Source organism: Cupriavidus lacunae (genome assembly GCF_003353055.1).
Classification (GTDB): Bacteria; Pseudomonadota; Gammaproteobacteria; order Burkholderiales; family Burkholderiaceae; genus Cupriavidus; species Cupriavidus lacunae.
The window spans coordinates 1-41,102 of sequence record NZ_QKWJ01000065.1 but is presented as its reverse complement, the minus strand read 5'-3'; the positions used below and the strand labels follow the sequence as shown (position 1 = coordinate 41,102).

The following is a 41,102-nucleotide window of genomic DNA, read 5'->3' as shown; positions in this document are numbered from 1 at the left end:
TATTCTGCCCATGAAGGGCTGTGTCAGGCGCGTCCATTTGCGTGCTCCTTTGGAAAAACGAGAGTGTGCGAATCTTCGTTTTACTCCAGGAGTTGCCTCCGCGGCCCTTCATAGTATCTAAATCCCCAAGCTAACGAGCAAGAAGCCCCACCGGCCACGCCGGCGAAACAGCCACCCTAGCCAAGAGCCACAAACCGACCGCACAGCGACACCCCAGTCCCCTCAATCCGCCAACTCCGGCCACCCCTGCTCCCCATCTCCCCCCTGCAACCGCCCCACCATATATTCATGCAGCCGCGACAGTTCCAGCGCAATGCCATCCGGAAACCCCTGCCGCCCACCGCGCCTGTCGATCAGCAACTCGACCAGGAAAGCATGCAGCGCCGCGGGGTGGACCGAGAGCGCGGCCAGCTGGTTGCCGATGCGGGCATAGCGGCGGCACAGTTCCACGGGCCGCGCCTCGGCCGGCAGCGACGCCAGCCAGCGCATGGCGACGTCTGAAAGCATCGTATCTTCCTGCGCCGGCGGTCGCCGCACGCCGCTCCAGTCAGGCTCGGCTTGCACCGGCGGTCCGCCGTCCAGTACCTTTTTTGCTTCCTCGACGGTGACAAATTCAAAAGAGAGGGGTTCCATGCCGGCTCCGGGATCAGACCAAGGCGCACCGCTGCGCACTAACGCGCATTCTAGCGATTACGGCGCTGTGCAGGTTATCTTGATAGCCACCCCTTCATCGAGCCGGAAGCCTTAGCCTCCGGAACGTTTCATGACAGGTCGAATCCCCGCGAATCGGGGAAGGCGGGGGCAGCTTGCAGCACCGCGCGCCGATCGCTTACAGTCGTTGTTCCAACACTGCTCGCGCAACGGGAACTGCCATGGAACTGCAAGCCAGGGGATCGTTCGAGGTCAATCTGCAAGCACTGCCGCTGCATGACGACGTGACTGGTGCCGCACTCGGGCGCCGCTCTATCGACAAGGTATTCTCCGGCGACCTGCAAGGCAACAGCCATGGCGAGATGCTGGCGGCCGGCACGGCTGTGGCGGGGTCGGCTGGCTATGTGGCGATGGAACTGGTCAGCGGCGTGCTGAACGGGCGCAGCGGCACCTTTGTGCTGCAGCACAGCGGTACCATGACGCGCGGCGCGCCATCGCTGCGGGTATCGGTGGTGCCGGATTCCGGCACGGGCGAGCTGCTTGGCCTGTCCGGCGAACTGAGCATCGATATCGTCGAAGGCAAGCACCTGTACGCCATGCGCTACAGCCTGCCGGATCCGGCCTGACAGGCACGCCGGCGCTTAAGCAACCGGTCCACCCGGCCCACCCGTTTCGCTGCCGGTGGCGCCATACCCCAGCAGGCTCGCCAGCAGCGGCCAGCGCCGCGCCGCCGCGCGGGCCGCCTGCAGTTCCTGCTGGTCGAAATAGTGCTGCGGTTCGAAGCCATCGACCTCGTTGCCGAGGACGTCGATGTCGCTGCGCGCCAGCGGCAGCCCGCGTGCATTGGCCGGCCTGCGGCCAGTCCAGCCCCAGCGCGGCGTAGACGGTGGGCTGCAGCACGCGCAGCGGCTCGTTGTAGGTGGGGATGAAGACATTGCTGAAACGTCGCCTCCTTGCCAGAGGGCGGCCAACTGCGCGCCGGCGTCAGCATCTCAGCCGCCCGGATTCCTTGCAATCTGCAACCCGGTGATGGCGGCAGCGCAATCTATTCTGGATTGCCGAAAATCCGCAGGCTCGGTGCTTCCCCGGGCAACCCTTGCAGCACATTAACTTTAACTCCACCCACTACTCATGCCGTTATGTGCCAACCGACACATACCCCTATCGGGTTCTGCTTGTAATTGTTTGTAATATTTTGAGATCATTATGGTAAAAAGTGCACGTCGTTTATCCCAGTGCTAGCCGGCGCATCAGGTACGCCCCGCGTTCGCGCCGCAAGATTCAGGAAAAGTGTGGAAAAAGTTTCGGGCCTTACCGCAGTTCGCCAGTCAGCCTGGCAGAAGTCAGCCATCCTATGGACGCAATCAACCTCTTCTCAGGCACTTTCTCCCGGCCGGGTCTTCGCCCTGGCCGTGCTTTGTCATGTGCTTCTTTGGACGATCCTGCCAAGCCTGCTCCTGAAAAACGCGTCACTCGACATTGTTGAGGCGCTGGCGTGGGGCCATGAGTGGCAGCTCGGGTACGAGAAGGATCCCCCGCTATGGCCCTGGATCACGGAGGCCGTCACGGCATGGTCCGGCAAAAGCCTGTGGACTTGCTATCTGGCCTCCCAGCTTTGCATCGGGATCGTATTCCTGGCGGTATGGCGGCTTGGGTGTCGCATTGCAGGCAGGCGCGAGGCACTGATCGGTGTCCTCCTGCTGGAGGGCATCTACTACTTCAACTATCCCACCCCGGAGTTCAACGATATCGTCCTGCAGATGCCGTTTGCCGCCGCCTTTGGCTGGCTGCTGCATCGCGCGCTCACTGGGAACCGGCTTGTCGACTGGGGGTTGAGCGGGTTGATTGCCGGACTGGGGCTATGGGCGCGTTACTCGATGGGCGCGTATATCGCTTCCATGGCCATCTTTGTGCTGTTGCACCCGCAGGCACGCCGGCGCCTTTCCGGGCCGGGCCCCTGGCTGCTGGTACTTACCGCATTGTTCGTCTTTTTGCCGCACCTGCACTGGATTGTCGAGAGCGGCTTTATTTCCATCGACTATGTGGGCAGGCGTGCGCCCGCGGCAGCAGAGAGTGCGAGCTACTTTGCCAGGCTGCTTTCGTTCATCGGCGCGCAGATTGCAGCCTTGATTCCAATGCTGGCCCTGGCTGCCATGCTCTGGCGCTGGCGCAGCGCCGAAGCCCCGGCGCCGTCGGATGCAGGCAGATTCGATCAGGCCTACGTGGCTGCCCTGGCGCTCGGGCCCATTGCCTTTTCCGTGGCTTTGTCGGTCATCACGCACCGGCCGCCGCGGGTCATGTGGGCGGCCCCGCTGATGTGTTTCGCAGGCCTTTTCATCGCCACCAGGATCCGGCCCGTCTGGACCGCCGCAAGATTGCGCGCGTTCGGCCGCGCCTGGTTGGTGGTCCTGCTGCTACCCGCCTTGATTTTCGTGCTGGAACAAGTAGGTAAGCCGATGATTACCGGTAACGAAAGCCGGGCACATTTCCCGGGGGAGCAGCTTGCCGCCGAAGTGACCAGCAGATGGCAGGCTGAGACCGGGCAGCCCCTGAAATATGTGATCGGCGATACCTGGCATGCCGGCAATGCTGCGTTCTACTCCGACGACCGCCCCTCAGCCCTTTTCTCGCACGGCGGCTATCGCTTCAGCCCCTGGATCACTCACGAAAAGCTGAGCGCGTCGGGCGCCGTGCTGATCTGGGATGCCCGGCAAGAGGGAGCCGGCATTCCGCAGAGCCTTGCCGCGCAATATCCGGATGCGGTGCTGCAGCCTGTGTTTGCACTAAAGCGGAACGCCTCGGTGTACCAGATCGGCGTAGCGTTCCTGTTCCCGGTCAGCGCGGCCAGGGCAGACATTGGGGCGCCTGGCCAGGAAGATTCCTCTGGCCAGGCGCCCCAGCCGCTGTAACCCTAGTTGCAGCTTGCGTCCGCCACCACGCAAACGCCGCGCACTACCATCTCTCCCATGAAGTCCATCGCGGCCTGGTCCGCGATCGCTTCGCGCAGCGCTTCCAGTGCGGCGTCGTGGGGGTCGTTGGCATTGCCGGCCTCCAGCGGTGTGTCATGCCAGCGCCGCGGTACGGCAGCGGGGTCGATATCGACCCCGGCACCGGTTGCCAGCGCGTCCAGCACGGCGGACTCCGCCGCGGCCATGGCGTCGGCGGTCAGGTCACTGGCGCGCGCCTGTCCGAAACTGTCGAACGCCTGACTCGGCGGCCCGCCCAGGACCTTCCACAACGCCAGTTCGGTCAGCGGCGAGCAGTTCACGATGCGCCCGCCCAGTACCAGTCCGTGCAGCCGCTGGCGGTTCGGCTCGCCCTGCGCGAGCCCGCCCTCGCAGCGCACCATCAGCGCCCCGCCGGGCACGTCGGCCAGGCGGAATGCGCCTTTTGCATCGGTAGTTGCGTTGCGCACTTGTCCTTGCGCATCGCGTAACTGCACGGTGGCGCCTGCCAGCGCGGCGCCAACGGCGGCCGTGCCGGTCACTTCCTGCGCATGGTCATCCCCGCATGCTGCAACCGCTGCGACCCCGCATGCGAGCACGAGGTGGCGCCAGGTTTGAAGGTGCTTGCCCATGGTGTCGGCGCTCAAGGGGCCAGCGTGGCCAGCTCGCGGTGCGAGCGGTTGAACAGGCCGCGCGCCAGCGGCGTCGGGCGGAAATCGACATCAAGCGGCGAGATCGTGATGAACTTGGCCAGGAAGGCAGGTGTCTCGGCAATCCGCGCCAGCGCTGCCAGCTCGGTCTCTGGCGCCCCCACGTCGATCGATACCGTGTTGTCGGCATTGCGCTTGTAGGCCGTCGTAAAGGAATCCACGGTGCCGGGCGTGGTCAGTCGCACGCCGGCAGGCGCTCCTCCTGCAACGATGGGGTAGTTGATGCTCAGCGGATGGGCCACCGGCAGCAATGGCTGGCCGGCGGGGCGTGTGGCCTCCAGGCTGGCGATCACGCGGGCCAGGAAGGCCCCGGCCCTGGGGAACGCCGCCAGGGTGCTGGCAAAGCCCGTGCGTGCTTCGGCAAAATCCACGCCCACGCTCAGCGCAATGCCCGGTACACCGCGGCGCGCGGCGAACAGCACGTTCATCACCGTGCCCGAGTGCGGGATCGAATCCGACAGGTTCTCGCCGAAATTGGCGCCGGAGACGACCAGGTCCGGCGTGAAGCTGCTTTCCGGCCCGACGATCTTCAGGCCCATTGCGGTGGCGTCCACCGGCGAGCCGCTGCCCAGGTAGTCCGCGTTGGTGGCGTTGAGCGCGCTGCCCGCGACAAACGTGGTCTTGATCCGGTGCACGCAGTAGGTGTCGTTGCTGCCGGCTAGCGGCTCCACGAACAGGCGGGTGCGGCCGTCGGGCACGGCATAGGCAGCGCCCGAGCCGCTCTGGTTGCTGGCCGGGCCGACCGTGATCACGCGGTGCCCGGCGTCCTGCAGGGCCTTGCGGACCGCGGAGATGCCTGGCGCGGCGCAGCCGTCGTCATTGGTCAGCAGGATATTGAGTGCCTGGGCGGGGCTGGCCGCCGCGGCCAGTGCCGTGGCGGCGATACCAAAGGCGGCGAGCCGCAGGTGGGCGCGAAGTCGATGCATGGGACCTGTCTCCTTTTTCTTATGCGTGATGAAAGCGGTGCCCGGCTGCACAGATGCCACCGGGCCTGATCGAATCCGGGGTGAGCGCCTACGACGCCAGCAGTCCCCGCTCACGCGCCAGCGTGATCGCCGTATCCTCGATCATGTCCTCCTGCCCGCCCACCAGCCGCTGCCGGCCGAGCTCCACCAGGATTTCGCGCGCGGGGATGCGGTACTTGGCCTCCGCGCGCTTGGCGAACAGCAGGAAGGACGAATACACGCCGGCATAGCCCAGCGTGAGCGCGTCGCGGTCGAGGCGGATGGGGTGGTCCATGATCGGCACCACCAGGTCCTCGGCGACGTCGGCAATGCGGAACACGTCGACACCGGTCTCGATGCCCATGCGCTCGCACACGGCCACCAGCACTTCCATCGGCGTGTTGCCGGCACCGGCGCCCAGTCCCGCGGCGGCAGCGTCGATGCGGCTGGCGCCGCAGGCAATCGCGGCGAGCGAATTGGCCACGCCCATGGCAAGGTTGTGGTGGCCGTGGAAGCCCAGCTCGGTCTCCGGGCGCAGCGCCTGCCGCACGGCGCCCAGCTTCTCGGTGACATGGTGCGGCAGCATGTGCCCCGCCGAGTCGGTGATGTACAGGCAGTTGGCACCGTAGCTTTCCATCAGCAGCGCCTGCTGCACCAGCGTCTGCACCGGTGCCATGTGCGCCATCATCAGAAAGCCCACAGTATCCATGCCGAGCTTGCGTGCCATGCCGATATGCTGTTCCGAGACATCGGCCTCGGTGCAGTGCGTGGCAACGCGGATGGTATGCACGCCGATCTCATGCGCCATGCGCAGGTGATCGACGGTGCCGATGCCGGGCAGCAGCAGGGCGGAGACGCGCGCCTGCTTCAGTTCGCCCAGCACCGCGCGCAGGTATTCCTCGTCACTGTGCGCGGGAAACCCGTAGTTGACTGAGGCGCCGCCCAGGCCATCGCCGTGGGTGACTTCGATCAGCGGCACGCCGGCGGCGTCAAGCCCGCGGGCGATGCCCTTCATCTGTTCCAGCGAGATCTGGTGGCGCTTCGGGTGCATGCCGTCGCGCAGGGTCATGTCGTGCAGGGTGATGCGTTGGACCATGGCTGGCTCCTCAGGCGGTGGCGTTGGCGGTAGCCTGCGCGCTGTCGGCGCGCATGGCGGCGGCGATGCACTCGGCGGTGCGGGCGGCGGAGGCGGTCATGATGTCCAGGTTGCCAGCGTACTTAGGCAGGTAGTCGCCCAGGCCTTCCACCTCCAGGAAGATCGAGACGCGCTTGCCGTCGAACACCGGGCCGTTCTTCAGCGTGTAGCCCGGCACGTACTTGCGCACCTCGGCAATCATGTCGTGCACCGACGCGGTAATCGCGGCAACGTCGGGCGCATCCTCGGTCAGGCAGTGGATGGTGTCGCGCATGATCAGCGGCGGCTCGGCCGGGTTGATCACGATGATGGCCTTGCCCTGGCGCGCGCCGCCCACGGCCTCGATCGCACCCGCCGTGGTGCGCGTGAACTCGTCGATATTGCGGCGCGTGCCGGGCCCGACCGAGCGCGACGACACCGTCGCCACGATCTCGCCATAGGCCACCGGCTGCACGCGCGACACGGCATAGACCATGGGGATGGTGGCCTGCCCGCCGCAAGTCACCATGTTGACGTTCATCTCGTTGCTGCCGATATGGGCTTCCAGGTTGACCGGCGGCACGCAGAACGGCCCGATTGCCGCCGGCGTGAGGTCGATCACGCGCACGCCGCGCGCGGTCAGCTTGGCCGAATGTTCAGCGTGGACGTAGGCGGAGGTGGCATCGAAGGCGATGCGGATATCGTCGGCCTCCAGGTGCGGCAGCAGGCCGTCGATGCCGTCGCTGGTGGTTTTCAGCCCCAGCTCGCGCGCACGGGCCAGGCCTTCGGAGGACGGCTCCACGCCGACCATCCAGACCGGTTCCAGGATGTCGCTGCGGCGCAGCTTGTAGAGCAGGTCGGTGCCGATATTGCCGGGCCCGATCAGGGCACATCGGATCTTGTTCATGGTGTCTCGCGTCGCAAGGTCAGAAAGTCGGGAAAGTCGTGAAGTCAGCAGAACACGGCGGTGCAGCCGCCGATGCCGGTGATGCGCATGGACAGCCGGTCGCCGGCCTGCACGGGAATCAGCGCCGCCAGCGAGCCCGACAGGATGGTCTCGCCGGCCAACAGGGGAATGCCGAAGCTGCCGAGCGTGTTGGCCAGCCATGCCACCGCATCGGCGGGATGCCCCAGCGCGGCGCTGCCCAGGCCCGTGGCCACGCATTCACCGTTCTTTTCAAGCGTCATCGCGCACGTGCCCAGGTCCAGTGCGTGCGGGCTGACGCGTTCGCCGAGCACATAGACGCCGCAGGAGGCGTTGTCGGCTATGGTGTCCTCGATGCGAATGCGCCAGTCCCGGATGCGCGAATCCACGATCTCGAAGCAGGCCGCCACTGCCTCGGTGGCGTCGAGCACATCGTCGCGCGTGACACCCGGTCCGCGCAGGTCGCGCCGCAGGAAGAAAGCAATCTCGCCCTCGGCGCGCGGCTGGATCAGCGACGCCGCGGGAATGGGCTGGCCGGCGGCGTAGTGCATGCTCTGCAGCAGGATGCCGAAGTCCGGCTGGTGCACGTCCAGCATCTGCTGCACGGCTTCGCTGGTCACGCCGATCTTCTTGCCGGTGACGCGGTCGCCGGCGGCAAGCCGGTGGGCTATGAAGCCCTGCTGGATGCGGTAGGCATCGCGCACATCCAGCCCCAGTCCGCGGCCGCTGAGCGGCGGCACCGGCGAGCGCGCGACGAGCGCGTGGTGGAGTTCGTTGCTGAGCGTGGTGATCAGGTCGGCATTCATGGCAGGGGGGCTTGGGCGGCACTGCCGCGGCGGCATCGCGCCGCGGCAGTCCGGGTCGGAACGAAGGTCAGAACGAGTACTTGGCGTTAAAGGCCACGTAGTCGCGGTCAGCCAGCGGACGGTTGGCGATGCTCGCCCCGCCGATAAACGCGGCGTAGGTCAGGTTGAGTTCCAGGTTGTTCAGGTACTTGAAGGTCAGCCCCACGCTGGCGCGCTTGTCGCCATAGCCCATCAGCGTGCCGAAGGCGCCGGCCACCGCCGACTGGCCGCTGAACTGCTGCGCATAGGTGAGCGGCACCGTCATGTCCCAGCCATCGAATACATTGTTGTAGGTCAGCGACCAGCCCACCTGGAATGCCGCCGAGTTGCGGGTGTTCGACAAGTTGCTGAAGCCCATCACCGGATCCACGCTCAGCACGTGCAGGTAGGCGACTTCGCCCAGCAGCGTCTGCGAGTTGGCCAGGAAGGTCGGGCCCACCGAGTAGATCGCGGAGAGCTGGCCCTGCAGCGCCTTGCCGCGCGTCGCGGTGGGCGAGCCGGCCACGTCCACCAGCATCGGCACGCCGTCCTTGTAGCTGACTTCACCGGCGACGTTGGCACCCAGCACCTGTGTCGAGAAGCTGGCGCCGGTCAGGTTGATGCCGCCGAAGTACTTCTGCTGATATTGCAGCGTGGGGAAGAGCGAGGTGACCACGCTCGGGTTCTTGTCGTGGTAGCGCAGCTGGTAGAGCCCGACCTCGGTGCCTTCGAACACGCGGAAGCGGGTGCCGATGCCCCATTGCCCCCAGTCGGACGGGCGGATATCCGGGCCGCGCGGGATGTTGAAGCCGGGTCCGATGATGAACTCCGCGCCCGGACCGACCACGTCGGTGGTGCTGAAATAGCTGCCCGGCGCGAAAATCTGGTTCGGCTTGTAGGTGAACTGGTAATAGCCCATCACACTGAATGCCGGCGTGACCTGCAGCTGCAGTGACGCCTGCGGCACCGGCAGCAGGATGTCCTTGACCTCGGCGCCCGGCACGAAGGCCTTGGTCGCATCGGCGGGCCCTTGCGCGCCGGCGATGTTGGCGAAGAACAGGCTCTCGCCCCAGGCGACCACCTGGTTGCCCAGCTTGAAGCTCAGTTGCGAGTCGCCGATCGGCGTTGCGCCATAGACATAGGCATCGAGCAGCTGCGCGCGGTGCTCGTGATAGTCCCGCGCGGAACCGGTGAACTCGTTGAACTGGCCGCTGTGGTTGACCGTGAACGGCGCATTGTTCGCGTTACTGCCGCTGTAGGCCCAGTCCTGGAACACGCTGCCGCGCACCAGTGCGCCAAATACATCGTGCTTGACATGGGCTTCGCCCAGCAGCGAGACGCGGTTGGCGATCATGTCGCCGCGCTTGAAGTTGCGGTTGCCGTCATCGCCGTTGATGTTCACCGGGCTCAGCAGCGTGTTGCTCTGTTGGCCAGTGCGCACCGCCGCGCCGTAGCTGGCGGTAACGCTGTAGTCGAGCGTGGTGTCGTGGCCGAGATCGATGGTGTCGCCGGCCCGGGCGGGCGGCGCGAGCAGCGCGGCCAGCGCTGCCGCGGCAGCAATTGGCCGCAGCCGGTTGCGGCGTTTCAGTGAGCCTGGTGTTGGTTTTTGCATGGTGGTCTCCCCGTGGTGTCGGTCTTGGTTCATTGCCTGGCACTTCGATTGGCGCTCGCCTGGCCGCAAGCGTAGAGAGGGGAGGCCATGCACAAATCGGCAGAACGGACTAGGCTGTTTCCCTACTGCGGTCGTTCACCCGGCGGCCGCTCAGCCGCGATTGACCGAGGCCGCGTCGAGGAAGGCCGGGCGCTCGCCGCCACCATCGATCACGAGATTGGCGCCCGACACGTAAGACGCCTGCGGCGACGCCAGGAACAGGCATGCGCCGGCGATGTCGTCCGGGTGTGCGAGCCGGCCCAGCGGCACCGTAGCGGCCATGCTGCGCAACGCCTCCGGGTCGCCGTAGTGCTGCTGCTGCGAGGTATCGGTCTGCACTATGCCCGGGCTGACCGCGGCAACGCGCACCTTGGGTGCCCATTCCACCGCGAGCGTGCGCACCGCATTGAGGATGCCGGCCTTCGCGGCGCCGTAGGCCGCCGTGCCGGGCGAAGGACGCAGCGCGCTGACGCTGCCCACGAACAGCTGCGTGCCGCCGCCGGCCTGCTGCTGCATGCGTGCATTGGCGCGCTGCGCGAGCTGCAGCGGCGCGACCAGGTTGAGCCGGATCACCGATTCCAGCAGCCGCGGCGAGGCCTCCGCGACCAGCGCGAACGGCGAGCCGCCGGCGTTGTGGATGACCACGTCAAGCGTGGGGCTGGCCTGCGCAATCTGGGCAAGCATGGCATCGACCTGCTCGATGTCGCGGATGTCCGCCGGGATGAAGCGGGCGCTGCGGCCTGCCGCGGCAGGCAGTTCGCTGTCGTCGGCGGGCGCGGTGCGTCCGCACACGAAGACCTGTGCGCCCGCGCGCAGGAAGGCCTCGCTGATGGCGCGGCCGATGCCGCGCATGCCGCCGGTCACCAGCACGGTCTGGCCGGTGTAGTCAAATCCTGTCATGGGCTCCCCCTGGATGCATGGAGCGCCCATCGTAGGAGAAGTGGCCGTCCGGCTCGTAGTCCGAATGAACGATGCCCGGGGTGCCGGCGCTGCGCAATATGCTGGGCAAACCACGGGAGACGCCCTCATGTCCGCTACCTCGCAGCTCACGCCCTCCACGCCTGCATCCCCACACCCGAACCTGCCGGTCGGGCGCTTCACCACCACTTCCACGGGCCTGCGCCTGCACTGCCTGGACTCCGGCAGCGGCGAGCCGGTGGTCTTCATCCACGGCAGCGGTCCGGGCGCGAGCGGGCACAGCAACTTCCGCCATAACGTGCCGGCCTTCGCCGTGGCGGGTTTCCGCACCGTGGTGGTGGACCTGCCCGGGTATGGCCTGTCGTCCAAGCCGGACGATGTCGAGTACACCCTGGACTTCTTCGTCGCCGCGCTGCGCGAGCAGTTGTTGGCACTGGAGCTGCCGCGCTGCGTGCTGGTGGGCAACTCGCTTGGCGGCGCCATCGCTCTGCAGTACGCGCTGGATTTCCCGAAGCATGTCAGCCGCCTGGTGATGATGGCGCCCGGCGGCGTGGAAGAGCGCGAAACCTACTTCCAGATGGCGGGCATCCAGCACATGGTGTCGCTGTTTACCGGCGGGCACATGAACCCGGACACCATGCGGCAGCTGCTGCAGCTGCTGGTGCACGACGCCAGCCTGGTCACCGACGCGCTGGTCGACGAGCGCATGGCGGTGTGCCGCGAGCAGCCGCGCGAGGTGCTGGCCACCATGAAGGTGCCGAACCTGACCGCGCGGCTGGGCGAGATCCGGTGCCCGGTGCTGGGCTTCTGGGGCACCGAGGACCAGTTCAATCCCGCGTCCGGCGCCGCGAAGTTCCTGAGCGGCTGCGCCGACGCGCGCTTTGTCATGATCAACCGCTGCGGCCACTGGGTGATGGTTGAGCACGCAGCCTATTTCAATCGCGAATGTCTCGGCTTCCTGGCGGATACTGCCCAGAACGGCGCGGCATAATTGGCGCCCACGCCCACACAACAAGACCCAGGAGACATCATGGAATACCCGTATAACCTGTTCGATCTGCGCGGCAAGGTGGCCGCCATCACCGGCGCCGCGCGCGGCATCGGTGCGGAAACCGCGCGCATGCTGGCAGCGGCCGGCGCGAAGGTCGCCGTGCTCGACGTGCTGGAAGCCGACGGCAAGGCCACCGCCGAAGCCATCTGCGCCGAAGGCGGCGAGGCCGCGTTCTGGAAGCTCGACGTCACCAGCGAAGGCGAGGTGACGCGCGTGTTCGCGGAGATCGCGGCGCGCTTCGGCGGCCTTGGCATCCTGGTGAACAACGCCGGCATCGAGGGGCCCAATGCGCCGACCCATGAGCTGGCGCTGGAGCAATGGCAGCAGGTGATGGCGGTCAACGTGACCGGCACCTTCCTGTGCACCAAGCATGCCATTGCGCACATGGAACGCGCCGGCGGCGGCGCCATTGTCAATGTGTCGTCGATGTACGGCATCGCGGGCGGGCCGGACGTGCCGCCTTATCACGCGTCCAAGGCCGCGGTGCGGATGATGGCCAAGACCGATGCCATGCTCTACGCCGGCAAGGGCATTCGCGCCAACTCGATCCATCCCGGCTATATCCGCACGCCAATGCTCGAACACGTGGCCCAGGCTTCGGGCCAGGGCGAGGCGCTGTTCGACTACCTGGGCGGACAGACGCCCGCGGGCAAGGTGGGCCAGCCGCGCGACATCGCGGCGGGCATCCTGTACCTCGTGTCCGACGCGGGGCGTTACGTCACCGGTGCCGAGCTGGTGATCGACGGCGGCTACACCGCGCGCTGAATCACAGGACAAGGAGAACCCGATGACCCATGGCACTGATAGCACCGCGATGAAAGCCACGCTGCTCGCCTATGTCGAGCGCTTCAACGCCGGTGACGCGCAGGGCGTTGCCGCGCTTTACGCTGACGATGCCACCGTGGAAGACCCGGTCGGCGCGCAGCCGATCGCCGGCAAGCCCGCCATCCTGGCCTTCTACCAGCACACCACGGCGCTGGGCGCGCGCCTGGAGGTGGTGGCGCCGCCGCGCGGCTCGCACGGCGACGCCGCCGCGCTGACCTTCGCGGTGCATGTCAGCCTGGAAGGGCGGCCGGCCCGCATCGACGTGACCGACATCATGACGTTCGGCGCAGACGGCCGCATCCGCAGCATGCGCGCTCACTGGGCACCGGACGACGTGCATTTCCTCTGAGCCCGCTGCGCCGATGGCCCGCCACACCCGCGAGGATGCCGCCGTCACGCGCGCGCGCATCCTGGCCAGCGCGCAGCAGCTGATCCGGCACCGCGGCCTGCATTGCGTCACGGTGGACGACGTGGCCCGTGCCATCGGCATGACGCGCGGGGCCGTCTACGGGCATTTCCGTTCCCGAACCGAGCTGCTGGGCGCGCTGCTGTCATGCGCCGAGAACGACTTCGCCACGCGGCTGGCGCCGCTGGCGCAGGGCCGCGCCGGCACTGGCCCCGGAGCGCTGGAGCAGGCGCTTGCGACCTTGCTCCACGGCGATGACCTCGCGCGCCATGTGAGCCTGCTGGCGGCGCTGCTGCAGCACAAGTGTGGCGATGCCTGCGAGCTTTGCCCGCTGCGCGCGCGCGTGCTGGCGGGCGTCGAGGCGCTGCGCGGAACCCTGGCGGCGCTGCTGCCGGCGCCCGGCCTGTCCAACGTGCTGATGGCGCACCTGTGGGGCTTGCTGAGTGCGCATGCCATGCACCTGGCGCCGTCTGGTCTGTCCGGCTGCGCCGCATCGCTGGCCCGGCTATATCAAGGGCATGATGTGCGGTCGCATCCGGCGCTGCCCGCCTCCCTTTCCTGTCGACCTAACGCCACTTTCGACCCGACGCTGGTGCGGGATACCCCTTAGTCTGCTCGGACGAAGAGTTTCGGACCGGCGCTGACTACGATGCTTTCAGAAGCATCAACACCCAGCACAGGGTGCGGAGGAGACAGCGATGAAGCAACTCGGATTTCGTTGGGCAGCGGGCCTGGCCGGGGCTGGCGCCGCAATGGGCGTGGCCTGGGCGTTGGCCGTGGACGACGGCCCCGCCACGACGTATGTCAGCCAGGACGACAGGTCCGTTGTCAGCATGCTCTCTGCCGATTCGGCGCAGCAGCGCTGCGACGACGCCTGCGTGCGCAGCCGCGGCGTCGCCGCGCTGGTGGTGCTGAGCCAGCGTCCCCCGCAATGACGGGCCGATTGGCCTGCATGTCCAGGCCAATCGACGAACTACGACTTACCGTCAGACCCGGCCAGGCTGCCGTTGCGCATTCAGCGCTTCCGCGCGCGCCTTGATGTCGCGTGCCACCTGGTCGAATCCCTGCTTCACCCAGGCACCGTGCTCGCGCATGATGGTCTCCGCATTCAGCCCCAGGAACAGGTCAGTGGTGAAGTAGCGGGTGCGCCCGGCGCCGATGGCTTCCAGGTACTGGTCGCGCCGGGCGGCGTCCTTGTTCTCGTCAGTCGGGCGCTGCTCCCATGAAAGCAGGCGCTCCGGCTCCCACGCCACCAGGTACTCGTTGACCGGGATGACCTGGTCGGTGCCCGGGATGCGCACCTGCATGTACACCATGTCGCCGAGGCGACCGGTGGTCTCCAGACCCGGGCAGAACGTATTCCATTCCGCGTAGCGAGCAAAGTCGGTCAGCACTTCCCACACCAGCGATACCGGCGCGTCGATTTCCACCTGGATCGACGTCACGAGATTCTCGGCTTTGGCCATTGGCCCCTCCTTTATGAAAGTCATTGGGAAGGGACACACTAAAGCCATGTGCCTGGGGTTCGCATACCCTGAATGGACGAGTCCGGGTGGATGAAGGTGGGGTTGGGGTTGGCGCGGTGAGGTTGGTTATCGTGCTTCGCCGGCGTAGCCGGCGGGGCTCCTGGTCGTTGGCTTGCTTGGGTATGTAGGTCGGGTTCGATGTTGTCGTAGGATTAAGCGCCTGGTTCCGCCCTGCTGGGCGGGTCACTTTTTGTCCGGAGCGACAAAAAGTAACCAAAAAGCGCGTCGCCTCAGGCGGCTGGCCATCCATTCCACGGTGTTGGTGATTCGGGCGGTGGTGATTTCCGTTCGATGTGGTGGGTGGTTCGAGCCTGCTACGCACCCTGTCCGGTGCCTACGTCGACGGACTATTGGACGAACCCGACTTTAGGCTATTGGCAGCCTGCTAAACACGTTATCGGTGGGACGCCTACGGCTGCGCTGCGCGCACTCAGTATCGTAGGTCGAAGGCACTGGCACGGAGTGCGTCGCTGCGCTCGCATGGCGCGGTCGTCATGCAGGGCCCAAAAAAAAGAGCGCAAATTAGGACGTGGCCGTCCGCCTGCCACGTTAGGGCCGGCGCGAAGCGCAGCCGAAGGCGTCCCACCGACGCGGTACTTAGCAGGCTGCCAACAGCCTAAAGTCGGGTTCGTCCAATAGTCCGTTGATGTGGGCACAGACAGGGTGCGTAGCAGGCTCGAACGGCCAATCACGCCAAACGGCAAGCACCGCCGCCCGAACCACCCCCACCACCAAATTGGTGGCCAGCCGCCTGAGGCGACGCGTTTTTTGGTTACTTTTTGTCGCTCGGACAAAAAGTGACCCGCCCAGCAGGGCGGAACCAGGCCGTCAAACCTACGACAACATCGAACCCGACCTACATAACCAACCCACCGAGCAGGAAGCCCCGCCGGCTACGCCGGCGAAACAGCCCGCGCCCCCCCAAGCACAACAACCAACCGCAGGCGGCCCTGGCGGTCAACCGCCAAGGCCCGTCCTTCGTCGTACTTCAGTTCCCCGCGCCGCGCAGCGCGTCAGGCGCGAAGTACGCTTCCACGAACTTGGGATCGCTGTTCAGCCGTGGCGGCTGGCCTTCGTTGGTCAGCCGGTCGGCCAGGTAGGCGCCGGAGTTCAGGTCGTGGAAGAACACCGCCGTCGGGTAGAAGCGGCGCGCATCGTAGGCATAGACATTGGCCTGGATGTTGGTGCGCCACAGCTGGCCGCGGCTGTCGTAGTTGTCGGCCAGCACGCCGTACCAGGAATCCTCGTCGATAAAGATCACGCGCTTGGCGTACTGGTGGCGGAACCCTTGCTTGAGCGTGGCTTCCAGCACCCAGACGCGATGCAGTTCGTAGCGCATCTGGGCCGGATCGGCATGGCCCTTGGTCAGCAGGTCCTTGTACTTGATCGACGGCGAACTCGCGTGATAGTTGTTGTAGGGCACATAGAGTTCGCGCTTGCCGACGATTTTCCAGTCGTAGCGCTCGGGCGAGCCGTTGAAGAAGTGATCATCGTCCACGGTGCGGAAGCCGCCCGGGCCGAACGGCTGGTCGTAGCCGAACTCCGGCGCCTGGCGCACGCGGCGCGTGCCGGGATTGTAGGACCAGGTCCGGTTGGTATCGGGCTCAGCGCTGTCGTACAGCGAGAACCCGGTGAAGATCGAGCCGCGGTCGCGCAGCGGCAGTTCCGTGTACATCCGGTAGAAGGTGCGGGAATTGAGCGCCGCCTTGGCATCGAAATTCTGGCTGTCCTTGGGCGACCAGATCTCGTACTTGACCTTGCCCCATGCGATCTTGCCATCGGCATAGACCACGGCCTGGTCATAGACCGCTCGCTCGCTCTCGATCGCCGACGCGAAGCGCAGGTTCCACAGCAGCTCCAGGCCGGTCTTGGGGATGGGGTAAGGCAGCGTGGGCGGGCTGTTCCTGACACCGTTGCCTTCGCCAAGCATCTCGATCTGCGGGGCGTAAGTGCGGATGGCCTTGTAGGTGCCGTCGTCGTAGCGGAAGTCGCGATGGGTCGGGTAGACCGGCAGCTTGAAGGTGTCCGGGTACTTGCGGAACAGCGCCTTCAGGCCTTCGGTCAGGTGCTTGTCATACTGCGCCATGTTCTGCGCGGTGATGACAAAGAGCGGCTTCTCGTCGGCGTACGGGTCGGGGTAGCGTTCGCCCGCCTTGTAGGAGACGCCCGCCGGCGCGCCGAGCCACTTGCCGCTCCATGCCGGGATGGTGCCGTCCTTGTTTGCGGCGCGTTCGGCGCCCAGCGGCGTGAGATTGCTGTCCAGTTGCTTGATGTCTTCGGGGCTGATCTTGGCCGTGGCGATGGTCACGGCCAGCATGCCGGCTGCCAGCACGCCGGCATGCTGCAGGATTTTAAGTGGTCGGGCTTGCACGTCTGTCTCCTGGATAGTTGTGATGCACGCTGCCGTCGTTCACCACGCCCGCAGCGTGGCCTCAATTTGCACTAACCCGGCAGCGGGGGCCTCGTCTGGCCGGACTCGTCCGTTTGGAGTAGGTGGCGGGCCGGGGCTCAGCCCATCCCAACCACACTGGACAGCAGCATCTTCACCAGCACCGCCTGCCGTGTCGCGCCGGTCTTGGCAAAGATCCCGCGCAGGTGGGCGCGTGCCGTGTTCTTCTTGACGCCAAGGCGCGCCGCCGCTTCATCCAGCGTCAGCCCGTCGACCATCAGCAGGGCCAGTTCGATCTCAGTCGGCGTCAGCTGGAACAGCTTGCGCAAGTTGGCGTGCGTGTTGCGCGGCGAGCCCGCCGGATCGCGGATGAAAACCGCCACGGCGGGCCGGCGGGCCTTGTCCTCGGTGCGGTAGCTGAGCGGGATCGGCCGCACCAGCACGCTCAGCGGCGTGGGCGCGGCGGGCCGGTTCAGCGTGGTGACTTCGCTGTGCGGCGCGGCCAGCGCGTGGGCCTGAGCGGCGCTTTCCAGGATCTTGCGGAACCTGCGGTTCTCCACCGGACAGTGCGCGTGCAGCGCGCCGTCTGCCAGGTAGAGGCCGTCGCGTGCCTGTAGCAGGCGGGCGGCCACGTCGTTGGTCCTGATGGTCTTGCCGTGCTCGTCCAGGATGACGGTGCCGACTTGCAGCCGGTCCACGGCATCCGCGTAAAGGGACCGTTCAGAGGCCAGTACGTCGAGCGCGGCATGCAGGTCGATCGCGCGCTTCAGGTGTGGCAGCAGGCCATGCAGCAGAGACTTGTCGGCGTCGCCGAAGTCCTCTCCCGCGTGGGTGCGGCTGATGAACAGTGCGCATTCCACGCCGTCGGGCGTGACCAGGTTGGCCGCCAGGATATAGCGCAGGCCCAGCGGCGCCAGGTATTGCGTGTAGAAGGGATGTGCCAGCCAGCCGGCTTCGCCGAACAGTTCGTCGGCGCTGAAGAGCCGGTCCGGATGCAGGTCCAGGAAGGGACACAGCGCGTAGTACTGCTCGCTGTACGACGGCTCGCCGGGCAGGTGCGGGCCATAGTCGGAGGCATTGACGATCAGGCCTGGCCGGTCGGTGGCCGGGTGGCGCAGCACCAGGGTGGCGAAGGCGGCGCGCAGGCGCTGGCGCATGCTTTCGAGGAAGCCGGCCCAGGGCACGGGTTCGGTCGGGCCCTGGTAAAGCTGGGCGAGCAGGGCGCTCAGCTCGGCGGCCGGCAGGGGGTCTGGCAGCATGATGGCGGTCCGTCGATGCAGGGCAACAGGAAAGGCGGGTATCCCGCCTTTCCCATCGTACCGACCGGCGCTACCGCCTCATCGTCCGTTTGGCCTAGGGTCTGTCCCGTAGCCAGGCCACGATCCGCTCTGCCGCCTGCTCCGCTGCGTCGGCGGTGGTGTCGATGCGGATCTCAGGCCGCTCGGGCGGCTCGTACGGCGAATCGATGCCGGTGAAGTTCTTCAGTTCGCCGCGGCGCGCCTTGCGGTACAAGCCCTTGGGGTCGCGTTGCTCGGCCACGGCCAGCGGCGTGTCGATGAAGACTTCTACAAAATCCCCGTCGCCGGCCAGCGCGCGGGCCATCTCGCGTTCCGAGCGGAAGGGCGAGATAAACGACACCAGCACGATCAGCCCTGCATCGAGCATCAGCCTTGCCACTTCGGCCACGCGCCGGATGTTCTCGACGCGGTCGGCCTCGGCGAAGCCCAGGTCCTTGTTCAGGCCGTGGCGCACGTTGTCGCCGTCGAGCAGGTAGGTGTGGTGGCCCAGCGCATGCAGGCGCTTTTCCACCAGGTTGGCGATGGTGGACTTGCCCGCGCCTGAGAGCCCGGTAAACCAGACGATGCGCGGCGATTGGTGCTTGAGTGCGGCATGGGCGCGGCGGTCCACGTCGATGGCCTGCCAGTGCACGTTCTGCGCGCGGCGCAGCGCAAAGTGCAGCATGCCGGCGCCGACCGTGTTGTTGCTGAGGCGGTCGATGATGATGAAGCCACCCAGTTCGCGATTGCGCGCGTAGGGATCGAAGGCCACCGGCTGGTCCAGGTGCAGGTTGCACACGCCGATCTCGTTCAGCTCCAGCGTGCGCGCCGCCAGGTGTTCCAGGGTGTTGACGTTGACCTTGTACTTGGGCTGCGCCACGGTCACGCCCACGGTGCGCGTGCCGAGCTTGAGCAGGTAGGGGCGCCCGGGCAGCATGGCGTCCTCGCTCATCCACACCAGCGTGGCCTCGAACTGGTCGGCCACCGCCGGCGGGTCTTCCGGGCACGCCAGCACGTCGCCGCGGCTGATGTCGATCTCGTCCTCCAACGTCAGCGTCACGGCCTGGCCGCGGATGGCGTGCGCGCATTCGCCGTTGGCGCCGACGATGCCGGCGACGCGGCTCTCGCGGCCCGAAGGCAGCGCGCGCACGCGGTCGCCGCAGCGGATTTCGCCGGCGCTGACGGTGCCGGCAAAGCCGCGGAAGTCCAGGTTGGGCCGGTTGACCCACTGCACCGGCAGCCGGAACGGTTCGCCTTGCACGGGCGCGTTCTCGATTGGCACATTCTCCAGGTGGGCCATCAGCGTCGGGCCGTGGTACCACGGTGTTCTTGGGCTGGGCTCGGTGATGTTGTCGCCGCGCAGCGCCGACATCGGGATGCAGGTGATATCGGTCAGGCCGATCTGTCGGGCAAACTCGCGGTACTCGTTCTCGATGCGCGTATGGACCTCGCGTGAGTAGTCCACCATGTCCAGCTTGTTGACGGCCAGCACCACGCGGCGGATGCCAAGCGTCGCCACCAGGTAGCTGTGGCGGCGCGTCTGGGTCTGCACGCCGCGGCGCGCATCCACCAGCAGGATGGCCAGGTCGGCGGTGGAGGCGCCGGTGACCATGTTGCGCGTGTACTGTTCGTGTCCCGGCGTGTCGGCCACGATGAACTTGCGCTTGTCGGTGGCGAAGAAGCGATAAGCCACGTCGATCGTGATGCCCTGTTCGCGCTCGGCGGCCAGGCCGTCCACCAGCAGCGCAAAGTCCAGGTTATCGCCCTGCGTGCCCATCTTCTTCGAGTCGACCTCGAGCTGGGCGAGCTGGTCTTCGAACAGCATCTTGGATTCATACAGCAGCCGGCCGATCAGCGTGCTCTTGCCGTCGTCGACGCTGCCGCAGGTGATAAAGCGCAGCAGGCTCTTGCTTTGCTGGGCGCGCAGATAGTGGGCGATCTCGCCTGGCGCGCCAGCGGATTGCGCCATGGCAGGCGCGTTTTCGATCAGGGTTTCCATCAGAAGTATCCCTCCTGCTTTTTCTTTTCCATCGAACCGGCCGAGTCGCTGTCGATCAGCCGTCCCTGGCGCTCCGACGTGGTGGCCAGCAGCATTTCCTGGATGATGTCGCCGAGGGTGTCGGCCTCGCTCTCGATCGCGCCGGTGAGCGGATAGCAGCCCAGCGTGCGGAAGCGCACCTTGCGCAGTTGCGGCGTTTCTCCGGGGCGCAGCGGCAGGCGCTCGTCGTCGACCATGATCAGCGTGCCGTCGCGCTCGACCACCGGGCGTTCCCTGGCGTAGTAGAGCGGCACGATGGGGATGTCGTTGAGATAGATGTATTGCCAGATGTCCAGCTCGGTCCAGTTGGACAGCGGGAACACGCGCAGGCTTTCGCCTTTGCGCTTGCGGGTGTTGTACTGGCGCCAGAGTTCCGGGCGCTGCATTTTCGGGTCCCAGCGGTGCTGCGCGGTGCGCACCGAGAACACGCGCTCCTTGGCGCGCGACTTTTCCTCGTCGCGGCGCGCGCCGCCGAAGGCGGCGTCAAAGCCATAGTGGTCCAGCGCCTGCTTCAGGCCCTGGGTCTTCCACACGTCGGTATGGACGGCGGATCCGTGCTCGTGCGGGCTGATGTCGCGCGCCAGCCCCTCGGGGTTGATGTGCACGCGCAGGTCCAGCCCAAGCCGCGCGACGGTCTGGTCGCGGAACGCGATCATCTCGCGGAACTTCCAGGTGGTATCGACGTGCAGCAGCGGAAACGGCGGCCGCGCGGGATGGAAGGCCTTCATCGCAAGGTGCAGCATCACGGCGCTGTCCTTGCCGATGGAATAGAGCATGACGGGGTTTTCGCATTCCGCCACCACCTCCCGCATGATGTGGATGCTCTCCGCCTCCAGTTGCTCCAGGTGGGTCAACATCGGGATCTCCTCTCTTGGTTTGCCGGCGCCGTGCAGGGATGTCGCGGCGGTCTGGCATGGGCACAAGGTAACGAGCCGGGGCCCTGCGCCACTTCGTCCGGGCGGACTAAGAAATCGCGGACCGCGGCGCGCGTTTCCTAGTCCACCCGGACGAGGAGGCGGTTGCCCTGCACTGGGTATCGTTGCTTTGCCGACGAACCACGGGAGCAGGCAGATGGCGAACTCCGCCGAAGAACAATTGCTGGACGGCCAGACCTGGGCCGAGTTTTGCGAGGTGCTCAAGCGCAGCGGGCAGCAGATCCTGCGCCCGGAAGCCCCGTCGGACGCGCTGACGCGCGCCGAGGGCTTCCGCTACCTGAGCCGTTTGCTGCGCATTGCGCTGGAGATGCATGTGGAATTCGCCGATCCGGCGTTTCCCGGCTTCTTCTCGCCGTCGCATGAAACCGCCAAGATCGGCGCGGACAATCCGGACAACCTGTATCGCTATGCACGCCTCGACGGCAGTGCCGAGTACCGCATCCGCGGGCGGCGCGGCACCGTGGCCTACCTGAGCTTCGGCACGCAGAAGGGCGGCTATGAAACCGACGGGCGCATGGTCCAGACTGGCTTTCTCGACAGCAACGGGCTGGCAGTGGAAGCGGATGGCAGTTTCGAAATCATCCTCAGCGGGCGCCAGCACCCAGGCAACTGGGTGCGCATGGAGCCGGGCACCAATGCGTTGGTGGTGCGGCAGACCTTTATGGACCGCAAGGCGGAGACTCCGGCCGAACTGCACATCGAGCGTCTCAATGGCAGCGACAAGCCGCCCGTGCTCGACGTCGAGCGCCTGCATGGCGGCCTGCTGCGCGCCGCAGGCTTTGTCGAGAGCACCGCGCGCATCTTTGCCGACTGGGCCCAGGGCTATGGCGGCCATGTCAATGCACTGCCGCCCGCCGACCAGGCCGTCTGCCAGGCGACCGGCGGCGATCCCAATATCTTCTATTACCACTCATGCTGGGCGCTGGCGGACGACGAAGCACTGATAGTTGAGGTGGATCAGGTGCCGCAGTGCGAATTCTGGAACTTCCAGATCAACAACTACTGGATGGAGTCGCTCGATTACCGCTACCACGATATCTGTCTGAACAAGCACGGCGCCTGGCTGGATGCCGAAGGCGGCGTCACCGTCATCCTCAGCGCGCGCGATCCGGGCCTGCCCAACTGGCTGGAGACCGCCGGCCACCGCAACGGCACCATGTGCTGGCGCTGGGTAGGGGCGGCGCAACCTGTGCATCCGCGCACGCGCGTGGTCAAGCTTGAATCGCTCAAGAAAGACATCAGGGAGAACAACGCATGAACACCGTCGCATCCGACAACGCCGCAGTGCTTGACGTGGAACGACTGCTGGCCCAGGCCAGCGAACAGGCCGGCGGACTGACCGACTTCGGCCCGGGCGACTACCGCGAGGCACTGGAGGTGCTGTCCGACTCGCTCGCACGCGAAGCCGGGCTGTCGCCGCAGGGCGCACAGATGCTGCAAGGCAAGCTGCAGGCTCAGCTGGTGAACCGGCTGGTGATCCAGGACTACTGCCGGCGCCATCCCGAGATCCTGGAAGAGCGCGTCGACGACCCGCTGGTGATCGTCGGCCTGCCGCGCACCGGCACCACGCTGCTGCAGCGCATGCTGGCCACGGACGCGAGGTTTCACTCGGCGGCGTGGTGGGAAACGCGCTACCCGGCGCCGCTGCCCGGCGAGGACGTGCGCGACCCCGGCCGCCGCATCGCGCTGGCGCGCGAAGAGGTCGCGCAGATGATCCGTTTTATCCCGGACATCCTCGCCATCCATCCGCTCGACGCCATGGCGGCGGACGAGGAGTTCATGCTGATGGAGCACTCCTTCCTGTGTGCGATGGATTCCTATGCCAACGTGCCGTCCTATACCGACTGGCTGGCGCGTCAGGACCGCACGCAGGTCTATGCCTACCTGAAGGTCATGCTGCAGTTCCTGCAGTGGCAGAAGCGGCAGCGCGGCGAGGCGCCGGCGCAGCGCTGGGTGCTGAAGACGCCGCAGCACCTGCATACACTGGAAATCCTGTTCCGGGTCTTCCCCGGCGCGCAGGTCGTGCTGACCCACCGCGACCCGGCCCAGACCATTCCGTCCATGGCCAGCATGGCGCATACGCTGTGGAAGCTGTACGCCGACGCGCCCGATGCCGCCACGGTGGGGCGGCAGTGGAGCGGGCAGATGCAGCGCGCCACCGCGCATGCCATGACGGTGCGCGACGGCCTGCCTGCCGATCGCTTCCTCGACGTACGCTTCGAGGATACGGTGCGCGATCCCTTCGGCGTGGCGCAGGCGGTCTACCGCTTTGCCGGCATGCCGCTGACCGAGTCCGCCCGCGCCGGCATGTGGGCCTGGATGGAGGGCAACCCGCGCAACCAGCGCGCGGCGCACGCCTATACCCTGGAGCAGTTCGGCCTGAGCCAGGCACAGCTGGAACGCGATTTCGCCGGCTATCGCGCGCGGCACATCCTGCATCACAACTAAGACAGCGCACCGCGCAACGAGGAGACCACACCATGCTGTTGAAGGACAAGATCGTTATCGTATCCGGCATCGGCCCCGGGCTGGGCGTCAAGCTTGCCGTGGAGGCCGCGCGCGAAGGCGCCCGTGCCGTTGCCATCGCCGCGCGCACCGCGGCGAAGCTGGACGACGCCCAGTCCCGCATCGACGCACTGGGCGCCGATTGCGAGGTGCTGAAAGTCGTGACCGACATCACCGACCGGGCCCAGTCCCGGCACCTGGCCAGCGAGACCATGCGCCGCTTCGGCCGCATCGACGCGCTGGTCAACAGCGCCTTCCAGCACGGCAATTTCCCTGAGCCGGTGGAAGCGGCCGACCTGGATGTCTGGCGCCAGGTGTTCGACACCAATGTCTTCGGCACCATGACGCTGACGCAGGAAGTGGTGGCGCTGATGAAGCCGCAGGGCGGCGGCGCCATCGTCATGATCAACACCCAGGCCACGCGCAAGCCGATGCCCGGCGAATCGGGCTACGCGGCGTCCAAGGGCGCGCTGGCGGTGGCGGTCAAGTACCTGGCGCGCGAACTGGGCCCGCATGGCATCCGCGCCAACAGCATCTTCATGGGCTGGATGTGGGGCGAGCCGGTGCAGGGCTATGTGCGCCACGCCGCGGCCGAACATGGCGTGAGCGAGGAAGCGGTGATCGCGCCGGTGGCCGCGCAGATTGCGCTGGGCCGCATGCCGACCGACGACGATTGCGCGCGCGCGGCGCTGTTTCTCGTGTCAGACTATGCCAGGGCGATCAGCGGTGCATCGCTGGACGCCAACGGCGGCGATTTCATGCCCTGAGTCCTGACCACCGCAAGCCTGCCATGACACGTTACTTTGCCTTCAACGGCGACGCCGACGGCCTGTGCGCCCTGCAGCAACTGCGCCTGGCGCATCCCGGCGACGCCACGCTGGTCACCGGCGTCAAGCGCGATATCCGGCTGCTCGAGCGCATCGACGCCGGGCCCGGCGACACCGTGACCGCGCTGGACATCTCGCTAGAGCAGAACCGCGACGGCCTGTTGCGGCTGCTCGGCGCCGGTGCGCGGGTGGACTACTTCGACCACCACCATGCCGGCGAACTGCCCGGGCATGCCGGTTTGCGTGCGCATATCGACGAAGGGCCTGAGGTCTGCACCAGCATCCTGGTCGACCGTCACCTGGATGGCTGCCACCGGCGCTGGGCAATCACCGCCGCGTTCGGCGACAACCTGGGCGGCGTGGCGCGTGCGCTTTCCGTGCAGGCGGGGCTGGGCGAGCGCGATACCGCGGTGCTGGAACGGTTGGGCACGTGCCTGAACTACAACGCCTATGGCGAGTGCGTGGCGGACCTGCATTTCGATCCCGCCGAGCTGGCGCGGCACATATTGCCGTTTGCCGACCCGCTGGACTTCGCGGCGCAATGCGGGGCCTATGCGGTGCTGTGCGACGGCTATGAGGACGACATGGCCCGCGCCCGCTGCCTGGCGCCCGCGCATGAAGTGCCCGGCGCCGCGCTGCTGGTGCTGCCTGACGCGCCGTGGGCGCGGCGGGCAATCGGCGTGCTGGCCAATGAACTGGTGCGCGGCCGGCCCGGCGACGCCATCGGCCTGCTGTCGCCGAAGTCCGGCGGCGGCTTTGCCGTCAGCGTGCGGGTGCCTGCCCACAGCGCCACCGGGGCGGCTGATTTCTGCCGCGGCTTCGAGACCGGCGGCGGCCGGCGCCTGGCAGGCGGCATCAACCACCTGTCAGACGCCGACGCGGAGCGCTTCACGCGCAGCTTTGCCGATTGCTTCGGCTGTCACTCCTGACAGTTCAGCACGGCGGCACGAACTCGGTGACCTCCAGGTCGAAACCGGTGACGGCGCGATACGGCACCGGATGGCTGAGCAGGCGCAGCTTGTGCGCCCCCACATCGCGCAGGATCTGAGCCCCCACCCCCAGCGCGCGTTGCGCGAAGGCCGGCGCCGGCGTCGCGGCAGCCGGCGCTGCCAGCCGGTCCAGCCGCTGTTGCGGCGACTCGCGTTCATCCAGCAGCACCAGCACCCCGCAACCTTCGGCGCCGATACGGGCGAGCGAGCGCTCCAGGTTCCAGGCGGGCAGGGCCGGCGTGCCGAAGCCCAGCACGTCGCGCTGCATTTCCACCGCCTGGACACGCGTCAGCACCGGCAGTTGCGGGTCGGGCTGGCCCAGCACCAGCGCGAGATGGAGTGCATCGACTGGCGCGTCATGGTAGGCGTGCACGGTGAAGCGTCCGAAGGGCGTGGCCAGTTCGGTCGAGTGCGTGCGGCGCAGCGTGCCTTCGGTCAGCAGGCGGTGATGGATCAGCCCGCTGATTGAAACCGCCGGCAGGCCGTGGTGCTGTGCGAACGCCAGCAGCGCGGGGCCGCGCAACAGGTCGCCGTCGTCATCGAGCAGCATCGCATAGGCGCCTGCGGCGACGCGCCCGGCCAGCGCCGGCAGGTCGGCGCAGGCTTCGGCAAAGCCCGCGCGGCGCAGCACGCCGTCGGGCTGCGCCACTACCGGGAAGATGTGGCCGGGCTGGACCAGGTCATGCGGCTGCGCGCGCGGGGCCGCCGCCACGCGCAGCGTGAGCGCGCGGTCGGCGGCGGAGATGCCGGTGCTGACGCCGGTAGCCGCCTCGATCGACACCGTGTAGCGCTCGCGCTGGCGGTGGTTCGCGGCCATCGGCGGCAGCTGCAGCAGCTCGCGGCGCGCCTCGGTGATCGCCATGCAGACCAGGCCGCGCGCCTCGGCGGCCATGAAATTGACATCGGCCTCGCCGGCACGCTCGGCGGCAACCAGCACGCAGCCGGTGGCCTCGTCGGTCTCGTCCTCGATCACCACTACGCGCTGGCCCGCGGCCAGCGCGGCCAGCACGTCGGCCATCGGCGGCAGGATGGTGGCCGGGCTCATGCTGCCTCCTGCCGGCCATTGCCACCAAAGGCCTGCCGCAGCGACGCCGCGGCCGCATCCAGCGCCTGGCTGGCGGCATCGATCATCCCTTGCATGCTGATGAAGCCATGGAACTGGCCGGGCCAGCGGCGCACGGTGGCGCTGCCGCCCGCGCGCTGCAGGGCCTCGCCATAGGCCTCGCCCTGGTCGCGCAACGGGTCGAATTCGGCGGTGATGATGGTGGCGGGCGGCAGGCCATGCAGGTTTCGCTGGCGCAGCGGGCTGGCGCGCACATCGGTAGCGTCGGCGGCGTTGGGCAGGTATTGAGCGCGATACCAGTCGAGCTCCGCGGCGCTGAGGAAGTAGCCCTGCGCGCATTCGCGGTAGCTGGCGCTGGCGGCCGCGGCGTCGCTGCAGTCCAGGTAGGGGTAGAGCAGCAGCTGGTGCCGCAGGGCGATGCCGCTGCCGCGCAACTGCTGGCAGGCCACGGCGGCGAGGTTGCCGCCGGCACTGTCGCCGGCCACGGCCAGCCGGGCCGGGTCGGCGCCCAGTTGCGCCGCATGCGCGGCCGCCCAGCGCACCGCCGCGACGGCGTCGTCGGCGGCGGCCGGGAAGCGCGCTTCGGGCGCCAGCCGGTAATCGACTGACAGCACCAGCGCACCGCTGCGGCGCGCCAGGCCGCGGCAGATGTTGTCGTGCGAATCGAGGCCGCAGAGCACAAAGCCGCCGCCGTGGAAATAGACCACAAGCGGCAGGTCTGTGCCGGCGTCGGGCCGGTACAGGCGGGCTTTCAAGGGGCCTGCTGCACCGTCGATGGTGAGGTCTTGCTGCGCGGCGATGGTGTCGCCTGGGGCGAACGCGGGCATGGCCGCCAGCGCGGCGCGGTAGTCGGCGGCGCGCAGGGTGGAGAAATCGGGGCTGGGCATGGCGGCCATGGCTTCAAGCACGGCGCGGGCCTGGGGATCGAGCGGCATGGGGTCTCCTGGATGGCAGTGGGGAAATCAGTGTCAGAGCGCGAACGCCGGCGGGCTGCCGGCGACGATGCCTTGCGCGCGCGCCAGCGCCGCGTGCGCGGCCTGCTCGTGCGGCAGGATCCAGAACTGGCCAGCCGAGACGCCATCCAGGATGTAGCGCGCGACCGCGTCCGGCGTCATGCCGGCGGCAATGCCGCTGCGCAGCGCGCCGTTCATCTGGTGCACCTCCTGCGGCCCGCCGCCATCCAGGCCCGCTGCGATACCGGTGGCAACCGGGCCGGGGCAGACCACGGACACGCCCAGCGGCAGGCCCGCCGCCTGCAACTCCAGCGCGAGCCCTTCGCTCAGCGCCACCACGGCTTGCTTGGACAGCGTGTAGGGGGCCAGCCACGGCCCCACGGCCAGCCCGGCCATCGAGGCCACGTTGACGATATGGCCGGCGCCTTGCGCCGCCATGCGAGGCACGAAGCAGCGCAGCGCGTGCAGCACGCTCCACAGGTTGACGCGCATGACGTGGTCGAACACCTCCGGCGGCAGCTCCCAGCAGCGGCCGGTGGCGAGCACGCCGGCGTTGTTGACCAGCAGGTCGACCCGGCCCAACCGCTGGAAGCTTTCCTCGCACAGGTGCTCGATCTGCCGCACGTCGCAGACATCGGTGGGCACTGCGATGACATCAGCCCCCTGGCCGGCAAGCGCCGTGCGCGCCGCTTCGAGCGCATCGGCGTCAATGTCCGCCAGCGCCAGCGCATAGCCCTGCGCGGCCAGTGCCTGGGCGAGCGCGCGGCCGATGCCGCTGGCCGCTCCGGTGATCACTGCGGCCTGCTGCCGCGGGTTTGCCGCCATGGTTGTGGTTCTCCGTGAAATGAAGGCGGCGGGAATCGCCGCGCATGGTGTCTTGTAGCGGCGGCGCGGCGGCACGGCATCGTCTGTTTGGGTAGGGCGGGCGGCGTCACATGGTGCCTAGGGGTTTGCCCTCGACAGGCCGGCTATGGGTCTGTCCTTAGTCTGTTTGGAGTATGTGTTCGTGCTGCCGGCGCGTGAGGATTGGCCTGTCCCGCGGGACTAGTCCGGCCAGCATGTGCAGCCGGTCTTGCCTAGGGCAAACCATGAAGGCGGGGGGGCAAGCCACGATCCCTTTGCCGTCCCTATAATCGGGGCACAAAAAAGGGCCATAGAGCCCGTAGCAAGCCAGCCGCCCCGGCATGTCCGAAGCGCTGCGCACGCCACAATGGAGACAGAGGAAATGCTGATGGAGGTTAGCCAGAACCAGGCGACCGCACACCTGTTCGCGCAGACGACGGTGTCGCTGTCGGAGTTCAGCACATTGCTGGGCAATATCTACCAGGGCCCGATGGAGCAGGTGCCCTGGGGCAAGGCGCTGGAGCAGATCCGCCGGCAGCTCAATGCCAACTATTGCACGCTGATCCTGCGCTCGCCGGCGACGGACCGCCCCGGGCTGATGATCAATGCGTCCGAGCATGGCTCGACTCTGCCGGGCGAGACCTCCTACAACAACTACTACTATGCGCTCGACCCCTTTGTCGGCCTGCCGTCGGACCGGGTGGTGACCATCGACGAGCACCTGGGGCCCGGTGTCTGGTGCCAGAGCGAGCTCTACCAGCAGTTTCTGAAGGACATCGGCATCCGCTATATCCTGGGCGCGGACCTGCGTACCGATGACGGTGTCGAATGCCGCTTCCGCGTGTGCCGCGAGCATGACGGCCGCGACTTCTCGGCCGCGGACAAGGCGCTGTGCACCGCGCTGCTGCCGCACCTGAAGCGCGCGGTGGACCTGCACTCGCGCATCGACGTGGTCGAGTCGGAGCGCACCGTGTATGCCAGCGCCATCGACCGCATGCTGGTCGGCATGGTGATCCTGGATGAGTCCGGTACCATCATCAAAACCAATGCCGCCGCCGATGAAATCCTTGGCGCCAAGGATGGCATCCGCGTCGCCAAGGGCGGGCTGGACGTGGAATACGGTCAGGAAAACCGCAAGTTCCAGCGTCTGCTGCGCCAGGCGATGATGGGCCACCTCGGCACCACGCCGGCACTGATGGAAGCGATGTCGATCACGCGCCCGTCAGGCAGCGCCAGGCTGGGCGTGCTGATCCGCACGATCCCGCTCAGCGAGTGGTCCGAGGACAACCGCAAGCGCCCGGCCTGCGTGGTGTTCATCCGCGACCCGGAGCGGCGCTCGCAGGCCTCGCACGAGGTGGTGCGCCAACTGTTCGACCTGACCCCGGCGGAGACGCAGCTGGCGCTGCAGCTGGCCAACGGTCTCACGCTCGATGAAGCCGCGGATGAACTCGGCATCAGCAAGAACACGGCGCGCGCGCACCTGCGGGCCATCTTCTCCAAGACCGGCGTGACCCGGCAGGCCACGCTGGTCCGCATGCTGCTGAGCAGCGTGATTTCGCTGGGCTAGGCCACGTAACGCACGTCAGGGCTTTGCGCTGAGCACCAGCGCAAAGCCTTCCGGCGTTTCCAGCACCGCGCGTGTCTCATGCGGCCCCTGCGCCGCGGGCAGCGTCACGCTGGCACCGGCATCCACCAGCCGCGCAATCGCCGCGGCGATATCTTCACCCTCGTCCACCTTGAAGGCCAGCGCCGGCTGGTCCACCAGGCGTTCCTCGCCGGCCACCAGCGCCAGCGTCAGCGCGCCCGCGTCGAGCGCGCAATAGCGGTCTCCATCGCGAAACTTCATGGGTAGTCCGAGTCCTTCCGTAAAGAACGGCAGCGCGGTGTCGATGTCCGCGACGGGGTAAAGCAGCAGCCTGGCTTGCATGGTGTCCTGGTCCTCTGAGTAAAAGCGGGCGTGATGCCCGTGGCCAATGATAGGGACGCACCATGTCCTGCTCATAATCCAATCAGACGATGTTGCAACGCCTTGCGCCGACCACACTGCGATCACACAGGCCGCTTTGGGCTGGTGGCGCGGCAACGGGCGGCGCCCCGGCGGCGGTCCTGAACCATCAATGCTAGGGAAGGGGACTGCAATGCGTTTTTCGCTGATCTATGAAGCCCAGACCGTCGATGCCTCGCGCGCCGGCGACCACAAGGTGTTCGATGAAATCATGGAACAGGTGGTGCTGGCCGAGGACATGGGCTTTGACGTGGTCTGGGCGGTCGAGCACACCGCGCTGACCAACTACGCGCACATGAGCGCGCCGGAAACCTTTTTGGCCTTCGTCGCCGGGCGCACGCAGCGCATCGGCATCGGCCACGGCGTGGTGTGCCTGCCGCCGGCGATGAACCATCCGGTCAAGGTGGCCGAGCGCATCGCCACGCTGGACATCCTGTCCGGCGGCCGCGTGCACTTCGGCGTGGGCAAGGGCGGCACCCAGCAGGAGGCCGGCACCTTCGGCTATGACCTGAACAGCCTGCACCCGATGATCGACGAGTCGATGTATCTGATCCCGAAGATCCTCACGCAAGATGAGATCGAGCACGACGGCGAGTTCATCAAGATCCCGCGCCGCCCGATCCACCCCAAGCCGCGCCAGGACCCGCACCCGCTGATGTACCTGGCCTGCACCAATGCCGACACGCTGCAGCGCGCCGGCGCGCGCGGCATGGGTGCGCTGGTGCTGGGCTTCGGCGGCCCCGAGGATGTGGCCAAGAAGAACGAGGTCTACCGTGCTGCGTGGGAAACGCGCAAGCCCGAGGACCAGGTGGGCTTCCGCCCGCACCAGCACCTGGCCGCGCTGTGCCCGACCATCGTGCTGGAAGACGGCCTGGCCGCGCGCAAGATCGGCATCAAGGGCCAGCGCTATTTCATGGAGTCGCTGTCGTACTGGTATGCCGGCGGCGAGCGCCCCGACCCGTCTGCCTGGGACGACGAGCACGTCACTGCCACGGATGCGCAGGGCAAGGCCGTGATCAACACGAAGTTCGCCTCGGAGAAGGTCTCGGTGGACTTCAGCGACCCGTCGATGATGATGCTCAACCCCAACCATGCCTACGGCACGGTGGAGGATTGCATCGGCTACGTGCAGCGCCTGATCGATGCCGGCGCCGACGAGATCCTGTTCATCTGCCAGATGGGCACGGTGCCGCAGTGGGCGCAGCTCGAGACCATTCGCAATATCGGTGAGTACGTGATCCCGCATTTCCGCAAGCAGGGCCGCAAGCTGCGCGCGCTGGCCTGAGGGTTTGCTTTCTCTCGGGTTTTCTCCCTCTCCCGCTTGCGGGAGAGAGACCGCGGGAGAGGGCCGGCGCATCCAAGTCCCGCCCCCCAAATCGCGTCATAGCTAGTCCCAACAGACGATGGCACGCCGCTCCACCGGTGCAAACATCGATGCCAGTCCAAGACAAAGCGACATAGCAACAAGGAGACCGCGGTGCATCACGACAACAATCCCAAGGAACTGGCGGCACGGCTGATCGCGCGCGCCGAGCAGATGATTCCGGTACTGGCCCAGCGCGCAGAACAAGCCGAGGCCGACGGGCGCATTCCCGCCGAGACCATCGCCGAGATGCAGGCCGCGGGCTTCTTCAAGGTGCTGCAGCCCCGCCGCCACGGCGGCTACGAGCTCGATCCGCAGACCTTCTTCCGCATCCAGATGGCGCTGGCCAAAGGCTGCATGTCGACGGCCTGGGTCTATGGCGTGGTCGGCGTGCACAACTGGCAGCTGGCCCTGTTCGACGAGCGCGCGCAGCAGGAAGTGTGGGGCAGCAACCCCGCCACGCTGATCGCGTCGACCTATATGCCGGTGGGCAAGGTCACGCCGGTGGAAGGCGGCTATCGCTTCTCCGGCCACTGGAAGTTCTCCAGCGGCAGCGAGCTGTGCGACTGGATCTTCCTGGGCGGGCTGGTGCCGCCGGCCGAGCCGGGCGGCGCCTATGACTACCGCACCTTCCTGCTGCCGCGCTCCGACTACAGGATCGTGCGCAACTGGGATGTGCTGGGCCTACGTGCGACCGGCAGCCACGATATCGTGGTCGATGACGTGTTCGTGCCCGACTACCGCACCCACCGTGCCGTCGATGGCGCGATGGGCACCAGCCCCGGGCTGGCCGTCAATGACGCGCCGCTGTACCAGCTGCCGTTCGCGCAGATCTTCGTGCGCGCGGTGTGCACCGCCTGCATCGGCGCGCTCGAAGGCACGCTCGACGACTTTGTTGCGTACGCCGACGGCCGCGTCAGCAGCAATGGCGGCAGCAAGACCGCGGAAGACGGCGGCGCGCAGATGGCTTGCGCCAATGCACAGGTGGCCATCGACGAGATGCGGACCATCCTCGAGCGCAACTTCGACGAGCTGCTGGCCGTTGCGCGTGAGGGCGGCCAGGTGCAGACACCGCGCCGCCTGCATTTCCGCTACCAGTCCGCGCAAGTGGCCGAGCGCTGCGCGCAGCTGGCCAACGGCCTGCTGCGCTATGCCGGCGGCAACGGCATCTACCGCAGCAACCCGATGGTGCGCCGTTTCCTCGACCTGCACGCGGCCCGCGCCCACTACGCCAACAACCTGGACCGCTTCGGCCAGAACCTGGGCGGCGTGATGATGGGGCGCGCCAACACTGACTTTTTCATCTGAGCCGCATCGGCACGGGAACCCAACATGAGCCAGAGCAGAGCGCGCATGCAGCCCAGCGAGTTTGACGTGGTGGTGGTTGGCTCGGGCGCCGGCGGCATGCTGGCCGCCTGCCGCGCCGCCGACCGCGGTTTGTCGGTGGTGGTGCTGGAGAAGAGCAGCCAGTACGGCGGCACCTCGGCGGTGTCCGGCGGCGGCATCTGGATTCCGCTGAACCACCATATCGCGCCGGCAGGCGGGCAGGACGACTACGCCACGGCGCTGGAATACGTGCTGGCCTGCACCGGTGAGCACGGCGATCCGCAGCGCGTGCGCGCCTACCTGGAGCAGGCGCCGCGTATGCTCCAGTACCTGGAGCAACAGGCCGGCGTGCGGTACTACACGCTGCCGCGCTACGCGGACTACTTCCAGAAACTTCCCGGCGCGATGCCCGGCTACCGCGCGCTCGACCCGATGCCGTTCGACGGCGCGCGGCTGCGCGAGGAGTTCGCGCGGCTGCGGCCGCCATCGCCGGGCACGCTGGTGGCCGGGCGCGTGGCCGTGACCTCGGCCGAGGCGCATGCGCTGCTGTGCCGCGGGCCCGGCTGGCTGGGCCTGGCGGTGCGCCAGTTCGCCCGCTACTGGCTCGACCTCGGCTGGCGCCGCAAGACCCGGCGTGACCGCCGGCTCACGCTCGGAAACAGCCTGGTCGGCGGCCTGCGGCGCGCCATGATGGACCGCGCGATTCCGCTGTGGCTCGATACCGCGCTGCAGGACCTGATTGTCGAGGACGGCACTGTCCGCGGCGTGCGCGCCGTGCAGGACGGGCGCGCGGTCGAGATCCGCGCGCTGCGCGGCGTGATCCTGGCCGCCGGCGGCTTCGAGCGCAACCAGGCGATGCGCGAACAATACCTGCCGCAACCGACCCGGGCCGCCTGGAGTGCGACGCCGCCCAACAACACCGGCGACGCCATCCGCGCCGCCCAGGCCGCGGGTGCCGGTGTGGCGCTGATGTCCCACGTCTGGGGCGCGCCCACCGTGCATGTGCAGGGCGAGGAAAAGCAACGCGCGCTCTTTATCGAGCGCGCCATGCCGGGCTGCCTGGTGGTGAACGGGCAGGGCCGGCGCTTCGTCAACGAGGCCGCGCCGTACTCCGAGTTCGTGCCTGCCATGTACCGCGACCACGAGAAGACCGGCAGCAGCGTGCCGGCGTGGATGGTGTTCGATGCCACTTTCCGCCACAAGTATCCGTGCGGGCCGATCCTGCCGGGCTCGGTCATGCCGGACCGCAGCATTCCCGCAAGCCTGGCCGGCATTCTGGTGCGCGCCGACTCGCTGGCGCAGCTGGCGCAGCAGATCGGTGTCGATGCCGACGGCCTGGCCGAGAGCGTTGCCCGCATGAATGGCTATGCCGCCACCGGCGTGGATGAGGAGTTCGGCAAGGGCGACAACCTGTTCGATACCTACTACAGCGACCCGGCGGTGCGGCCCAATCCCTGCCTTGCGCCGATCGGCAAGGCGCCGTTCTACGCCGTGCGCATCGATGCCGGCGACATCGGCACCAAGGGCGGCCTGGCCACCGACGCCAGCGCGCGCGTGCTGCGCGACGACGGCTCCGCCATCGCCGGGCTCTTCGCCATCGGCAATACCAGTGCCTCGATGATGGGCACCAGCTATCCCGGCGCGGGCTCCACCCTGGGCCCGGCCATGACCTTCGGCTTTATCGCTGCCGACGTGCTCTCGCAGCACGCGCGCCAGCCTGCCGCCGCGCCCCACGCTCAAACCGTACAGGAGGCCCTATGAGCGCCAGTCCCGACACCAGCGCAGAAACCAGCACCGCGCTGCGCGAAGACATGCTGATGGCGATGCGCCGCATGGCGCGCTCGGTGGCGGTGATCAGCTGCCGCCATGGCGAGCGCCGCTATTCGATGTCCGTGACCGCGGTCGATTCGCTGTCCGCGGACCCGCCCTCGCTGCTGATCTGCATCAACCGGAATTCGTCGATCTACCCGCCGCTGGATGCCGGCGCTGACTTCTGCATCAACCTGCTGGCCGCGGACCACCGCGATATCGCGGTCGATTGCAGCGGCCGGCTCAAGGGCGAAGAGCGCTTCACGAGTGGCGAGTGGGAAGACGACCTGCTCGGCGTGCCGAGCCTGCGCAACGCCCAGGCCAACCTGTTCTGCCAGCAGGATGGCCGCTTCGACTATGGCACGCACGCGGTCTTCATCGGGCGGCTGCGCGAGGTGCGCCTGGCCGGCGAGGTGTCGCCGCTGGTCTATGTCGACGGCGCCTATACCACGTCCGCGCCGCTGGGCGCGCTGTGTTCGGCATAAACCCTGGAGCGCCGCCAGCATGCATCCTTTGCCCGATTCCGTCACGCCAGTCCACACACCACTGCGGCTGGACGATCCGGACGCGCACCCCTGGCAGGCGGAGTGCGATGCCGTGGTGGTGGGCTTCGGCGCTGCCGGAGCCTGCGCCGCGCTGGAAGCCGCGCATGGCGGCGCACGCGTGATCGTTGCGGAACGCTTTGAAGGCGGGGGCGCCAGCGCGAAGAGCGGCGGGGTGGTCTATGCCGGCGGCGGCACGCCCTACCAACGTGCCGCGGGCTATGCCGATACACCGCAGGCGATGGCGGACTACCTGCGCCAGGAAACCGGCGGGGTCGTCAGCGATGCCACGCTGCAGGACTTCTGCCAGCGCAGCCGCGAGATGATCGGATGGCTGGAGGCCCTGGGCACGCGCTTTGCCGCCACCGTGCCGCCGCGCAAGACCTCGTATCCGGCGCAGCCCTATTACCTCTACTACTCCGGCAACGAAGCGGTGGCCGCCTATGCGCAGCACGCCGCGCCCGCGCCGCGCGGTCACCGCGTGAAAGGCCCCGGCATGTCCGGCCGCACCCTGTACGGCGTGCTGCGCACCGCCGTGCAGGCCCGGCCGGAAGTGACGGTGATGCGCCAGACCGCGGCGCGACGGCTGATCCTGGACAAGTCCGGCGCGGTCGTCGGTATCGAGTTGTGGCAGGTGCCGCCGGGCCGCCACCAGAAGCGCCACAGCCGCCTCGCGCGCCTGGCCGAGCGCCTGCACAACGCCATGCCGGCGTTGGCCGATCTGCTGCGCGAGCGCGTGCTGCAGCTGGAACTGCGGCATGCGCGCCCGGTCGCGGTGCGCACCGGCGCGGTGGTGCTGGCCACCGGGGGCTTTATCTTCAACCGCGCCATGGTGGCGCGCCACGCGGGCAAGTACCTGCAGACCTGGCGCCTTGGCGCGACCGGCTGCGACGGCAGCGGTATCCGCCTCGGCGAGTCGGCGGGCGCGGCCACGCGGCACCTGGAGCGCGTGTCGGCCTGGCGCTTCATCAATCCGCCGTTCGACTGGGCGCGCGGTTGCGTGGTCGATGCGCAGGGCGCGCGCATCGGCAATGAGGAAACCTATGGCGCCACCCTTGGCCACGCCATCTGCGAACGGCACGGCGGGCGGGCCTGGCTGATCCTGAACCGCGAACTGGCGCGAGCCGCGCTGCGCGAATGCCTCGCCGGCCGGCTGTGGGCCTTCCAGGCCTTGCCGGCGGCACTGCTGATGCTTGCGGGGGCGCGGCGCGCCTCCAGCCTCGAAGCGCTTGCCGGCAAGCTGGGCATGCCCGGCGCAGCGCTGCGGGCTACCGTCGGCGCCTATAACGCCGCGGCTCGCGGCGAGAATCCCGATCCGGCCGGCAAGTCGGCGGCCATGTGCGCGTCGCTCGAAACCGGACCCTGGCTTGCCATCGACATCTCGGCCAACAGCCGCGTTTTTCCCTGTCCGGCCATCACGCTGGGCGGCCTGTCGGTGGAAGAGTCCAGTGGCCGTGTGCTGGCTGCCGCCGGCGGGGCACCCATTGAAGGGCTCTACGCCGTGGGCCGCACTGCCGTCGGCATCGCATCCAATCATTACGTAAGCGGCCTGTCGCTTGCCGACTGCATCTGGTCGGGACGCAACGCGGGCCGCCATCTGACACGACAGCCTGCCGTCGACCGGCGGGCACACACCAACGAGGAGACGACTCATGAGCCGACGTACTGAAGGAAAGATCGCCATTGTCACCGGGGCCGCCAGCGGCGTCGGCAAGGAAGACGCACTGCTGCTGGCGCGCGAAGGCGCACGCGTGGTGCTGACCGACCTCAACGAGGAAGCCGGCCATGCGCTGGCGCGCGAGATCGGCGAGACCGCGCTGTTCGTGCCGCACGACATTGCCAGCGAAGCCGGCTGGCAGCAGGTGATGGCGCGCACCGAAAAGCAATTCGGCGCGCCCAGCGTGCTGGTCAACAATGCCGCCATCCTGATGCTGGGTTCGGTCGAGGACGCCACGCTGGAGCAATGGCAGCGCGTGATGCGCATCAACGCCGACGGCTACTTCCTCGGCTGCAAGTACGGCGTGGCCGCGATGAAGGCGGGCGGCGGCAGCATCGTCAATATGTCGTCGGTGGCGGCGCTGGGCGGCATGGGCGCGTTCTGCGCCTACAGCGCCAGCAAGGGCGCGGTGGCCGCGCTCACGCGCGCCGTGGCCGGGCACTGCAAGCAGAGCGGCTACCGCGTCCGCTGCAACTCGATCCACCCGGATGGCATCCTCACGCCGATGACCGCGGCCTTCCTGCCGGGCGGCGCCACGGCCCTGCCAGAGGAAGTGGGCGGCGCCGAGCCGATGCAGCGCATGTGCCATCCGCGCGACGTGGCCAACCTGGTGCTGTTCCTGGCCTCCGACGAATCGCGCTTTATCAACGGCGCGGAACTGCGCATCGACAACGCGCAGACCATCATGGGCGTGGCCTGAGCGCGCCCCAAGCAGAAGAAGGACATCATGGCGCCAGTGCAATTCCACCGGCTGCAGATCGCCGAAGTCGTCACGGAAACGGACCAGGCGCATTCGCTGGTATTCGCGCTGCCGGACGGCCTGCGCGAGACGTTTTCCTACCGTCCGGGCCAGTTCCTGACCTTGCGTGTGCCCGTGGACGGCGTGCCGCTGCAGCGCTGCTATTCGCTGTCGAGCACGCCGGGCGTCGACGGTGCCTTGCGCGTGACGGTCAAGCGCGTGCAGAGCGGGCGCGTATCCAACTGGATCTGCGACAACCTGGGCGCGGGCGACACGGTCGAGGTGATGCCGCCCGCCGGTGTATTCACCCCGCCCGCGCTGCATGGCGATTTCCTGCTGCTGGCCGGCGGCAGCGGCATCACGCCGGTGCTGTCGATCGCCAAGGCGGCGCTGCGCCACGGGCGCGGCGCGGTCACGCTGGTCTATGCCAACCGCGACGAGCGCTCCATCATCTTTCGCGAGGCGCTTGCGGAACTGGCGCGCAGCCACCCCGGACGGTTGCGCGTGATCCATTGGCTGGACAGCGTGCAGGGACCGCCCACGCAGCGCCAGATCGAGGAACTGGTGCGGCCGTGGAGCGTGGCGCAATGCTTTGTCTGCGGGCCCGGCCCGTTCATGGACGGCGCCCAGGCCGCGCTGCAGGCCCTGGGGGTGCCGCGCGGGCAGCTGCATGTGGAGCGCTTCGTGTCCTTGCCCGATGCGCCGGCGGCGAAGGTGCCGGCGAGCGGGGTCGCTAGTGCCGGGGACGCCGCCCAGGCGCCTTCCGTGCCCGCGATGCACGGTGCCGCCCTGACCGTGCAACTGGACGGCGAGACCCACCACGTCGGCGTGGCGCCGGACGAAACCGTGCTCGATGCCCTGCAGCGCGCCGGCGTGGCCGCGCCCAATTCCTGCCGCGCCGGGCTGTGCGGCGCCTGCATGTGCCAGGTGACGCAGGGCGACGTAACGCTCGGCGAGAACCATGTGCTCGACCGCGCCGACCTGGAGGCGGGCTGGACCCTGGCTTGCCAGGCCCGCCCGGCCAGCGGTGAAATCCACCTGAAGTTCCCGGATTGACATGACTCCATCTGACACCATCGACGCCATTGTGGCACCGGCCGGCATCGAAGCCGCGGCAAATGACAACGTTGCCGAGACCATTCCCGACCTGGTGCGGCGCGCCGCCAGGCGCCACGGCGAGCGCATCGCCATCCAGGAAGACGGGCTGCGCCTGACCTATGCGGCGCTCGACGCCAGCCGGATACAGGCGGCCCGGGCGCTGATGGCGCTGGGCGTTCAGCCGGGCGACCGGGTTGCCGTCTGGGCGCCGAACTACTCCGAATGGATCATTGCGGCGCTGGCCACGCACAGCGTGGGCGCGGCGCTGGTGCCGCTCAACACGCGCATGAAGGGGGGCGAAGCCGGTGCGGTGCTGGCCGACAGCGGCGCGCGCCTGCTGTTCTGCGTCGACGGCTTCCTGGGCGAAAGCTATCCGCAGATGCTGGCCCCGCACCGCCCCGCCACGCTGGAGCGGCTGGTGATCCTGCGTCCCGGGCAGGGCCGGGCGCCCGGACCGGACGAGCTGACCTGGGAAGCCTTCCTCGCGCTGGCGCCACAGGCGGATATGGCGGCATTCGCGAAGCGCGAGGCCGGCGTGCGCGGCGACACGCTGATGGACATCATGTTCACCTCGGGCACCACCGGGCGTCCCAAGGGCGTGATGACCGCCCACGCGCAGAACCTGCGCGCTATCGACGGCTGGGCCGCCATCACGGGGGTGCGGCCGGGCGACCGCTACCTGATCGTCAATCCGTTCTTCCATACCTTCGGCTACAAGGCCGGATGGCTCGCCGCGCTGTCGTGCGGGGCCACGGTGCTGCCCCACCTGGTGTTCGACGCCGAGGCGGTGATGACACGCGTGGAGAACGAACGCATCACGGTGCTGCCAGGGCCGCCCACGCTCTACCAGACGCTGCTCAACGCGCCGCGCCTGCGCGAGTTCGACCTGTCCTCGCTGCGCGTCGCGGTGACGGGCGCCTCGGCGATTGCGCCCGTTCTGATCCAGCGCATGCGCGACGAACTGGGCTTCGACACCATCATCACCGGCTACGGCCTGACCGAATCGTGCGGCTTTGCCACGTTGACCCGCGCCGGCGATGACGCTGAAACGGTTGCCGCCACATCCGGCCGCGCCATGCCAGGCATCGAGATCCGCTGCATCGATGCGCAGGGGCAGCCGGTCGACACCGGGCAGCCGGGCGAGGTGCTGGTGCGCGGCTACAACGTGATGCAGGGCTACTTCGGCTTGCCCGAAGCCACCGTCGAAGCCATCGACGGCGACGGCTGGCTGCATACCGGCGATGTCGGCACGCTCGATACGCGCGGCTACCTGTGCATCACCGACCGCATCAAGGACATGTTTATCGTGGGCGGCTTCAACTGCTACCCGGCCGAGGTGGAAAAGCTGCTGGTGGCCCACCCGGCCGTGGCCCAGGTGGCCGTGGTGGGCATGCCGCACGAGCGGCTGGGCGAAGTGGGGCGCGCTTACGTGGTGCTGCGCCACGGCGCGCGCGTGGACGCCGACACCCTGATCGCCTGGGCGCGCCGGCACATGGCCAACTACAAGGTGCCGCGCGAGGTACTGTTCGTGACGTCGCTGCCGGTCAGCGCCGCAGGCAAGGTGCTGAAGTACCAGTTGCGTGAAGCCTGATCAAGGGGGAATCCATCATGACCGATATCGCCAACATTGCCGGCCGCGTGGCACGGCTGGAAGCCGCGGAGGCGATCCGCGCGCTCAAGCTGCGCTACCTGCGCGCCTGCGATGACAAGGACCCCGACGCGATGCGCGGGTGTTTTGTGCCGGACAACGCGCATATCCACTACGATCGGATCGGCAGCTTTGCCGGGCGTGATGCGCTGGTGCAGTGCTTTGCGGAACTGGCGTGCCGGCCCACGCTGCGGGAGATGCACTTCGCCGGGCAGGCGGATATCCGCGTGTTGGATGACAATACCGCGCAGGGTAGCTGGGATCTGGCGTACCTGGCGCTGGATGATGCCAGTGGTTCGCGTACCTTTCTAACGGGACGTTATGCGGATGAGTATGTGCGGATCGATGGTGCGTGGCTGATCCGTTCGACGGTGTTCACGACAGGCTTGTTGTCGCAGGGAGGGTAGGAGGCCGCGCTTGTTTGCTCCCCTCTCCCGCTTGCGCTTGCCTTTACCCACATCTCGATAGGAAAGGTTGTAAACCGGATTGGACGGTGTTAACTTCGGGTGAAGTTGACAATCAGTGGTGGCAATTTTGCCTGATACG

The 41,102-nt window shown here is 67.6% G+C and carries 39 protein-coding genes; 21 read left to right on the top strand and 18 right to left on the bottom strand.

Going from position 1 to position 41,102, the window contains the following annotated elements; translation table 11 throughout:
- Positions 1–222 precede the first annotated feature (222 nt).
- The gene (locus DN412_RS32035; protein WP_115215254.1) at positions 223–633 is read right to left on the bottom strand and encodes a hypothetical protein; all 411 of its coding nucleotides are present in this window, start codon (positions 631–633) and stop codon (positions 223–225) included.
- A 239-nt stretch (positions 634–872) separates the two neighbouring features.
- On the opposite strand from DN412_RS32035, the gene DN412_RS32030 reads away from it, so the two are divergent.
- Entirely contained in the window at positions 873–1,277 is a 405-nt protein-coding gene (locus tag DN412_RS32030) for a DUF3224 domain-containing protein (RefSeq protein WP_115215253.1), read from the top strand.
- A 15-nt stretch (positions 1,278–1,292) separates the two neighbouring features.
- Here DN412_RS32030 and DN412_RS46005 read toward each other — a convergent pair whose 3' ends face one another.
- The gene (locus tag DN412_RS46005) at positions 1,293–1,463 is read right to left on the bottom strand and encodes a BcsR/BcsP family cellulose biosynthesis protein (RefSeq protein WP_425267460.1); all 171 of its coding nucleotides are present in this window, start codon (positions 1,461–1,463) and stop codon (positions 1,293–1,295) included.
- A gap of 480 nt (positions 1,464–1,943) precedes the next feature.
- Here DN412_RS46005 and DN412_RS32020 point away from each other — a divergent pair, with 480 nt between their 5' ends.
- Positions 1,944–3,560, top strand: coding sequence for a glycosyltransferase family 39 protein (locus DN412_RS32020; protein WP_161564080.1), 1,617 nt, complete (start codon positions 1,944–1,946; stop codon positions 3,558–3,560).
- 2 nt (positions 3,561–3,562) lie between these two features.
- Here DN412_RS32020 and DN412_RS32015 read toward each other — a convergent pair whose 3' ends face one another.
- The 7 genes from DN412_RS32015 to DN412_RS31985 all read right to left on the bottom strand — a co-directional run bounded on the left by DN412_RS32015 (position 3,563) and on the right by DN412_RS31985 (position 10,664).
- Positions 3,563–4,228, bottom strand: coding sequence for a carboxypeptidase regulatory-like domain-containing protein (locus tag DN412_RS32015; protein WP_115215251.1), 666 nt, complete (start codon positions 4,226–4,228; stop codon positions 3,563–3,565).
- 11 nt (positions 4,229–4,239) lie between these two features.
- On the bottom strand, positions 4,240–5,232 hold the full coding sequence (gene surE / locus DN412_RS32010) for a 5'/3'-nucleotidase SurE (RefSeq protein WP_115215250.1): 993 nt from the start codon (positions 5,230–5,232) through the stop codon (positions 4,240–4,242).
- Positions 5,233–5,320: 88 nt separating this feature from the next.
- On the bottom strand, positions 5,321–6,346 hold the full coding sequence (gene dmpG, locus DN412_RS32005; protein ID WP_115215249.1) for a 4-hydroxy-2-oxovalerate aldolase: 1,026 nt from the start codon (positions 6,344–6,346) through the stop codon (positions 5,321–5,323).
- 10 nt (positions 6,347–6,356) lie between these two features.
- On the bottom strand, positions 6,357–7,271 hold the full coding sequence (locus tag DN412_RS32000) for an acetaldehyde dehydrogenase (acetylating) (protein ID WP_078199438.1): 915 nt from the start codon (positions 7,269–7,271) through the stop codon (positions 6,357–6,359).
- A gap of 44 nt (positions 7,272–7,315) precedes the next feature.
- Entirely contained in the window at positions 7,316–8,095 is a 780-nt protein-coding gene (gene dmpE / locus DN412_RS31995; protein WP_115215248.1) for a 2-oxopent-4-enoate hydratase, read from the bottom strand.
- Positions 8,096–8,162: 67 nt separating this feature from the next.
- On the bottom strand, positions 8,163–9,725 hold the full coding sequence (locus DN412_RS31990; RefSeq protein ID WP_115215256.1) for a DUF1302 domain-containing protein: 1,563 nt from the start codon (positions 9,723–9,725) through the stop codon (positions 8,163–8,165).
- 150 nt (positions 9,726–9,875) lie between these two features.
- Positions 9,876–10,664: an SDR family oxidoreductase gene (locus DN412_RS31985; RefSeq protein ID WP_115215247.1), complete on the bottom strand. Its 789-nt coding sequence runs from the start codon at positions 10,662–10,664 to the stop codon at positions 9,876–9,878.
- 127 nt (positions 10,665–10,791) lie between these two features.
- Here DN412_RS31985 and DN412_RS31980 point away from each other — a divergent pair, with 127 nt between their 5' ends.
- From DN412_RS31980 to DN412_RS31960, 5 genes are all read left to right on the top strand, one after another.
- Positions 10,792–11,673 carry an alpha/beta fold hydrolase gene (locus DN412_RS31980; RefSeq protein WP_115215246.1) on the top strand — a complete coding sequence of 294 codons (882 nt, stop codon included), beginning with the start codon at positions 10,792–10,794 and terminating at the stop codon, positions 11,671–11,673.
- A gap of 39 nt (positions 11,674–11,712) precedes the next feature.
- On the top strand, positions 11,713–12,498 hold the full coding sequence (locus DN412_RS31975; RefSeq protein ID WP_115215245.1) for an SDR family NAD(P)-dependent oxidoreductase: 786 nt from the start codon (positions 11,713–11,715) through the stop codon (positions 12,496–12,498).
- 22 nt (positions 12,499–12,520) lie between these two features.
- Positions 12,521–12,907 (top strand): nuclear transport factor 2 family protein, encoded by a 387-nt coding sequence (locus DN412_RS31970; protein WP_115215244.1) that lies wholly within the window; start codon positions 12,521–12,523, stop codon positions 12,905–12,907.
- Positions 12,908–12,920: 13 nt separating this feature from the next.
- A complete protein-coding gene (locus DN412_RS31965) occupies positions 12,921–13,574 on the top strand; it encodes a TetR family transcriptional regulator (protein WP_115215243.1) in 654 nt (217 codons plus the stop codon).
- 88 nt (positions 13,575–13,662) lie between these two features.
- Positions 13,663–13,899, top strand: a complete 237-nt coding sequence (locus tag DN412_RS31960; RefSeq protein ID WP_115215242.1) for a hypothetical protein — start codon at positions 13,663–13,665, stop codon at positions 13,897–13,899.
- A 51-nt stretch (positions 13,900–13,950) separates the two neighbouring features.
- On the opposite strand, the gene DN412_RS31955 is transcribed toward DN412_RS31960, so the two are convergent.
- From DN412_RS31955 to cysD, 5 genes are all read right to left on the bottom strand, one after another.
- Complete coding sequence (locus DN412_RS31955) at positions 13,951–14,430, bottom strand: SRPBCC domain-containing protein (protein WP_115215241.1); 480 nt, start codon at positions 14,428–14,430, stop codon at positions 13,951–13,953.
- A gap of 1,048 nt (positions 14,431–15,478) precedes the next feature.
- Positions 15,479–16,807, bottom strand: a complete 1,329-nt coding sequence (locus tag DN412_RS31950; protein ID WP_115215255.1) for a DUF1329 domain-containing protein — start codon at positions 16,805–16,807, stop codon at positions 15,479–15,481.
- A gap of 191 nt (positions 16,808–16,998) precedes the next feature.
- Positions 16,999–18,138, bottom strand: a complete 1,140-nt coding sequence (locus DN412_RS31945) for a helix-turn-helix transcriptional regulator (protein ID WP_115215240.1) — start codon at positions 18,136–18,138, stop codon at positions 16,999–17,001.
- A gap of 94 nt (positions 18,139–18,232) precedes the next feature.
- Positions 18,233–20,155 (bottom strand): sulfate adenylyltransferase subunit CysN, encoded by a 1,923-nt coding sequence (gene cysN / locus DN412_RS31940; RefSeq protein WP_115215239.1) that lies wholly within the window; start codon positions 20,153–20,155, stop codon positions 18,233–18,235.
- Positions 20,155–21,051, bottom strand: a complete 897-nt coding sequence (cysD, locus tag DN412_RS31935; protein WP_244222858.1) for a sulfate adenylyltransferase subunit CysD — start codon at positions 21,049–21,051, stop codon at positions 20,155–20,157. Before cysD ends, cysN begins: the two co-directional genes overlap by 1 nt.
- A 214-nt stretch (positions 21,052–21,265) precedes the next feature.
- On the opposite strand from cysD, the gene DN412_RS31930 reads away from it, so the two are divergent.
- From DN412_RS31930 to DN412_RS31915, 4 genes are read left to right on the top strand one after another with little or no spacing between them, the layout of a single operon-like run.
- Positions 21,266–22,387: a DUF1214 domain-containing protein gene (locus DN412_RS31930; RefSeq protein ID WP_115215237.1), complete on the top strand. Its 1,122-nt coding sequence runs from the start codon at positions 21,266–21,268 to the stop codon at positions 22,385–22,387.
- Positions 22,384–23,577 (top strand): sulfotransferase family protein, encoded by a 1,194-nt coding sequence (locus DN412_RS31925; protein WP_115215236.1) that lies wholly within the window; start codon positions 22,384–22,386, stop codon positions 23,575–23,577. Before DN412_RS31930 ends, DN412_RS31925 begins: the two co-directional genes overlap by 4 nt.
- Positions 23,578–23,609: 32 nt before the next feature.
- The gene (locus DN412_RS31920; RefSeq protein ID WP_115215235.1) at positions 23,610–24,401 is read left to right on the top strand and encodes an SDR family oxidoreductase; all 792 of its coding nucleotides are present in this window, start codon (positions 23,610–23,612) and stop codon (positions 24,399–24,401) included.
- 23 nt (positions 24,402–24,424) lie between these two features.
- Complete coding sequence (locus tag DN412_RS31915) at positions 24,425–25,390, top strand: acetyltransferase (protein ID WP_115215234.1); 966 nt, start codon at positions 24,425–24,427, stop codon at positions 25,388–25,390.
- Positions 25,391–25,394: 4 nt separating this feature from the next.
- On the opposite strand, the gene DN412_RS31910 is transcribed toward DN412_RS31915, so the two are convergent.
- From DN412_RS31910 to DN412_RS31900, 3 genes are read right to left on the bottom strand one after another with little or no spacing between them, the layout of a single operon-like run.
- The gene (locus DN412_RS31910; protein ID WP_115215233.1) at positions 25,395–26,495 is read right to left on the bottom strand and encodes a 3,4-dihydroxy-2-butanone-4-phosphate synthase; all 1,101 of its coding nucleotides are present in this window, start codon (positions 26,493–26,495) and stop codon (positions 25,395–25,397) included.
- Entirely contained in the window at positions 26,492–27,448 is a 957-nt protein-coding gene (locus tag DN412_RS31905; protein ID WP_115215232.1) for an alpha/beta hydrolase, read from the bottom strand. Before DN412_RS31905 ends, DN412_RS31910 begins: the two co-directional genes overlap by 4 nt.
- A 33-nt stretch (positions 27,449–27,481) precedes the next feature.
- Positions 27,482–28,291, bottom strand: a complete 810-nt coding sequence (locus tag DN412_RS31900; protein ID WP_115215231.1) for an SDR family NAD(P)-dependent oxidoreductase — start codon at positions 28,289–28,291, stop codon at positions 27,482–27,484.
- Positions 28,292–28,691: 400 nt separating this feature from the next.
- On the opposite strand from DN412_RS31900, the gene DN412_RS31895 reads away from it, so the two are divergent.
- The gene (locus tag DN412_RS31895; RefSeq protein WP_115215230.1) at positions 28,692–29,876 is read left to right on the top strand and encodes a helix-turn-helix transcriptional regulator; all 1,185 of its coding nucleotides are present in this window, start codon (positions 28,692–28,694) and stop codon (positions 29,874–29,876) included.
- A gap of 15 nt (positions 29,877–29,891) precedes the next feature.
- Here the strand turns inward: DN412_RS31895 and DN412_RS31890 are convergent, their stop codons facing one another.
- Complete coding sequence (locus DN412_RS31890; protein WP_115215229.1) at positions 29,892–30,236, bottom strand: VOC family protein; 345 nt, start codon at positions 30,234–30,236, stop codon at positions 29,892–29,894.
- Positions 30,237–30,447: 211 nt separating this feature from the next.
- Here DN412_RS31890 and DN412_RS31885 point away from each other — a divergent pair, with 211 nt between their 5' ends.
- From DN412_RS31885 to DN412_RS31845, 9 genes are all read left to right on the top strand, one after another.
- On the top strand, positions 30,448–31,599 hold the full coding sequence (locus DN412_RS31885) for an LLM class flavin-dependent oxidoreductase (protein ID WP_115215228.1): 1,152 nt from the start codon (positions 30,448–30,450) through the stop codon (positions 31,597–31,599).
- Positions 31,600–31,791: 192 nt separating this feature from the next.
- Complete coding sequence (locus DN412_RS31880) at positions 31,792–32,985, top strand: flavin-dependent monooxygenase (protein ID WP_115215227.1); 1,194 nt, start codon at positions 31,792–31,794, stop codon at positions 32,983–32,985.
- A gap of 24 nt (positions 32,986–33,009) precedes the next feature.
- Positions 33,010–34,764, top strand: a complete 1,755-nt coding sequence (locus DN412_RS31875; protein WP_115215226.1) for an FAD-dependent oxidoreductase — start codon at positions 33,010–33,012, stop codon at positions 34,762–34,764.
- Positions 34,761–35,297: a flavin reductase family protein gene (locus DN412_RS31870; RefSeq protein WP_115215225.1), complete on the top strand. Its 537-nt coding sequence runs from the start codon at positions 34,761–34,763 to the stop codon at positions 35,295–35,297. Before DN412_RS31875 ends, DN412_RS31870 begins: the two co-directional genes overlap by 4 nt.
- Before the next feature lie 19 nt (positions 35,298–35,316).
- A complete protein-coding gene (locus tag DN412_RS31865; protein ID WP_115215224.1) occupies positions 35,317–37,023 on the top strand; it encodes an FAD-binding protein in 1,707 nt (568 codons plus the stop codon).
- Positions 37,007–37,771 (top strand): SDR family oxidoreductase, encoded by a 765-nt coding sequence (locus tag DN412_RS31860; protein ID WP_115215223.1) that lies wholly within the window; start codon positions 37,007–37,009, stop codon positions 37,769–37,771. Before DN412_RS31865 ends, DN412_RS31860 begins: the two co-directional genes overlap by 17 nt.
- Before the next feature lie 27 nt (positions 37,772–37,798).
- On the top strand, positions 37,799–38,866 hold the full coding sequence (locus tag DN412_RS31855; RefSeq protein ID WP_115215222.1) for a ferredoxin--NADP reductase: 1,068 nt from the start codon (positions 37,799–37,801) through the stop codon (positions 38,864–38,866).
- A 1-nt stretch (position 38,867) separates the two neighbouring features.
- Positions 38,868–40,499: a FadD3 family acyl-CoA ligase gene (locus DN412_RS31850; RefSeq protein ID WP_115215221.1), complete on the top strand. Its 1,632-nt coding sequence runs from the start codon at positions 38,868–38,870 to the stop codon at positions 40,497–40,499.
- 17 nt (positions 40,500–40,516) lie between these two features.
- A complete protein-coding gene (locus DN412_RS31845) occupies positions 40,517–40,963 on the top strand; it encodes a nuclear transport factor 2 family protein (protein ID WP_208647694.1) in 447 nt (148 codons plus the stop codon).
- Positions 40,964–41,102: the final 139 nt, after the last annotated feature.

Excerpts from the sequence above, each read along its gene's own strand:
- DN412_RS32035 (WP_115215254.1), bottom strand. The coding sequence starts at position 633 with ATGGAACCCCTCTCTTTTGAATTTGTCACCGTCGAGGAAGCAAAAAAG.
- DN412_RS32030 (WP_115215253.1), top strand. The coding sequence starts at position 873 with ATGGAACTGCAAGCCAGGGGATCGTTCGAGGTCAATCTGCAAGCACTG.
- DN412_RS32015 (WP_115215251.1), bottom strand. The coding sequence starts at position 4,228 with ATGGGCAAGCACCTTCAAACCTGGCGCCACCTCGTGCTCGCATGCGGG.
- surE (WP_115215250.1), bottom strand. The coding sequence starts at position 5,232 with ATGCATCGACTTCGCGCCCACCTGCGGCTCGCCGCCTTTGGTATCGCC.
- dmpG (WP_115215249.1), bottom strand. The coding sequence starts at position 6,346 with ATGGTCCAACGCATCACCCTGCACGACATGACCCTGCGCGACGGCATG.
- DN412_RS32000 (WP_078199438.1), bottom strand. The coding sequence starts at position 7,271 with ATGAACAAGATCCGATGTGCCCTGATCGGGCCCGGCAATATCGGCACC.
- dmpE (WP_115215248.1), bottom strand. The coding sequence starts at position 8,095 with ATGAATGCCGACCTGATCACCACGCTCAGCAACGAACTCCACCACGCG.
- DN412_RS31990 (WP_115215256.1), bottom strand. The coding sequence starts at position 9,725 with ATGCAAAAACCAACACCAGGCTCACTGAAACGCCGCAACCGGCTGCGG.
- DN412_RS31985 (WP_115215247.1), bottom strand. The coding sequence starts at position 10,664 with ATGACAGGATTTGACTACACCGGCCAGACCGTGCTGGTGACCGGCGGC.
- DN412_RS31980 (WP_115215246.1), top strand. The coding sequence starts at position 10,792 with ATGTCCGCTACCTCGCAGCTCACGCCCTCCACGCCTGCATCCCCACAC.
- DN412_RS31975 (WP_115215245.1), top strand. The coding sequence starts at position 11,713 with ATGGAATACCCGTATAACCTGTTCGATCTGCGCGGCAAGGTGGCCGCC.
- DN412_RS31970 (WP_115215244.1), top strand. The coding sequence starts at position 12,521 with ATGACCCATGGCACTGATAGCACCGCGATGAAAGCCACGCTGCTCGCC.
- DN412_RS31965 (WP_115215243.1), top strand. The coding sequence starts at position 12,921 with ATGGCCCGCCACACCCGCGAGGATGCCGCCGTCACGCGCGCGCGCATC.
- DN412_RS31960 (WP_115215242.1), top strand. The coding sequence starts at position 13,663 with ATGAAGCAACTCGGATTTCGTTGGGCAGCGGGCCTGGCCGGGGCTGGC.
- DN412_RS31955 (WP_115215241.1), bottom strand. The coding sequence starts at position 14,430 with ATGGCCAAAGCCGAGAATCTCGTGACGTCGATCCAGGTGGAAATCGAC.
- DN412_RS31950 (WP_115215255.1), bottom strand. The coding sequence starts at position 16,807 with ATGCTGGCCGTGACCATCGCCACGGCCAAGATCAGCCCCGAAGACATC.
- DN412_RS31945 (WP_115215240.1), bottom strand. The coding sequence starts at position 18,138 with ATGCTGCCAGACCCCCTGCCGGCCGCCGAGCTGAGCGCCCTGCTCGCC.
- cysN (WP_115215239.1), bottom strand. The coding sequence starts at position 20,155 with ATGGAAACCCTGATCGAAAACGCGCCTGCCATGGCGCAATCCGCTGGC.
- cysD (WP_244222858.1), bottom strand. The coding sequence starts at position 21,051 with ATGTTGACCCACCTGGAGCAACTGGAGGCGGAGAGCATCCACATCATG.
- DN412_RS31930 (WP_115215237.1), top strand. The coding sequence starts at position 21,266 with ATGGCGAACTCCGCCGAAGAACAATTGCTGGACGGCCAGACCTGGGCC.
- DN412_RS31925 (WP_115215236.1), top strand. The coding sequence starts at position 22,384 with ATGAACACCGTCGCATCCGACAACGCCGCAGTGCTTGACGTGGAACGA.
- DN412_RS31920 (WP_115215235.1), top strand. The coding sequence starts at position 23,610 with ATGCTGTTGAAGGACAAGATCGTTATCGTATCCGGCATCGGCCCCGGG.
- DN412_RS31915 (WP_115215234.1), top strand. The coding sequence starts at position 24,425 with ATGACACGTTACTTTGCCTTCAACGGCGACGCCGACGGCCTGTGCGCC.
- DN412_RS31910 (WP_115215233.1), bottom strand. The coding sequence starts at position 26,495 with ATGAGCCCGGCCACCATCCTGCCGCCGATGGCCGACGTGCTGGCCGCG.
- DN412_RS31905 (WP_115215232.1), bottom strand. The coding sequence starts at position 27,448 with ATGCCGCTCGATCCCCAGGCCCGCGCCGTGCTTGAAGCCATGGCCGCC.
- DN412_RS31900 (WP_115215231.1), bottom strand. The coding sequence starts at position 28,291 with ATGGCGGCAAACCCGCGGCAGCAGGCCGCAGTGATCACCGGAGCGGCC.
- DN412_RS31895 (WP_115215230.1), top strand. The coding sequence starts at position 28,692 with ATGCTGATGGAGGTTAGCCAGAACCAGGCGACCGCACACCTGTTCGCG.
- DN412_RS31890 (WP_115215229.1), bottom strand. The coding sequence starts at position 30,236 with ATGCAAGCCAGGCTGCTGCTTTACCCCGTCGCGGACATCGACACCGCG.
- DN412_RS31885 (WP_115215228.1), top strand. The coding sequence starts at position 30,448 with ATGCGTTTTTCGCTGATCTATGAAGCCCAGACCGTCGATGCCTCGCGC.
- DN412_RS31875 (WP_115215226.1), top strand. The coding sequence starts at position 33,010 with ATGAGCCAGAGCAGAGCGCGCATGCAGCCCAGCGAGTTTGACGTGGTG.
- DN412_RS31870 (WP_115215225.1), top strand. The coding sequence starts at position 34,761 with ATGAGCGCCAGTCCCGACACCAGCGCAGAAACCAGCACCGCGCTGCGC.
- DN412_RS31865 (WP_115215224.1), top strand. The coding sequence starts at position 35,317 with ATGCATCCTTTGCCCGATTCCGTCACGCCAGTCCACACACCACTGCGG.
- DN412_RS31860 (WP_115215223.1), top strand. The coding sequence starts at position 37,007 with ATGAGCCGACGTACTGAAGGAAAGATCGCCATTGTCACCGGGGCCGCC.
- DN412_RS31855 (WP_115215222.1), top strand. The coding sequence starts at position 37,799 with ATGGCGCCAGTGCAATTCCACCGGCTGCAGATCGCCGAAGTCGTCACG.
- DN412_RS31850 (WP_115215221.1), top strand. The coding sequence starts at position 38,868 with ATGACTCCATCTGACACCATCGACGCCATTGTGGCACCGGCCGGCATC.
- DN412_RS31845 (WP_208647694.1), top strand. The coding sequence starts at position 40,517 with ATGACCGATATCGCCAACATTGCCGGCCGCGTGGCACGGCTGGAAGCC.